54 protein-coding genes and 2 tRNA genes (2 of these 56 only partly in view) are annotated in these 57,671 nt (G+C 30.9%); 34 read left to right on the top strand and 22 right to left on the bottom strand.

The window, feature by feature from the left end:
* Nucleotides 1-554: the 3' portion of a S1/P1 nuclease gene (locus H0I23_RS02010; protein ID WP_216784810.1), read on the top strand. 223 nt of this gene lie to the left of the window's left edge; the window shows 554 of its 777 coding nt (coding positions 224-777); its start codon lies beyond the left edge, outside the window; the stop codon is at nucleotides 552-554.
* Between the two features lie 3 nt (nucleotides 555-557).
* Here H0I23_RS02010 and H0I23_RS02015 read toward each other — a convergent pair whose 3' ends face one another.
* Together H0I23_RS02015 and H0I23_RS02020 are read right to left on the bottom strand one after the other, a co-directional pair.
* The gene (locus H0I23_RS02015; protein WP_216784811.1) at nucleotides 558-1,157 is read right to left on the bottom strand and encodes an alpha-ketoglutarate-dependent dioxygenase AlkB; all 600 of its coding nucleotides are present in this window, start codon (nucleotides 1,155-1,157) and stop codon (nucleotides 558-560) included.
* On the bottom strand, nucleotides 1,157-2,029 hold the full coding sequence (locus tag H0I23_RS02020; protein ID WP_216784812.1) for an AraC family transcriptional regulator: 873 nt from the start codon (nucleotides 2,027-2,029) through the stop codon (nucleotides 1,157-1,159). Before H0I23_RS02020 ends, H0I23_RS02015 begins: the two co-directional genes overlap by 1 nt.
* Before the next feature lie 214 nt (nucleotides 2,030-2,243).
* On the opposite strand from H0I23_RS02020, the gene H0I23_RS02025 reads away from it, so the two are divergent.
* Nucleotides 2,244-2,831, top strand: a complete 588-nt coding sequence (locus H0I23_RS02025; RefSeq protein ID WP_216784813.1) for a DUF3244 domain-containing protein — start codon at nucleotides 2,244-2,246, stop codon at nucleotides 2,829-2,831.
* Between the two features lie 85 nt (nucleotides 2,832-2,916).
* Here H0I23_RS02025 and H0I23_RS02030 read toward each other — a convergent pair whose 3' ends face one another.
* The 4 genes from H0I23_RS02030 to htpG form a co-directional block, all read right to left on the bottom strand.
* Nucleotides 2,917-4,698: a DUF885 family protein gene (locus tag H0I23_RS02030; RefSeq protein WP_216784814.1), complete on the bottom strand. Its 1,782-nt coding sequence runs from the start codon at nucleotides 4,696-4,698 to the stop codon at nucleotides 2,917-2,919.
* Between the two features lies 1 nt (nucleotide 4,699).
* The gene (locus H0I23_RS02035; RefSeq protein WP_216784815.1) at nucleotides 4,700-5,341 is read right to left on the bottom strand and encodes an MOSC domain-containing protein; all 642 of its coding nucleotides are present in this window, start codon (nucleotides 5,339-5,341) and stop codon (nucleotides 4,700-4,702) included.
* Between the two features lie 45 nt (nucleotides 5,342-5,386).
* Complete coding sequence (locus H0I23_RS02040; RefSeq protein ID WP_216784816.1) at nucleotides 5,387-5,746, bottom strand: MauE/DoxX family redox-associated membrane protein; 360 nt, start codon at nucleotides 5,744-5,746, stop codon at nucleotides 5,387-5,389.
* Nucleotides 5,747-5,835: 89 nt separating this feature from the next.
* Nucleotides 5,836-7,725 carry a molecular chaperone HtpG gene (htpG, locus tag H0I23_RS02045; protein WP_216784817.1) on the bottom strand — a complete coding sequence of 630 codons (1,890 nt, stop codon included), beginning with the start codon at nucleotides 7,723-7,725 and terminating at the stop codon, nucleotides 5,836-5,838.
* Nucleotides 7,726-8,106: 381 nt separating this feature from the next.
* Between htpG and H0I23_RS02050 the strand changes: the two genes are divergently transcribed.
* The 7 genes from H0I23_RS02050 to H0I23_RS02080 all read left to right on the top strand — a co-directional run bounded on the left by H0I23_RS02050 (nucleotide 8,107) and on the right by H0I23_RS02080 (nucleotide 14,534).
* Complete coding sequence (locus H0I23_RS02050; RefSeq protein WP_216784818.1) at nucleotides 8,107-8,769, top strand: TetR family transcriptional regulator C-terminal domain-containing protein; 663 nt, start codon at nucleotides 8,107-8,109, stop codon at nucleotides 8,767-8,769.
* A gap of 30 nt (nucleotides 8,770-8,799) precedes the next feature.
* Entirely contained in the window at nucleotides 8,800-10,110 is a 1,311-nt protein-coding gene (locus H0I23_RS02055; RefSeq protein WP_216784819.1) for an AarF/ABC1/UbiB kinase family protein, read from the top strand.
* Between the two features lie 199 nt (nucleotides 10,111-10,309).
* Nucleotides 10,310-11,320 (top strand): 3-oxoacyl-ACP synthase III family protein, encoded by a 1,011-nt coding sequence (locus H0I23_RS02060; RefSeq protein ID WP_216784820.1) that lies wholly within the window; start codon nucleotides 10,310-10,312, stop codon nucleotides 11,318-11,320.
* 184 nt (nucleotides 11,321-11,504) lie between these two features.
* Nucleotides 11,505-11,864, top strand: a complete 360-nt coding sequence (locus H0I23_RS02065; protein WP_216784821.1) for a CoA-binding protein — start codon at nucleotides 11,505-11,507, stop codon at nucleotides 11,862-11,864.
* 5 nt (nucleotides 11,865-11,869) lie between these two features.
* Entirely contained in the window at nucleotides 11,870-12,385 is a 516-nt protein-coding gene (locus tag H0I23_RS02070; protein WP_216784822.1) for a hypothetical protein, read from the top strand.
* Nucleotides 12,386-12,456: 71 nt separating this feature from the next.
* Nucleotides 12,457-13,077 carry a recombination mediator RecR gene (recR, locus tag H0I23_RS02075; protein ID WP_216784823.1) on the top strand — a complete coding sequence of 207 codons (621 nt, stop codon included), beginning with the start codon at nucleotides 12,457-12,459 and terminating at the stop codon, nucleotides 13,075-13,077.
* 86 nt (nucleotides 13,078-13,163) lie between these two features.
* A complete protein-coding gene (locus H0I23_RS02080; protein WP_216784824.1) occupies nucleotides 13,164-14,534 on the top strand; it encodes a dihydrolipoamide acetyltransferase family protein in 1,371 nt (456 codons plus the stop codon).
* Nucleotides 14,535-14,585: 51 nt separating this feature from the next.
* Here the strand turns inward: H0I23_RS02080 and H0I23_RS02085 are convergent, their stop codons facing one another.
* Nucleotides 14,586-15,425 (bottom strand): hypothetical protein, encoded by an 840-nt coding sequence (locus H0I23_RS02085; RefSeq protein ID WP_216784825.1) that lies wholly within the window; start codon nucleotides 15,423-15,425, stop codon nucleotides 14,586-14,588.
* Between the two features lie 140 nt (nucleotides 15,426-15,565).
* Here H0I23_RS02085 and H0I23_RS02090 point away from each other — a divergent pair, with 140 nt between their 5' ends.
* The 11 genes from H0I23_RS02090 to rimO all read left to right on the top strand — a co-directional run bounded on the left by H0I23_RS02090 (nucleotide 15,566) and on the right by rimO (nucleotide 24,569).
* Nucleotides 15,566-16,342: a 3'-5' exonuclease gene (locus H0I23_RS02090; protein ID WP_216784826.1), complete on the top strand. Its 777-nt coding sequence runs from the start codon at nucleotides 15,566-15,568 to the stop codon at nucleotides 16,340-16,342.
* The gene (locus H0I23_RS02095) at nucleotides 16,342-17,250 is read left to right on the top strand and encodes a carboxypeptidase-like regulatory domain-containing protein (RefSeq protein ID WP_216784827.1); all 909 of its coding nucleotides are present in this window, start codon (nucleotides 16,342-16,344) and stop codon (nucleotides 17,248-17,250) included. The genes H0I23_RS02090 and H0I23_RS02095 overlap by 1 nt, the downstream gene beginning before the upstream one ends.
* 15 nt (nucleotides 17,251-17,265) lie before the next feature.
* Nucleotides 17,266-17,877, top strand: coding sequence for a fumarylacetoacetate hydrolase family protein (locus H0I23_RS02100; protein WP_216784828.1), 612 nt, complete (start codon nucleotides 17,266-17,268; stop codon nucleotides 17,875-17,877).
* Nucleotides 17,878-17,880: 3 nt separating this feature from the next.
* Nucleotides 17,881-18,219, top strand: a complete 339-nt coding sequence (locus H0I23_RS02105) for an Hpt domain-containing protein (protein WP_216784829.1) — start codon at nucleotides 17,881-17,883, stop codon at nucleotides 18,217-18,219.
* Entirely contained in the window at nucleotides 18,219-19,466 is a 1,248-nt protein-coding gene (locus H0I23_RS02110) for a competence/damage-inducible protein A (RefSeq protein WP_216784830.1), read from the top strand. Before H0I23_RS02105 ends, H0I23_RS02110 begins: the two co-directional genes overlap by 1 nt.
* 72 nt (nucleotides 19,467-19,538) lie before the next feature.
* Nucleotides 19,539-19,775, top strand: coding sequence for a 50S ribosomal protein L28 (rpmB, locus tag H0I23_RS02115; RefSeq protein ID WP_216784831.1), 237 nt, complete (start codon nucleotides 19,539-19,541; stop codon nucleotides 19,773-19,775).
* A gap of 21 nt (nucleotides 19,776-19,796) precedes the next feature.
* Nucleotides 19,797-19,979, top strand: a complete 183-nt coding sequence (gene rpmG, locus H0I23_RS02120) for a 50S ribosomal protein L33 (protein ID WP_084062296.1) — start codon at nucleotides 19,797-19,799, stop codon at nucleotides 19,977-19,979.
* Between the two features lie 34 nt (nucleotides 19,980-20,013).
* Nucleotides 20,014-20,166, top strand: coding sequence for a DUF4295 domain-containing protein (locus tag H0I23_RS02125; protein WP_216784832.1), 153 nt, complete (start codon nucleotides 20,014-20,016; stop codon nucleotides 20,164-20,166).
* A 165-nt stretch (nucleotides 20,167-20,331) separates the two neighbouring features.
* Entirely contained in the window at nucleotides 20,332-21,291 is a 960-nt protein-coding gene (gene ftsY, locus H0I23_RS02130) for a signal recognition particle-docking protein FtsY (protein WP_216784833.1), read from the top strand.
* A gap of 117 nt (nucleotides 21,292-21,408) precedes the next feature.
* Nucleotides 21,409-23,082 (top strand): amidase family protein, encoded by a 1,674-nt coding sequence (locus H0I23_RS02135; RefSeq protein WP_216784834.1) that lies wholly within the window; start codon nucleotides 21,409-21,411, stop codon nucleotides 23,080-23,082.
* Nucleotides 23,083-23,261: 179 nt separating this feature from the next.
* Entirely contained in the window at nucleotides 23,262-24,569 is a 1,308-nt protein-coding gene (gene rimO, locus H0I23_RS02140; RefSeq protein WP_216784835.1) for a 30S ribosomal protein S12 methylthiotransferase RimO, read from the top strand.
* On the opposite strand, the gene H0I23_RS02145 is transcribed toward rimO, so the two are convergent.
* From H0I23_RS02145 to H0I23_RS02160, 4 genes are read right to left on the bottom strand one after another with little or no spacing between them, the layout of a single operon-like run.
* Nucleotides 24,566-25,789, bottom strand: coding sequence for a DUF3999 family protein (locus H0I23_RS02145; RefSeq protein ID WP_216784836.1), 1,224 nt, complete (start codon nucleotides 25,787-25,789; stop codon nucleotides 24,566-24,568). The two genes, rimO and H0I23_RS02145, sit on opposite strands and share 4 nt — an antisense overlap.
* The gene (locus tag H0I23_RS02150; protein WP_216784837.1) at nucleotides 25,770-28,145 is read right to left on the bottom strand and encodes a DUF2339 domain-containing protein; all 2,376 of its coding nucleotides are present in this window, start codon (nucleotides 28,143-28,145) and stop codon (nucleotides 25,770-25,772) included. Before H0I23_RS02150 ends, H0I23_RS02145 begins: the two co-directional genes overlap by 20 nt.
* 56 nt (nucleotides 28,146-28,201) lie before the next feature.
* Complete coding sequence (locus H0I23_RS02155; RefSeq protein WP_216784838.1) at nucleotides 28,202-29,341, bottom strand: serine hydrolase; 1,140 nt, start codon at nucleotides 29,339-29,341, stop codon at nucleotides 28,202-28,204.
* Between the two features lie 16 nt (nucleotides 29,342-29,357).
* On the bottom strand, nucleotides 29,358-29,600 hold the full coding sequence (locus tag H0I23_RS02160; RefSeq protein ID WP_216784839.1) for a hypothetical protein: 243 nt from the start codon (nucleotides 29,598-29,600) through the stop codon (nucleotides 29,358-29,360).
* 135 nt (nucleotides 29,601-29,735) lie between these two features.
* Between H0I23_RS02160 and H0I23_RS02165 the strand changes: the two genes are divergently transcribed.
* From H0I23_RS02165 to H0I23_RS02195, 7 genes are all read left to right on the top strand, one after another.
* Nucleotides 29,736-30,620 carry a peptidyl-prolyl cis-trans isomerase gene (locus H0I23_RS02165; protein ID WP_216784840.1) on the top strand — a complete coding sequence of 295 codons (885 nt, stop codon included), beginning with the start codon at nucleotides 29,736-29,738 and terminating at the stop codon, nucleotides 30,618-30,620.
* Complete coding sequence (locus H0I23_RS02170) at nucleotides 30,613-32,049, top strand: peptidylprolyl isomerase (RefSeq protein ID WP_216784841.1); 1,437 nt, start codon at nucleotides 30,613-30,615, stop codon at nucleotides 32,047-32,049. Before H0I23_RS02165 ends, H0I23_RS02170 begins: the two co-directional genes overlap by 8 nt.
* 3 nt (nucleotides 32,050-32,052) lie before the next feature.
* Nucleotides 32,053-33,006 carry a MoxR family ATPase gene (locus H0I23_RS02175; RefSeq protein ID WP_216784842.1) on the top strand — a complete coding sequence of 318 codons (954 nt, stop codon included), beginning with the start codon at nucleotides 32,053-32,055 and terminating at the stop codon, nucleotides 33,004-33,006.
* Between the two features lie 200 nt (nucleotides 33,007-33,206).
* On the top strand, nucleotides 33,207-35,981 hold the full coding sequence (locus H0I23_RS02180; protein WP_216784843.1) for a bifunctional aconitate hydratase 2/2-methylisocitrate dehydratase: 2,775 nt from the start codon (nucleotides 33,207-33,209) through the stop codon (nucleotides 35,979-35,981).
* 245 nt (nucleotides 35,982-36,226) lie between these two features.
* Complete coding sequence (locus H0I23_RS02185; RefSeq protein ID WP_216784844.1) at nucleotides 36,227-38,500, top strand: aconitate hydratase; 2,274 nt, start codon at nucleotides 36,227-36,229, stop codon at nucleotides 38,498-38,500.
* 107 nt (nucleotides 38,501-38,607) lie between these two features.
* On the top strand, nucleotides 38,608-39,168 hold the full coding sequence (locus tag H0I23_RS02190) for a TlpA disulfide reductase family protein (protein ID WP_216784845.1): 561 nt from the start codon (nucleotides 38,608-38,610) through the stop codon (nucleotides 39,166-39,168).
* Nucleotides 39,168-39,737, top strand: coding sequence for a TlpA disulfide reductase family protein (locus H0I23_RS02195; protein ID WP_216784846.1), 570 nt, complete (start codon nucleotides 39,168-39,170; stop codon nucleotides 39,735-39,737). The genes H0I23_RS02190 and H0I23_RS02195 overlap by 1 nt, the downstream gene beginning before the upstream one ends.
* 10 nt (nucleotides 39,738-39,747) lie before the next feature.
* On the opposite strand, the gene H0I23_RS02200 is transcribed toward H0I23_RS02195, so the two are convergent.
* The 5 genes from H0I23_RS02200 to H0I23_RS02220 all read right to left on the bottom strand — a co-directional run bounded on the left by H0I23_RS02200 (nucleotide 39,748) and on the right by H0I23_RS02220 (nucleotide 43,649).
* Nucleotides 39,748-40,197 (bottom strand): sterol desaturase family protein, encoded by a 450-nt coding sequence (locus H0I23_RS02200; protein ID WP_216784847.1) that lies wholly within the window; start codon nucleotides 40,195-40,197, stop codon nucleotides 39,748-39,750.
* 3 nt (nucleotides 40,198-40,200) lie between these two features.
* The gene (locus tag H0I23_RS02205; RefSeq protein WP_216784848.1) at nucleotides 40,201-41,040 is read right to left on the bottom strand and encodes a phytoene/squalene synthase family protein; all 840 of its coding nucleotides are present in this window, start codon (nucleotides 41,038-41,040) and stop codon (nucleotides 40,201-40,203) included.
* A gap of 3 nt (nucleotides 41,041-41,043) precedes the next feature.
* A complete protein-coding gene (locus tag H0I23_RS02210) occupies nucleotides 41,044-42,501 on the bottom strand; it encodes an NAD(P)/FAD-dependent oxidoreductase (RefSeq protein ID WP_216784849.1) in 1,458 nt (485 codons plus the stop codon).
* A 26-nt stretch (nucleotides 42,502-42,527) separates the two neighbouring features.
* Nucleotides 42,528-43,430 carry a MerR family transcriptional regulator gene (locus H0I23_RS02215; RefSeq protein ID WP_216784850.1) on the bottom strand — a complete coding sequence of 301 codons (903 nt, stop codon included), beginning with the start codon at nucleotides 43,428-43,430 and terminating at the stop codon, nucleotides 42,528-42,530.
* Nucleotides 43,431-43,565: 135 nt separating this feature from the next.
* Nucleotides 43,566-43,649, bottom strand: a tRNA-Leu gene (locus tag H0I23_RS02220).
* A gap of 147 nt (nucleotides 43,650-43,796) precedes the next feature.
* Here H0I23_RS02220 and H0I23_RS02225 point away from each other — a divergent pair.
* Genes H0I23_RS02225 through xylA form a run of 3 tightly spaced genes read left to right on the top strand, consistent with a single transcriptional unit; the run spans nucleotide 43,797 to nucleotide 47,627 of the window.
* Nucleotides 43,797-44,795, top strand: a complete 999-nt coding sequence (locus tag H0I23_RS02225; RefSeq protein ID WP_216784851.1) for a GntR family transcriptional regulator — start codon at nucleotides 43,797-43,799, stop codon at nucleotides 44,793-44,795.
* Between the two features lie 4 nt (nucleotides 44,796-44,799).
* The gene (locus H0I23_RS02230) at nucleotides 44,800-46,290 is read left to right on the top strand and encodes a xylulokinase (protein WP_216784852.1); all 1,491 of its coding nucleotides are present in this window, start codon (nucleotides 44,800-44,802) and stop codon (nucleotides 46,288-46,290) included.
* An 11-nt stretch (nucleotides 46,291-46,301) separates the two neighbouring features.
* On the top strand, nucleotides 46,302-47,627 hold the full coding sequence (gene xylA / locus H0I23_RS02235; protein ID WP_216784853.1) for a xylose isomerase: 1,326 nt from the start codon (nucleotides 46,302-46,304) through the stop codon (nucleotides 47,625-47,627).
* 62 nt (nucleotides 47,628-47,689) lie between these two features.
* Here the strand turns inward: xylA and H0I23_RS02240 are convergent, their stop codons facing one another.
* The 3 genes from H0I23_RS02240 to H0I23_RS02250 form a co-directional block, all read right to left on the bottom strand.
* Nucleotides 47,690-50,194, bottom strand: coding sequence for a DUF5686 family protein (locus H0I23_RS02240; protein WP_216784854.1), 2,505 nt, complete (start codon nucleotides 50,192-50,194; stop codon nucleotides 47,690-47,692).
* 289 nt (nucleotides 50,195-50,483) lie between these two features.
* Nucleotides 50,484-51,776 carry a hypothetical protein gene (locus H0I23_RS02245; protein WP_216784855.1) on the bottom strand — a complete coding sequence of 431 codons (1,293 nt, stop codon included), beginning with the start codon at nucleotides 51,774-51,776 and terminating at the stop codon, nucleotides 50,484-50,486.
* A 372-nt stretch (nucleotides 51,777-52,148) separates the two neighbouring features.
* Nucleotides 52,149-52,221: transfer RNA gene (locus H0I23_RS02250), tRNA-Lys, on the bottom strand.
* Between the two features lie 148 nt (nucleotides 52,222-52,369).
* On the opposite strand from H0I23_RS02250, the gene H0I23_RS02255 reads away from it, so the two are divergent.
* Complete coding sequence (locus H0I23_RS02255; protein WP_216784856.1) at nucleotides 52,370-52,885, top strand: shikimate kinase; 516 nt, start codon at nucleotides 52,370-52,372, stop codon at nucleotides 52,883-52,885.
* Here the strand turns inward: H0I23_RS02255 and H0I23_RS02260 are convergent.
* Nucleotides 52,877-53,374: a phosphoribosyltransferase family protein gene (locus H0I23_RS02260; RefSeq protein ID WP_216784857.1), complete on the bottom strand. Its 498-nt coding sequence runs from the start codon at nucleotides 53,372-53,374 to the stop codon at nucleotides 52,877-52,879. The genes H0I23_RS02255 and H0I23_RS02260 overlap by 9 nt on opposite strands.
* Nucleotides 53,375-53,415: 41 nt before the next feature.
* A complete protein-coding gene (locus H0I23_RS02265; protein ID WP_216784858.1) occupies nucleotides 53,416-53,808 on the bottom strand; it encodes an RNA-binding S4 domain-containing protein in 393 nt (130 codons plus the stop codon).
* 78 nt (nucleotides 53,809-53,886) lie between these two features.
* On the opposite strand from H0I23_RS02265, the gene H0I23_RS02270 reads away from it, so the two are divergent.
* Entirely contained in the window at nucleotides 53,887-54,858 is a 972-nt protein-coding gene (locus tag H0I23_RS02270; protein ID WP_216784859.1) for an FKBP-type peptidyl-prolyl cis-trans isomerase, read from the top strand.
* Nucleotides 54,859-54,939: 81 nt separating this feature from the next.
* Here the strand turns inward: H0I23_RS02270 and H0I23_RS02275 are convergent, their stop codons facing one another.
* A complete protein-coding gene (locus tag H0I23_RS02275; RefSeq protein WP_216784860.1) occupies nucleotides 54,940-55,530 on the bottom strand; it encodes an outer membrane beta-barrel protein in 591 nt (196 codons plus the stop codon).
* Nucleotides 55,531-55,771: 241 nt separating this feature from the next.
* On the opposite strand from H0I23_RS02275, the gene tgt reads away from it, so the two are divergent.
* Together tgt and H0I23_RS02285 are read left to right on the top strand one after the other, a co-directional pair.
* A complete protein-coding gene (gene tgt / locus H0I23_RS02280) occupies nucleotides 55,772-56,902 on the top strand; it encodes a tRNA guanosine(34) transglycosylase Tgt (RefSeq protein WP_216784861.1) in 1,131 nt (376 codons plus the stop codon).
* 2 nt (nucleotides 56,903-56,904) lie between these two features.
* Nucleotides 56,905-57,671, top strand: the 5' portion of a protein-coding gene (locus tag H0I23_RS02285; protein WP_216786007.1) for an LptF/LptG family permease. The gene runs 313 nt beyond the window's last position; only the first 767 of its 1,080 coding nucleotides appear in the window; its start codon is at nucleotides 56,905-56,907; its stop codon lies off the right edge, out of view.

Here is a 57,671-nt window from a genome sequence, read left to right on the forward strand (position 1 = left end):
TTAGTGCTTGGCATTATGTGAATTTTCCTGCAGATAAAAAATATACTGAAGTAGAGCCTAGCCCAAATGGTGATATTGTTGTTGGAATACAAAAATGTATTGAAATTATTAAAGATGATAACAGTACAGAGGCAGACAAACAGTTTTATTTAAAATTCTTAGTTCATTTATTAGGAGACCTGCACCAACCAATGCATGTTGGTAAAGCAGAAGATAAAGGTGGTAACGATATTCAGTTGCAATGGTTTGGTAGAGGTACAAACTTGCATAGAGTTTGGGATAGTAATATGATTGATGATTATGGAATGAGTTATACTGAAATTGCGAATAACCTACCAGTACTATCTAAAACAGAAACAAAAAAAATTCAAGAAGGCAATGTTTTAGACTGGGTAGAAGAATCAAAAATTTTAGCAAACGATATTTATGGTTCTGTTGAGGTTGGAGAAAAGCTAAGTTATAAATACAGTTATAAATATTGGTCACTTGTAGAAAAGCAATTACAAAAAGGCGGACTACGTTTAGCTAAAGTGCTTAATGAGGTTTTTAAATAAAATTTACTGAATAACTCTAAAGGTCAAATTTATTCTTTCTTGAATAGGTTTGGCCGTTTTTGGTATTTGGTGCAACCAATTGTGTTGTGTAGCTCCTTTCATTATAAGCAAACTACCATGTTCTAGTAAAATTTTTAATTTTAAATCTTTATTAGTTCTGTGTTTTAAATGAAAAAAACGCTCTTGACCAAAAGTTACCGAAGCTATAATTGGGTTAATTCCCAGTTCCTTTTCATTATCTGCATGCCAACCGTTACTATCTTTTCCATTTCTATAAAGATTCAATAAGCAACTAGTAAATTCTACTTTTACTTTTTTTTCAACCTTATCTTTAATAGCTACTAAATTTTCTGTAAATATATTAGGTTGCATGGTAATGTTAGAATAGGAGTAAGGCTTGGTGTTATTGGCATACAGAGCTGTTAATCTAGGTTGGTCGTATGTTTTGCCAAAAACCTTAATTTTATCATGTTGCCAATGTATAGTTTTTCTTAAAACCTTAAAATAGTTAGAAGCCTCATTCTTAGAAAAGAAGTTGGGAACATATATTATGTCACTATCTGGTAAATGAAAATTAGTTTCTTCAGAAAAAAGAGAAGTCATTACTGCAAAATAGATTTTAATTGATTTCTATATTCAGATGGGTTCTGGCCTGTAAAAGCTTTAAAGGTTTTGTTAAAGTGAGAAAAATTATTGAATCCGCTTTCAAAACAAACATCTGTAATACTCATTGGCTTTTCAGCTAATAATTTTGAAGCATGTACTAAACGATATTCGTTAACAAACTGTACAAAAGTTTTTTTAGTGATTTTTTTAAAATATCTGCAAAAAGACGGCACTGTCATACTTACCATATCTGCTATTTCTTCAAGAGTAATTTCTTCTTTAAAATTTGTTTTCACAAAATTAAATACCAAATTTATTCTATCATTATCTTTCATAGAAGCCTCCATAGAAAAACCTTCGGCATTCAATAGCTTAAATTCTGTAGAGTTACCAAGCTCATTTAGTATATTTAATATTGATAATAGTCTTTGAAAATCAGTTTGATACTCTAGTATCTCTATTTTCTCTCCGATTTTCTTTTTTGTACTTCCTGAAAAAGCAATACCACCTGTACAAATTTCAAATATATTTTGCACTTTTTTCATTTCTGGAATATTAAAAAAATCATTACCCAAAAAATCTAGTTTCATTTGTACTACGGTTTCACTTTTATTTCCTGTTAAATTATCTGTAAAACCACAATGCGGTAAATTAGAACCTATTAATATAAGGTCACCATCAGAATAATAAGATACGTGACTCCCAATTTGTCTTTTACCAGAACCTCCGTTGATATAAACTAATTCTAACTCGGGGTGGTAATGCCACACGTTATTATTGTTTATTCTATTCTCATCAAATTTTTGGTATGTAAATGAGTGTCCAAAGTCTGGCGCTATAACTTCAAATGTAGGTTTTTGTATAATCATCTTCTAAAATTTTAAAGATTTGAGAACTATGCCTATTTCCTTAATATGATGCAAAGTTACCTAAAAGATATGTTATTTTAACGTTAAGTAGATGTAGTTAGTATGTAAATGGTAAAATACCATAGAAATTGGAGAAATACGGACTACTTTACCTTGAACTTACCCTCTACCTTTGCCATGTAAATAATTTAGAAACCCCTAAAAAAGAAAAATTATGAAAACAGTTCTAAAAATTACAGTAATGGCAGCGTTGATGTTCAATACTTTAATAGCAAGTGCCAACAGTGAGCCAAAAATTTATGTTGCAGGAGAAAATGCAGAGAAGAGCTTAATTTTTGAATTAGATGTAACATCTGAAAATACAAAGATCCAACTTATAGATAGCGAAAATAATATTATCTATTCTGATAATGCGTTATCATCTACAGGAGTTCGTAAAAAGTTTGATTTAAGTAAATTGACAAGTGGTGTATATACTTTTAAAGTAGATAACTCTGTAAAAGCAATTACTTACCAAATTTTATTAGCATCTAACGAGATGACTATACTTAATAAAGATGAAAAAGTTAAAGCTGTTTTTAGAAAGAAAAATGGTTTAGTTTATGTAAATCTTTTAAACGTAGATAAGAGTGATGTAGTTATTAAGGTTTACGATTCTAGCAGTAGATTATTATTTACTGAGGTTGTAAGTGATAGTTTAATTGTAGAAAAAGCAATAAACTTTACAGGGGCTCATAAAGGTCAGTATACTATATCAGTTAAAGACGGAAGTGAAAAATATTCAGAAAATATAAGTATATAATACAGTATTGGTTTTAAGTTAAGTTGAGTTGATTTTAACCAAAAGGGGGATGCATTTATGCTTCCCCTTTTTTTATGCTTATGAATTACTTATTATCAGCAATCCATTTATCTATTTTTTTCTCTAAAAAAGCTAAAGGTATGCAGCCAGTTTCTAAAATTTGGTTATGAAATTCCTTAATATTGAAAGCGTCACCTAATTCTTTTTCAGCTTTATTTCTAAGCTCTTTTATTTTAAGTTGCCCTATTTTATAAGATAAAGCTTGGCCGGGGTTAGCCATATAGCGTTCAATTTCTGATGTAATACTTGCTTCTGATTCTGCTTCGTTATCTAATGAATAAGCAATTGCCTTTTCACGAGTCCAACCTTTTGCATGTAAGCCAGTATCAACAACCAAACGAACAGCTCTGTGCATTTCGGCACCTAACATCCCAAAATATTGATACGGATCAGTATATAGACCTAATTCTTCACCTAGAGATTCGGTATACAAAGCCCAACCTTCTCCATAAGCGCTATACCAAAGTGTTTTTCTAAATTTAGGCAAGCGTTCATTTTCTTGAGTTAATGAAATTTGAAAATGATGCCCAGGTATTGCTTCATGTAAAAATAAATCTTCATCAGAATAGATATTATATTTTTTTACATCAGGTATAGGGGTATAAAAAACACCTGGTCTAGTCCCGTCTATAGAACCTGAGTTGTATTCTGCACTAGCAGATGCTTCTCTAAAAGCTTCAGTTCTACGAACCTCAAAAGGTGTTTTTGGTTGTTTTCCGAAAAGCTTATCTACCTGTGGTTTCATTTTTTTATGAATGGTATTAAAGTTTTCAATTACCTGTTCTGGCTTAGTAAAAGGCATTAAATCTTTTTTGTTTCTTACATGATCAAAAAAGGCATTTAAACTACCTTCAAAACCTACTTTATCTTTAATTTTTTTCATTTCAGATGAAATACGCTCCACTTCATTTAAACCAAGTTGATGAATTTCATCAGCTGTCATATCAGTAGTGGTATATAATTTTATAGAATAATTGTAATATTCTTTACCATTTGGGATGCTATCAATTCCGCTAGAATTTCTACCAGCAGCTATATATTCGGTACTCATAAAATCGAAAATATTTTGATAGGTAGGTATAACCTTATTTTTGATTATGGTTTTAAAAGCAAGAGTAAGATCTTCTTTTTCTTCTATAGTAAAACTGTCAGGGAAGTTTTTAATAGGACTAAAGAAAAGATGATTTTTAATGACAGGAGTTGTCATTTCTTTAAGTTGTGGTATTATTTTTACAATTAATGATTTTGGTAGTACGTGTTTGTTAGCAATACCTTCTTGCATTTTTGTTTTTGTAGCTGATAACCAAATTAAATAGGCATCTATTCTTTTTAACCAATTGTTATAATCGGCAACTGTTTTAAATGGTTGAGAACTGACTCCACTTGCTAGTTGTCCCATCATTAATTGCAAAGTCCACATTTGGTTTAGTGGTGTTAAATCTTCTTTAAAAGTTAACCGTTCTAAATTTCTGTCACATTCCCAAATCAAAATGTCTTTACTCATTTTCTGACTTTCAGATAATGTTCTGTTTTTAAGAGCTAAAGCATTTTTTTTATACTTTGAATAAAAAGTATTTTCCATAGCCTTAAAATCATCACTTAGGCTATTTGGTAGTAAATCGTTATACCTACTATCTCCTTGCGAAGTTGCGTTTAAAGGATATAGTTTTAAACTTTCTTCGTAATAATCATTTAATAGTGTATCAAAATCTTTATTTTTAGAAGTAATAGCATCTTCTTTTTTAACTTCTTCTTTACAAGAGTAAAAACTAATAAGGCATATTGTTATAATAAAAATATTTTTCATACTATTTAATTTTTAGTGAATTCAGCAGCTTTATTTTTTTCTTTTCAGGTACTCCTTCATTATTAAGTATTAATTTAATAACCTTGGGATCTTTTATTTTTGCAAACAAAAACTCATAGTATTGATTAATAGTTAAGCTGTTTTTTGATTGAGAAACAAGGGTCATTTCATCACCAATTTTGACGGTGCTAGTTTCTAAAATTTTTACGTAAGTACCAGGGTTATTATGTTCTACAAATTGTTTTAAGATTTTCATATCATTAAACCTGATACCTAATTTGTAACAAGGTTCTCTAGGTTGGGTAATTTGAACTAAAGCATTTCCTATTTTATAAATATCTCCAATTCTTATTTTAGATTCATCAAGACCTTCAATTGTTAAATTTTCACCAAACATTCCCCAATTCCATTTTAAATCAGGGTATAACTCTTTCCAATATGGGTATTGATCTGCTGAATATAAATAACAAGCTTTATTAATACCACCATGGTGTATTCTGTCAATAACAGTATCGTTTGCAACGTCTTCATTTAAAAGTTTAATTGCTGCTGAAGTCGGATATTTATATATTCCAGTTTGTTCCTCTTTACCGTTCCATTGTATAATAGTTGGCTCTCCTAGGTTAGTTGATATTACTTTCATTTCTTAAAAGTAAAAACTTAGAATTAATTAAGCTTATAAAAAGAACTAAAATTGTAAATACCAATAGGCCCAATACATTAAACCAAATTGTAATGGAAGTCTTAAAATTAAAACCCATTTAGGTATACCTGCTCCTTCTTTTTTACCAGAAAGCATATAAAAATGTACTGATAAAAATGCTAAAAGCATAGCAATTATTCCATATATAGAAATATTTTTAGTAACAGAAAAACACAAGCCAATGCCTAATAAAACTTCAGCAAAGCCACTTAAAGTAACTAGCAGCTTATGATTAGGTAAGTACCTAGGCATAATTCGCAGATACGCCTTAGGTTTTATAAAATGCATGATACCTGCAAAAATATACATGGCAGCCATTAGGTATAGGTGAAAAGGGTAGGGCATAAAAGTTTATTTTATGTAGAAAGATACTAACTCTAAAACAAAAAAGCCGCTTCAAATAAATGAAGCGGCTTTTTTTATAGTTGTAAAAATTATTTTACCATCTCGTAACTACGCTTAATGAAGTTTGTAAGTTCTTCACCTTTTAATAGTCCTTTAGATAAACGAGCTAAATCTAAAGATTGATTTATTAATCTTTCTTTTTTCTTAGCAGTTTTAGTACTTAAAATTTCAGAAACCAATTCGCTATTAGTATTCACAATAAGGTTATACATTTCTGGCATATTACCCATTCCGAACATTCCGCCACCGCCACCGGTTTGCTGCATCTCTTTCATTCTACGCATGAATTCTGGCTCAGTAATAATAAAGGGAGAAGCAGAACTATCCATTGCTTCTAATTGAATAGTGTACGATTTGTTAGCAATTGTTTCTTCTAATTCTTTTTTAAGTGTTTCTTTTTCTTCTTCAGAAAGTTTAGAAATCTGCTCTTCATCTTTCTTAATTAAGTTTTCAATATGATCAGCATCAACACGTGTAAAAGAAATATTTTCTTTAGAAGTCTCTAATTTCTGCATTAGGTGAGAAATTATTGGAGAATCTAATAACAATACTTCATATCCTTTAGCCTTTGCAGCTTCAGTGTAACTATGTTGAGTATCTTTATCAGAAGCATAAAGAATAACTAACTTACCATCTTTATCAGTTTGGTTAGCTTTTAGTTTTTCTTGTAATTCTTCAAAAGTGAAAAATTTACCATCTACCGTTGGGTACAGTGCAAATTTATCTGCTTTTTCGAAGAACTTATCTTCAGAAAGCATACCGTACTCGATAACTATTTTAATATCATTCCATTTTGCTTCAAAATCTTCTCTGTTATTTTTGAATAAAGACGAAAGCTTATCAGCTACTTTTCTAGTAATGTAAGATGATATTTTTTTAACAGCACCATCAGCTTGTAAATACGAACGAGAAACATTTAAAGGAATATCTGGAGAATCAACAACACCACGAAGCATCATTAAAAATTCAGGAACAATACCTTCTACATTATCTGTAACATATACCTGATTTTGGTATAATTGAATTCTATCTTTCTGACCGTTTAAATCATTTGTTAACCTTGGGAAGTATAAAATACCTGTTAGATTAAAAGGATAATCAACATTTAAGTGAATATTAAATAACGGCTCTTCAAATTGCATTGGATACAATTCTCTATAGAAATTTTGATAATCTTCAGTTTCTAAATCTGCAGGTTGTTTTGTCCAAGCAGGGTTAGGGTTGTTAATGATATTATCAACTTCTTGAGTAGGAGCAGCATCTTCTTCTTTAGCACCTTCTGGCTTAGGAAGTGTCTCTGTTTTAGTTCCGAATTTAATTGGAACTGGCATAAACTTATTATACTTCGTTAAAAGTTCACTGATTCTACTATCTTCTAAAAATTCAGTAGAATCTTCTGCTACGTGAAGAACTATTTCAGTTCCTCTATCAGTTTTGTCAGAAGCTTCTAATTCGAAATTAGGCGACCCATCACAAGACCAATGTACTGCAGGCTCATCTTTAAAGCTTTTAGTAATAATTTCTACTTTTTCTGCAACCATAAATGCAGAATAAAAACCTAAACCAAAGTGGCCAATAATACCAGAATCTTTAGCAGAGTCTTTGTATTTATCTAAAAACTCTTCTGCTCCAGAAAAAGCAACTTCGTTTATATATTTTTTTACTTCATCTTCGGTCATACCTAAACCTTGATCGATAATGTGGATTTTTTTACCCTCTTTATCAATTTTGATTTCAATAACCGGATTTCCGTATTCTACAGATGCTTCACCAATAGAAGTAAGGTGCTTTAATTTTAAAGTTGCATCTGTGGCATTAGAAATCAATTCTCTTAAAAAAATTTCGTGATCGCTGTATAAAAATTTCTTTATTAAAGGAAATATATTATCAACGGATACATTAATCTTACCTGTTGCCATATGTAGTTTAAAATTTATTTATTAATATACTTTAATAACAGTCAAAAAAAATACCATTATAACAGTATGTGACAAAGTGACACAAACACGCCTATTGTAAGTCAGCTAATACCTAGTTAAACTTATAATGGCATACATGAAAATTACAGTAATTTATTTTGTTTAATTAAATCACGTAATTGTTAAACAAAATTACGTATATTTGTAGTGTAATTGATGCGGAACCAATTTGCTATGAAAAAGATTTTTGTTCCTTAATCAATTTATCGGTTAGGTTATTTAAGAAAAACGTGTTACCTCCCCCGGAACACGTTTTTTGATTAAAATAAACTTAACTTTATAAGTAGTTACCTTATTTGTAAACTTTAAAAATTAGATCTTATGGCTACAAAATCACAAACAAAGAAAAAACTAGACGATAATTCTATTATAGCAATGTATATGGATTATGTTTTGGAAGAAGAGAAAGTTCCAAAATCGATTTATAAGTTTTGCAAGACAAATAAAATTAAAGAAGAAGAGTTTTATTCTTTTTTTGGTTCAATAGAGGGTATTCAAAAAGCAGTTTGGAGTAAGTTTTATGTAAATGCGATACATGTTATGCATAAAAATGAAGAATACGCAGCTTTTACAAATAAAGATAAAATGCTAACCTTTTACTTTACCATTTTTGAGTTGTTGACAATGAATAGGAGTTACGTACTCTTTGCATTGAAAGAAGATAAAAACATGCTCAAGAATTTAAGTCAGTTAAAAGATTTACGAGATGACGTAAAATCATTTGCTACAGAATTAATTGAAGGAGCAAATGCAGATAAGAATTTAAAAATCACAAAGAAAAATCCTAAAATATTTTCAGAAGGTGCATGGATCCAGTTTCTATTTCTTTTAAAATTTTGGATGAATGATTCTAGTCCTAGTTTCGAAAAAACAGATGTTGCTATCGAAAAATCGGTAAACACAGTGTTCGATCTTTTTGATAATACCCCGTTGGAAAGTCTGTTAGATTTCGGAAAGTTTTTATACAAAGAAAATATGGCTTAAGCATGTTTTAATTTATTTAAATAGCACATCATGAAAACATTAGATAGAATACCAACAGGTAAAATAGAAAGAGCTAGTAAGCTGGTGAAAACAGGCGTGAAGATTGGTGGTAACTATGTGAAATATTATAGTAAAAAATTAGTAAATCCTGAGCTTACAAAAGATGAGTTAAATGAAGATAATGCAGGTGATATATATGATGGACTTAAAAGCTTAAAAGGTAGTGCACTAAAAGTGGCTCAAATGTTAAGCATGGAAAAAAATATTTTACCTTCTGCTTATGTTGAAAAATTTTCACTGTCTCAGTTTTCTGTTCCACCACTTTCGGCACCACTGGTTCGAAAAACATTTAAAAAATATTTAGGTGAATATCCAGAAGAAATTTTTGATACTTTTCAAAAAGATTCAGTAAATGCAGCAAGTATTGGTCAAGTACACAAGGCTACTAAGAATGGAAAAAAATTAGCCGTTAAAATTCAATACCCTGGTGTGGCAGAAAGTATTTCTAGTGATTTAGCGATAGTGAAACCTATCGCCATTAAAATGTTTAATTTACAAGGTAAAGATTCTGATAAATACTTTAAGGAGGTTGAAAACAAACTAGTAGAGGAAACTAATTATATTCTTGAAATGAAACAAAGTCAAGAAATAACGAATGCATGTGCTGTTATTCCTAATATGGAATTTCCAAAATATTATCCAGAACTATCTAGTGAACGTATTATTACCATGGATTGGGTGAATGGCTTACATTTAAGTGAGTTTGCTAAAACTGATTTTAGTGATGCTACAGGTAATAAATTAGGTCAAGCATTATGGGATTTTTACATGTTTCAAATTCATGGTTTAAGAAAAGTTCATGCTGACCCACACCCAGGTAATTTTTTGATAAGTACAAATAATAAGTTAATAGCTATTGATTTTGGATGTGTTAAAGAGATTCCAGATGAATTTTATATTCCTTATTTTGAGTTAGCAAAAAAAGAAGTACTAGAAAACGATGATGAGTTCATGAAAAAACTTTACGAATTAGAGATTTTGACAATATCAGATTCTCCTTTTGAGTTAAAATTTTTTAAGGAATTATTTAAAGAAATGTTGACACTATTTACCGCTCCATTTAATGACGATTTTTTTGACTTCGGATCAGATGATTTTTGGACACGTATTGCAGATTTAAGCCAACGATACACAAAAGATGATCAGATTAAAAAAATGAATGGAAATAGAGGGTCTAAGCACTTTTTATATATGAACAGGACTTTTTTCGGACTATTTAATCTTTTACATGATTTAAAAGCTAAAGTTGAGGTAAATAGTTTTAGGCAGTTTTTAAACTAATTATAGCTTGTTTAATATTAATAGATTAAGCCAGAAATATTGTAACAAATGTTTTTGGCTTTTATATGTTGTAAAAAGTCTGTAATTTACATTGGTAGGCATATATTATAACATTCTATAATAATGCTTAAATTGCATCATAATATTTCAATTAATTTGTTGCTTTACAACGATTCAATTATAATTTGATATAAGATATATGTATAATTCAAAAATTATAGGATTAGGATATTACGTTCCTGAAAATATAGTGACAAATGATGATTTGTCAAAAATAATGGACACTAATGATGAGTGGATTCAAGAGCGTACTGGTATAAAAGAAAGAAGGCACGTAATAAAAGGAGATGGTGATACAACAACCTCTATGGGTGTTAAAGCTGCAAAAGTAGCTATTGAACGAGCAGGTATAGATAAAGATGATATTGATTTTATAGTTTTTGCAACTTTAAGTCCTGATTATTATTTTCCTGGACCAGGAGTTTCTGTTCAGAGAGATTTAGGTATCAAAACTGTCGGGGCTTTAGATGTCAGAAATCAATGTTCTGGTTTTGTTTATGGTATTTCTGTAGCCGATCAATATATAAAAAGTGGTATGTATAAAAATGTCCTAGTTATAGGTTCAGAGTTGCATTCACATGGTTTAGATATGACGACTAGAGGTAGAGGTGTTTCTGTAATTTTTGGAGATGGAGCAGGAGCTGCTATTTTAAGTAGAGAAGAAGATACATCAAAAGGTATTTTATCAACACATTTACACTCAGAAGGGCAGCATGCAGAAGAACTTTCTTTACTTGCACCAGGTATGGGTAACAGATGGGTTACCGATATTATGGCAGATAATGACCCTAATGATGAATCCTACTTTCCGTATATGAATGGTCAATTTGTTTTTAAAAATGCAGTGGTTCGTTTTAGTGAGGTAATTATGGAAGGTCTTGGAGCTAATAATTTACAACCTACAGATATTGATATGTTAGTACCACATCAGGCAAACCTTCGTATATCTCAATTCATTCAAAAGAAATTTGGCTTAGGAGACGATCAGGTCTTTAATAATATAATGAAATACGGTAACACAACAGCAGCATCTATTCCAATAGCTTTAACAGAGGCTTGGGAGCAAGGTAAAGTAAAAGAAGGTGACTTGGTTGTATTAGCCGCTTTTGGTAGTGGCTTTACTTGGGGTAGTGTTATAATTAAGTGGTAATAAAAAAACAAAACCCCAATGTTTCCATTGGGGTTTCTATCATCATTAATGTGCACTAAACACTAACCATTAACTATAAAAATACAGCATTAACGACAAATTCAAAATATCTTCTTCTGTAATAGACGTAATTTAATCTTAAAAGTTACGACTGTTAACATTATTTAACACGTTAATATACAAAATGCAAAAAACTTTAGTAATTGGAGCTTCATTAAAACCAGAAAGATACAGTAACAAAGCCGTAAAACGACTTGTAGAAAAATCTATCAATACAGATGCTTTTGGTTTAAAAACAGGAACAATCCATGGTATACAAATTAAAACCAATTTTAATGATTTTCAAAATATACACACTGTAACTTTATATTTAAATTCAAAAAGGCAAGTTGATTTTTATGAAAGAATTATTAATTTGAAACCAGAAAGAGTAATTTTTAACCCAGGCACGGAAAACCCAGAATTTTATAAGTTATTAGAGGATAAGGGTATACAGGTAGAAGTAGCATGTACACTTGTTTTGCTAGCTACAGATCAATTTTAATGTATATGAAGGCTATTTTTTTTATAATTACATTGATTAGTTTTAATTTTTTATTAAGTCAAAACTTACATTTAGATTCTTCTCTAAAGAAAATTAATGTTAAAATTGAAAAAATAGATACGACAAGGGATTGGGATGCTGTAAATAATTATGAAATAGAAAACTTTTCGTCTAATAATGCCACTCTTAAAACATATAATAAAAAAGGGGAAATTGTTAAGATGGTTTTTGAAGCAAACTACTCAACAATAAAAAAGGAAAATGTTTATTATTTTGATAATGATTTTTTAATTTATGCTTTTGAGAAAGAAATATCAAACATCATTTCAAACGATATTGATGATTTAGCTTCAGAACAAACATATAAAAGCTACTTTGAAGAAGAAAAATTGATGCGGCAATTTGATAGTTCGGATGCAGGGTGTCTTTTTTCTAATGATTATTTAAAAGCGGCAGGATCTTCTATTGTTGATGAAGTTGGTGTTTTAAAAAGTTTAATAGTCTCCGGAGCTAAGTTTTAGTATGTTAAAATTTACACCCTTATTTTGTTAATATTAATAATAAAAACGTTTAAAATTGTAATTTTGAAGCTATGGAATTCTCTTCTAAATTATTAGAAAATGCAGTCTACGAAATCTCTCAGTTGCCAGGTATTGGTAAACGAACAGCATTACGATTGGCTTTGCATTTGTTAAAGCAACCAGAAGAACAAACAAGCAGATTATCTCAATCGCTTGAAAATTTAAGGACACAAATAAAATTTTGCTCTAGTTGCCATAACATATCAGATGTAGCTATCTGTGAAATTTGTGCAAATCCGAAAAGAAATGAAACTATAGTTTGTGTTGTTGAAGACATAAGAGATGTAATGGCAATTGAAAATACGGGTCAATTTAAAGGGCTATACCATGTTCTTGGAGGTAAAATTTCCCCAATGGAATGTGTAGGGCCACAAGATTTAACAATTATGTCTTTAGTTAACAAAGTTAAAAATGGTAAAGTAAATGAATTAATTTTTGCTTTAAGCTCAACAATGGAAGGTGATACAACTAACTTTTACATTTTTAAACAATTAGAAGGTGAGTCAATAAAAACATCCACAATAGCTAGAGGTATTGCTGTTGGTGATGAGCTTGAATATGCAGATGAGGTTACCTTAGGGCGAAGTATCTTAAACAGAATTCCGTTCGAGAACTCGATGAAGGCAACTTAAAATTAGTTAAAATAAATACAGTAAAAAGTTGATTTTTTTATTATTTTCGCAAAAAAGTATTATAAATAAGTATAGTAATTGATAATATGTCAAAGTTTGAATTGAAATTACCGCAAATGGGAGAGAGTGTTGCAGAGGCAACATTAACAACTTGGTTGAAAGAAGTTGGTGATACCATTGAAATGGATGAAGCTGTTTTTGAAATCGCTACTGATAAGGTAGATTCTGAAGTTCCTAGTGAGGTAGAAGGTGTTCTGTTAGAGAAACTTTTTAATATAGATGATGTTATTTCTGTAGGTCAAACAGTTGCTATCATTGAAATTGAAGGGGTAGAAGAAATCTCAAGTGAAAAGTTGAGTACAACTTCTGAAAATAGTACTTCTGAGGCACAAGAAATTGAAAAGAGTATTGATGATGTTAAAGAAGCTGTAAGTGCAACGGCGGCTTCAACAAATGATTATAGCGCTACAGATCGTTTCTATTCTCCATTAGTTAAAAATATAGCTAAAGAAGAAGGTGTTTCTTTGTCTGAACTTGATAACATTTCAGGAACAGGAAAAGAAGGTAGAGTGACTAAAACAGATATTCTAGATTATGTAGCCAATAAAGGAGTTTCGACTAAAGAAACAACTACAAAAGAAGTTGAGAAGGTGTCAGTTGTAGATTCTCAACAAGCAATACATAAAGTAGCTCAAGAAGAAAATAAACAACCTAAAAAAGAAGTTGTTAAAGCAGAAGTTACAGCTAATGGAGATGAGGTAATCCCGATGAGTAGAATGGGGAAACTTATTTCACAATATATGGTAGATAGTCTTTCGACATCAGCTCATGTTCAAAGTTTTATAGAGGTTGATGTTACTAATCTCGTAAACTGGAGAAATAAAGTAAAGACTTCTTTCGAAAAAAGAGAAGGAGAAAAGTTAACCTTTACTCCGATTTTTATGGAAGCTGTTGCAGTAGCTTTAAAGAAGTATCCAATGATTAATATTGCAGTTAGTGGAGATTCTATCATTAAAAAGAAGAATATTAATATAGGTATGGCAGCAGCATTACCCGATGGTAATTTGATTGTACCTGTAATTAAAAATGCAGATCAATTAAATTTAGTTGGTATGGCAAAAGCCGTTAATGATCTTGCATCAAGAAGTCGCGAGAATAAATTAAAGCCAGATGAGATTAAAGATGGTACATATACAGTAACTAATGTTGGTACATTTGGTAGTGTGTTTGGTACTCCGATTATTAACCAACCACAAGTAGCAATTTTGGCATTAGGTGCTATTCGAAAAGTACCTTCGGTTATAGAAACTCCTGAAGGAGACTTTATTGGTATTCGAAGTAAAATGTTTTTATCGCATAGCTACGATCATAGAGTAGTGAATGGAGCTCTTGGTGGTATGTTTGTAAAAGCAGTAGCCGATTATTTAGAAGCTTGGGATGTAAATAGAGAGATCTAAATTTTCAAAATAATATTAAAAAGGCTTTAGGTTAATTTCTAAAGCCTTTTTTTATTTTAATTCAAAAAATACACCGCTATTTATAGATGGTGCTGCCGCGATGTTTTTAGCATTAAAAGCAGAATCTACACCTAATGAGATGCCAATTTTATTAGTTACTTTATAAGCACCTTCAAAACCAAAACTTGTATATTGAACATTGTTTCCGAAAATATTACCTTGATTTGTGGTGTTGTTGGCTATAGGATTATTATTTAAAGAGGTTACATTGTTCAACTTAGCTATTCCCCAAAACTTTGAATTAAATAATAAAACTCCAAATTCCAAACCAGTTCTAAATTCATCAGAAAAATTATTAGTTCTATTATTTATACCAATATAGGCTTTAGAATAGTACGGTGTATTGTTAAATGAAGATGAGTAGCCTAGTTCAGTAGTTAGTAATTGGTTGAATTCTCCATCACCTGTATTGAAGCTACTATCGCTACCAGCATTATTTACCCCTGTAGGTAAGCCAAATTTTAAAGTGGTAGAAAGTGCCCAGTTGTCCTTCTTTAAAATTCCATAACGAAAACCGATATCAATATCTCCGATAGAATTTAAAGTTTCATTATTGTTAAGTTTTATCTGTTTGTTACTAGCAAAAAAAGGAATGTATGTAAGTGCGTCTATCTTTTTAGTTATACCATATTCACCATAAATACTAAGGTTAAAATAACTTTTTTCACTGTTATCTTTAATGTCTCCAGAATTGGTGTAATGTTGATCATAGTTTAAATTCCAAGCAGCTACTTTTAAAAAAGCATTGTTTTTTCCTTTAGTCCATTGAGCAACTGATATTTGATAAGAAAACAAAAGTAGTATGGCTATTAAAATTGATTTGATTTTCATTTTTAAAATTATTGATTATTTAAAAATTTGGTCGAAAATATTATAAATAATTACAATTTTAGATTTTATAATAAGAATAAAATATATTCAATTTTTGCTTTTTGTTGAAAGCAGTATCTTTGTTAAAATTCTTATATATAATGCAGTTAAAATTAACCCGCTCAATTTGTTTTTTTGATTTAGAAACAACAGGTATTAATGTAGCGAAAGATAGAATAGTAGAAATTGCAATTCTTAAAATACACCCTAACGGAAATAAAGAAAGTAAAACTTGGCTTGTAAATCCAGAAATGATAATTCCTGAAGAGGTAATTTTAGTTCATGGTATTACAAATGAAAAAGTAGCAAATGAGCCTACCTTTAAAGAGCTTTCGAAAGAAATTTACTCAATGATAAAGGATTGTGATTTAGGAGGTTTTAATTCTGATCGTTTTGATATACCCTTGTTGGCAGAAGAAATGCTAAGAGCTGAGGTAGATTTTGATATGAAAAATACAGTTTCTGTAGATGTGCAGACTATTTTTCATAAAATGGAAAAAAGAACTTTAAGTGCTGCTTATAAATTTTATTGCGATAAAAATTTAACTGATGCTCATAGTGCAGAAGCTGATACCAATGCTACTTATGAAGTTCTATTATCGCAGTTAGATAGATACCCAGACTTAGAAAATAATGTAAAAAAATTAGCAGAATTTTCATCTCATAAAAGAACTGTTGATTTTGCAGGTTTTATTATTTATGACGAGGATGATGAAGAGGTTTTTTCTTTTGGAAAACATAAAGGAAAAAAAGTACACGATGTTTTGGCAAAAGAGCCAGGTTATTTTAGTTGGATTTTAAATGCAGATTTTCCATTGTACACAAAAAAGATTTTAACTCAAATAAAGTTGAGTAAATTAAATAACAAGTTAGGATAATGCGTATCCTTATCTTTTTACTTATAATAGTAGGGCCTTTAAATGCTCAAGAAATTTATTTTGACGGCATTGTTTATGATAGTAAATCTAAAGAAACAATCCCATTTGTTAATTTAAGCTTCTTAAATACTCTTAAAGGAACATCTTCAGATGAAGAGGGTCATTTTTTTATGGATTTACCTTCTAGTTTTTTAGAAAAACAAGTACATATTTCTTCTTTAGGTTATAAAGATACAGTTGTGGATGCTCAGCAAATTTTTAAAACTAAAAAGATAAATTTAATACCAGAATCTTTTGAGTTGAATGAAGTCGTGGTTTCGCAAACCTTAGGTGATTCAGATGTTTTAAACCCTATAAGTAGTTATAGTGTTACAAGTGGTTTTTCATCATCTTCTACGCCTTGGGTTCTGGCTATGTATTTTCCAAACATAGGTTCACAAAAAAAGTATGTTGAGAAAGTCACTATTTTTTTTCAAAAGAATCCGAAATTCAAAAGAGAGTCAGCAAAATTTAGAATTAGGTTGTATAATGTAGATCCTAAAACAAAACAACCTACTAATGATATTTTATATAAGAGTATTATACTAGAAACTGAAAAAGGTAAAGATTACGCTTCTATAGACTTAACTAGTTTAGGTTTGAAAATGTCACAACAAGGAGTTTATGTAGGTTTAGAATGGCTTTTTGTACCCCATAACTGGTATAAGAATTCGGAAAAACATAATATAACAAACAAAGTGGTGGTTGAAGATAGGTTCGCTCCAACTTTTGGAGGCATGTATACCAAAAATCAAAACTATAAAGTAATGGTGTATGGTATGGGTAAATGGACAGATTTCGTTGTAAAATCTAAAGATAAATCTAAAAACTTTATACCAGCTATGAGTTTAAAGTTGTCGAAAAAATAAAATAAAGATGCTTTTATGAAGATAATTTGTATAGGAAGAAATTATACCGCACATATTGAAGAATTGCAAAATGAAAGACCTGAGGAGCCTGTTGTTTTCATAAAACCAGACTCATCGGTTTTGCCAAAAGAACAGGATTTTTATATTCCAGAATTTTCGAATGATGTTCATTACGAAGTTGAAGTTTTGGTTAAAATTAAAAAAGTAGGAAAACATATTGAGCCTGAATTTGCAAAAAACTATTATGATGAAATTGGATTGGGTATTGACTTTACAGCTAGAGACCTTCAGCAAAAATTAAAAGAAAAAGGTTTGCCTTGGGAAAAAGCAAAGGGGTTTGATGGGGCAACTGTTGTTGGAAAGTGGCTTCCTAAAACAAATTTTAAAAATATTGATGATATAAACTTCTGTCTTTTAAAAAATAACAAAACTGTACAGACCGGTAATACTAGTCTGATGCTTTGGAAGATAGATGAAATAATAGCTTATGTAAGTACTTTTTTTACATTAAAAAAAGGAGATATAATTTTTACAGGCACACCATCTGGTGTTGGTAAAATAGAAACTAATGATTATCTTTCAGGTACAATAGAAGGTGAAGAGTTGTTTAATTTGAATATTAAATAGGAAATGATATATAGTCTGGATAAAATTAATGAGTTGGCGGATGGTGATAATGAGTTTATTCAATCTGTAGTTTCTGTATTCCTTGAAGAAGTTCCTTTAGATTTAAAAGAACTAGAAGTTGCTATAAATCAAAAAAATTATGAATCTATTTATCAATTGGCTCATAAGATAAAACCTAATGTAGATTTGTTAGGAATGGAGCAAACTCGTGCTGCTGCTTTTGAGATTGAAAGCTTGGGTAAAAAAGGCAACTCTGGTGAAGAGATTGATAAGATATTTCCAATCTTAAAAAAAGATATTTATCAAGTGGTTTCTGAGTTAAAAAAAGACTTTGAATTATAATGCTTGCTGAAATAATTACTATTGGCGATGAAATTCTTATAGGCCAAATTGTAGATACAAACTCCGTTTTTATAGCTAAAGAGCTAAATAAAATAGGGGTTTCTGTTTATCAGATAACTTCTATACAAGATGATAAAGCTCATATACTTAAAGCTTTATCAGATGCAGAGTCCAGAGTAGATGTTATTATATTAACTGGTGGCTTAGGTCCGACAAAAGATGATATAACAAAACATACACTTTGTAAATACTTTAATGATGAGCTTGTTCAGAATAAAGATGTTTTAAAGCATGTTGAAGATATTTTCAAAAAGCACTTATTAAAACCGATATCTCAGGTTAATATCAATCAGTCATTAGTGCCTTCAAAAGCAAAGGTTCTGCATAATGAAAATGGTACTGCTCCAGGAATGTGGATAAAATCAAACGGAAAAGTGTTTGTGTCATTGCCAGGGGTGCCGTTTGAGATGAAAGCTTTGATTACAGATAAAGTAGTTCCTAAAATTATAAAAGAATTTGATAGGCCTTTTATACTTCATAAAACAATTGTGACTTATGGAATAGGGGAGAGTGCTTTAGCTGAACGTATTGAAGATTGGGAAGAGAACCTTCCTGAATCTCTTAAATTGGCGTATTTACCCAGTTTAGGTAGTGTTCGTTTGCGGTTGAGTACAATAGGGAAATCTAGAGAAATTGTTGAAAGTGTAATTTCTGAAGAATCTAAAAAACTCTATGCAATTATAAAAGATGTAATTGTAGGCGAGGAAGACGATGAGTCTATTGAAGAAGTGGTGGCAAAGCTTTTAACTCAGAAAGGAAAAACATTGTCTACTGCTGAAAGTTTTACAGGAGGAATGATTGCAGAACGTATAACAGGAATACCAGGAGCATCTTTATATTTTAAAGGAAGTGTGGTTTCTTATGCGACAGAAACAAAAATAAATGTGTTGAAAGTGCCTGAAGAGGTGGTTGATGCTTATTCTGTTGTAAGCGCACAAGTTGCAGAAGCGATGGCTGTAAATGTTCGAAAATTGCTAAAAACTGATTTTTCTATAGCTACAACAGGTAATGCAGGACCGTCAAAAGGAGATTCAAATAAGGAGGTCGGAACAGTATTTATTGCCATTGCAACACCCAAAAATGTCATTTCTGTTAAATATATGATGGGAGTGCACAGAAAGCGTGTTGTGCAAAAGTCTGTAAATAAGGCTTTTGAGATGCTTCGTAAAGAAATTTTAAATTTCTAAAAAAGAAGTTTGTACGTCCGAAAAAAAAGATTTAAATTTGCAGCCTGTTTAAAAATAACAAATCCTAGCGATATGTCAAAAGTTTGCGAAATTACTGGAAAAAGAGCTATGTTTGGAAATAACGTATCATTTTCCATTAACAAAACAAGGAGAAGATTCGATGTGAATCTTTCCAAAAAACGTTTCTACATCCCTGAAGAAGACCGTTGGGTTACTTTAAAAGTATCTGCAAGGGCGTTGAAATCTATCAATAAAAAAGGGATTTCTGCAGTTTTGAAAGAAGCTAAAGCTAATGGATTAATTAAGTAATCCGAAAAAAAATCTAGTAAAATGGCTAAGAAAGGCAATAGAATCCAAGTGATATTGGAATGTACGGAGCATAAAGAATCAGGACAGCCTGGTACTTCAAGATACATTACAACGAAAAACAAAAAGAACACTCCTGATAGAATTGAGATTAAGAAATTTAATCCAATTTTAAAAAGAATGACTGTTCATAAAGAAATTAAATAATTTTTGCTCTTAGCAAAGATAAAAAAGACAAGTTATGGCAAAGAAAACAGTAGCAAGTTTACAAACCAGCTCAAAAAGATTAACTAAAGCTATAAAAATGATTAAGTCTCCTAAATCAGGTGCTTATACATTTAGCGAGTCAGTTATGAATCCTGAAGAGGTTAGTGATTGGTTGAACAAAAAATAATATATCCAATTTATTGGTATAAGGCTACTTTCGTAAGAGAGTAGCCTTTTTTATTTTATATATGTAGTTTTTTAACCTTGCTATGCGTCTTATTAATAATTACTTTTTAATTTCAGTTTATTCTTCTGCTCATTTCATATATTTGATAAAGAATTTTTAATTATTATGAGTTTATTTAAAAATATTTTTTCTTCTAAAAAGAAAGAAACCTTAGATAAAGGTTTGGAGAAAACTAAATCGTCTTTTTTTGGAAAACTTAGTAAAGCCGTTGCTGGAAAATCTAAGGTAGATGATGATGTTTTAGATAATTTAGAAGAAATTTTAGTTAGTTCTGATGTTGGAGTAAATACAACTCTTAAAATTATTCAAGGTATTGAGGCTCGTGTAGCTAAAGATAAATATGTTGGTACTGATGAGTTAAATCTTATTTTAAGAGAAGAAATAGCAAGACTACTTTCTGAAACTAACTCAGGCGAAGATGTAGAGTTTACCATTCCTAAAAATAAAAAGCCATATGTAATAATGGTTGTAGGGGTTAATGGAGTAGGTAAAACTACTACTATAGGTAAGTTAGCATATCAGTTTAAGAAAAAAGGTTTAAAAGTAGTTTTAGGTGCTGGTGACACCTTTAGAGCGGCAGCTATAGATCAATTACAAATTTGGGCTGATAGAGTTGATGTCCCTATTGTAAAGCAACAAATGGGTAGCGACCCTGCTTCGGTAGCTTTTGACACTCTTAGTTCTGCAGTTACACAAGATGCTGATGTTGTTATTATAGATACAGCAGGTAGGTTGCATAATAAAATTAACTTAATGAATGAGCTTTCTAAAGTTAGTAGGGTAATGCAAAAGGTTGTACCTGATACACCTAATGATGTGCTCTTAGTTTTAGACGGTTCTACTGGTCAAAATGCATTTGAGCAAGCAAAGCAATTTACAAAAGCTACAAATGTTACTGCTTTAGCTGTTACTAAATTAGATGGTACGGCAAAAGGAGGGGTTGTAATTGGTATTTCTGACCAATTTAAAATTCCTGTTAAGTATATAGGTGTAGGTGAAGGTATTGAAGATCTTCAAGTATTTAATAAACATGAGTTTGTAGATTCTTTTTTTAGTAATAAATAAGAATAAAATATTTTTTAAAGCCCTGTAAAGATCAGTTAAGATTTTTACAGGGCTTTTTCGTTTAGTGAGCTTAAGTAGTTTGTTATTATTCTGTATTTTTAAAGGAAAAAATATATTATGAATAAACTTCTTATTTTAGGAATGTTAACTTTAATTTTTTCATGCAAAAATAATTCTCATGTAAAAGAAGAGAAAGTTATTTGGGAACCTTATAACGATTCATTAGAGGTTGCTGGTAATAAAAATCATGAAATTGAGAGAATGCAATTTAAACTTGTTCAATCTAAAATTTTAGATAAAAACGAAGTGTTTTTACCACTATATAATGAGGTTTCAGAAATAAAAGAAAAAGATTATTTAAAATGGAAAGATTATATTTTAGAAAAAGATATTCCAACAATTCAATCTTATATAACTAATGGTGATTTGAGTTATGAAGAATTAACTCTTTTTTATTTATACAGAATATATAAATATGAACTTAATAATTCTACAACATTAAATACTATTCTAGCTTTAAATGAAAATGTTATTGAAGAAGCAAGGGCTTTAGATTTAGAATTTAAAAAATCAGAATCAATTAAGCGACACCCTATATATGGTATGCCTATTTTATTAAAAGATAATATAGATACTTATGGAATGAACACTACAGCCGGTGCTATAGCATTGATTGGTAATAAAACCGATGACGCATTTATAGTAGAACAATTAAAAAGTAATGGGGCTCTAATTTTAGGAAAGGTAAATTTAAGTGAATGGGCATATTTTTTGTGTTCAGGATGCCCAGTTGGCTATAGTGCTGTGGGTGGTCAAACTTTAAACCCTTATGGGCGTAAAGTTTTTGAAACAGGTGGTTCTAGTGCGGGTAGTGGAACTTCAATAGCAGCGAACTATGCTGTGGCTGCTGTAGGAACAGAAACATCAGGTTCTATTTTATCTCCTTCAAGTCAAAATTCCGTTGTAGGGTTAAAGCCTACTATTGGCTTGTTAAGTAGATCGGGAATAGTGCCTATTTCAGGCACGTTAGATACACCTGGTCCTATGACGAAAAATGTTGTTGATAATGCTATTTTATTATCAGCGATGATGGGTCATGATTTAACGGATAGTAAATCGGTACCGACTGATAAAAACTATATAGATGCTGTTATGAATAACGCTTCGTTAAATGGTATACGATTTGGTGCATTCAAAAATTTGATTGAAACAGATAGTATTTATGCTTTAACTATAGAGAAAATTAAATCTTCTGGTGGTATTGTAGTAGCGTTTACTCCTGAACAAGTAAATCTACCTGGTTTTTTGAGTATTTTAAATATAGATATGAAAAATGATTTACCAGGTTACATTAAGGCAAATTCAAAAGATAAAGATGCTGTTAAAGTTACATCCATTCAAGATGTTATTGAGTTTAATAATTTAGATTCGATTACGAGAATACCATACGGACAAGCTTTGTTTGAGGGTATGGTTGTTGATACTACAACAGCAGAACAATTAGAAAAAATAATTAAAGATTTGGAAATTATCAGTCGATCTTATTTTGATGAGGTAATGGATGTAAATAATTTAGATGCAATATTGAGTATTAATAATTATCATGCAGGTTATGCAGCTGTTGCAAAATACCCAGCATTGACGGTGCCTATGGGGTATAAAACTACAGGAGAACCAATAAGCTTAACATTTATAGCAAAACAATACGAAGAAGATAAATTATTAGGCTTAGGCTCAGCTTTTGAAATGGCTACAAAAATTAGAAAGATGCCATCTGGTTATATAGATTAATATTTAGTTTTTATCCATAATTTAGTATCAGATCTAAGTAAAGCAAAGATATATACCTCAGTAGCTCCTCTTGTTTCTGGGAATTACTATTTATAAAATTATAACGTTCTGTAAATAAAAATGATATAAATAAGCGAGGTCTTTTTTGCTTGTTGTACTTTTGCACATTATTTAAAGATATGCGCACAAAAACACTTAAAAAGAATAAAATAAATGTAGTTACCCTTGGTTGCTCTAAGAATGTATATGATTCTGAAGTGCTAATGGGGCAATTAAAGGCGAACAACAAAGAAGTTGTTCATGAAGGAGAAGGTAATATAGTTGTAATAAATACTTGTGGTTTTATAGCTAACGCTAAAGAAGAAAGTGTTAATACTATATTAGATTTTGTTCAGAAGAAAGAAGAAGGTGTTGTTGATAAGGTTTTTGTAACAGGTTGCTTAAGTGAGCGTTATAAACCAGATCTTCAAAAGGAAATACCAAATGTAGATGAATATTTTGGTACTACTGAGTTGCCGAATCTTTTAAAGGCATTAGGTGCAGATTATAAGCATGAGTTAATCGGTGAACGTTTAACTACTACACCTAAAAATTATGCATATTTAAAGATAGCAGAAGGATGTGATAGACCTTGTTCTTTTTGTGCTATTCCTTTAATGAGAGGGAAACATAAAAGTACACCTATTGAAAATTTAGTTATCGAGGCTGAAAAATTAGCAGCTAAAGGTGTAAAAGAATTGATATTAATAGCTCAAGATTTAACATATTATGGGTTAGATATTTATAAGAAAAGAAATTTAGCAGAGCTTTTAAAAGAACTTGTAAAAGTAGATGGTATCGATTGGATTCGTTTGCATTATGCTTTCCCTACAGGTTTTCCGATGGATGTTTTAGAGGTAATGAGAAATGAGCCTAAGGTTTGTAACTATTTAGATATTCCTTTGCAACATATTTCAGATAGTATACTTAAAAGTATGCGAAGAGGAACTACGCAGGTAAAAACAACTAAATTATTACAAGAGTTTAGAGCTGCGGTACCAGAAATGGCGATTAGAACAACCTTAATTGTTGGTTATCCAGGAGAAACAGAAGAAGATTATCAAACCTTAAAAGCTTGGGTAGAAGAAATGCGTTTTGAGCGTTTAGGTTGTTTTACTTATAGTCATGAAGAAAATACACATGCATTTTCTTTAGTTGATGATGTTCCTGAAGAAGTAAAACAACAGAGGGCTTCTGAAATTATGGAGATACAATCTCAAATTTCATGGGAGTTAAATCAAGAAAAAATAGGTCAAACTTTACGTTGTATTATCGATAGAAAAGAAGGACAGCATTTTATCGGAAGAACAGAGTTTGATTCTCCAGATGTAGATAATGAAGTTTTAATTGATGCGTCAAAACACTATCTAAAAGTTGGCGACTTCGTTAATATAAAAATTACAGAAGCCGCAGATTTCGATTTATACGGTGACCCTGCTATAGCTTAGCTTTTTTTGATCATACCAATAGTAAACCATGTAATTACAGCGATAATTACTAACATAATACCCCAAAGCCATTTTTTGTTTTCAAAAAGTGGCTTTGTTTGTTCTTTATCAATTTTGGTAATTGCTATTTCCTTATCTAAAGATACTATAGGGTTGTTTTTTGGTATGGAATTAGGTATTGAGCTAATATCATAATTTGGTTTATTGCTTAAGTTTTTTCCGTAAACTAAATAATAGGTTGCAGTCTTAGTGAATCTCGTAATTAGCTCGTGTTGGAAGCCTTTTATGTTGATATTTGAAACTTCAATTGGTTCGTTGTCTTGCTGATCAATAATTATTTTAAATTTCTTAGTTTTTATTGAACTAAACCTAAATTCATTGCTTTCTAATGAGCTCAAAACTCCAGAGTTTAAAATTCTATAATTGTATTTCAAACCTTTTTCTGTTTGCACACTATCATTCGCATATAGTATTTGAATAGGTCGGTAATAGTCGTTAGTGTTGTCTATAGCTAGCTGTATATAACTTATGGGTACTGCTTTTTCTAAATCTACAGTAATTGTAGATATTTTATTACTAAAGTTACTTTCTATATTTTTAATGTCATGAGAAATATAATTAGCCAAAGTTTTTTGATTCTTATAAATTCTGGCACCTTTTAATTTCGGATCCTTTTTAGTATTAATTCGTACTCTGTAATATTTATATGAAGAATTTTCGAACTTAAGAGTCGTAAAACTATAGTTGGTATACTCATTTTTAATAGATAAAATTCGGTAGTTTTCTTTTAATATAAACCATTCTTTTTGGTTTTGGCTAGCTTCTAGGGTAATTGTGTACTCAAAATTTGTAGTGTCAAAATTTAATTCAATTTCATTAATAACTTCCTTATTCGTAATTTCATAAGAATAGTAGTACCCATTGTTATTGTGACTTGAGTTTAAAGGTTTAAAGTCGACAAAAACATTTTCGACATTACTGTTCTTTATATTTAAAATATAAGGAGCTTCCGTGGTGTCTTTTTTTGATACTCCAAATATTCTAATATCAGATAAGTCGTTTCTTGTCTTTTCAAAAATATCATTAGGTAACGGTATACTGTGCCATTTTTCTGTAATGTCATGTATTTCGCGTTTGTAGTTGTACTGATCTATTTGAGCACTTAAAAAAGTGCTGAATAATAGAAAAATCACTACTATATTATTCGCTTTTTGAATCATTTTCAATCTGTTTAGTGTATTTGTTATAAAGAAAAGAAATTACCAATAATAATAAGCCTAAAGATACGAGTACAATAATTTTTGAGATTGTATCTAAGTCAGCAATGTCATAAAAGAAAAGTTTTACCAGAGTAACCCCGAAAAGCGATATACCTGCAATTCTAAGATGTTTTTTCTGTTTCCAAATACCTATACTTATTAAAAACAATGAATATGCACCCCATAAAATGCTTAAGTTCATTTTGTATGAGCCAGACATGCCTGCTAGGTCCATCCAATGTAAGAGTTCACTACTAAGTACCCATATAGTAGCAGTATGTGTTATAATTTCAAAAGAAACTTTTAGGCCTACTTTCATAAACTTTTGCTTGGTATATAGTTGCGATAGGTAGATAAGTAAACCTAACAAAGCAAGTGATATATAACGGACAATGATATTAAATTTTCCAATTTGATAGTATTCAGATGAACTTTCTAACAGGTAATTGCCTCTAAGTTCGCTTATGGTATATAAACCAACGCATAGAAAACCAAAAACGACTACTAAGTTGCTTATCAAGTTTGAAAGACCAAGAGATCTGTTTTTTATAATTCTAATATTGATGAATGATAAGATTGTGAAAAATAAAACCGTGTAATTAAAAAGCCAAAGATATTTGAAATCGATTAAATTGTAATTATATGTATTAGAAACATAAGAATCTGAATCGGTAAAGGAGATTATAGAGTCTTCAAATAATTGACTCCAATAACTTGATATTTCAATATAAAAAGCACAATAAGTTACAATAAGTAGTAGTATAGATAAACATACTGAGATAATCTTATTAATTTTTAAATTACTAGTTTCTGTTTTATATTTTTTTGAAACAGTTAACCAAAGCATGAAGCCAAAAGAAACAATAACAATTAAAGAGCTTAAGAAGTTAATGTTTAAAAGAGGAGTTATTCTACTTTCTAAATCACCTTTTATATAGGTATCGTAATTGTAATTCCAATCTTCAATAAGGCTAACAAAGGCTAAAGATGTTAGTATGTAAGATAGTTTTTTGTAAATAGATATGTTTTTGGTAACTCCAAACCAGTATAGAATTGCAGCTTCAGTTGCCCATAAAACGGTAACCCAGCTACCATCTAATTGTACGGGAATTGTAATTGTAATAAATGTAAGAACCAGTGCTGTAATTAAATAGAATAGTTTTTTGTCTGCTAATTTTTGTTTAAAAATAACTGTCGCCATTACAAAATGTGTAACAGCATTGGCTAAGGTAAAGACGCCTAAAAGTTCTTTTCCTGTTTGGTGATCAGAAAGTATGTAAAACCCCAACCCGTAATAAACAAAAGAGTTTAGGAATAAGATTACAACATCACCTGCGTTAAACTGTTCTTTCTTTATTAATTTATAGCTGATAAATGTAATATAGAAAATTAAAAAAAAGAGGCTTAAAAAACCAAATGCAATAGCAAACTTTTCATCTCTATATTTTATAAACAACCATGCCGTGTATATTAACCAAGTAAATGTAAATGATGAATAATAAAGAGGTTTCCAATACTTTTTTATAGAAACGATTAATATTCCGATGTTAATTATAGCTACATAACAGAAAAGTGAAAAAACGTCTCCAGAATTATTACTTAGTAAAAAAGGTACTGCATAAGCACCAACAAGTCCTATGTGTGCTATAATTTGCTTGTTGTAATTTAGTGCAGCTACAATTGTAAATACGGTGAGTAATAGCATTAGTCCAAATGCCATTAATTGTGGGAAAAGGCCATATAAACTATAACCTGCAAAAGTGATAAAGTAAAGAATGGCAATAGCACCACTAACTAATACAGCACTATAATTTAAATATTTGACTTTTAATTTTATTCCGAAACCTAATAATGTTAAACCAAAAATATACCCTAAAACGATGCGGGTTAATGGGCTAATCAAATTATTTTCAATACTATATTTAGCACCTATAACAACACCTATAACGGTAATTAAAATACCTATTTTATTAATTAAGTTTTCGCCAATAAACTTTTCAATGTTAGATTTTCCTTTAGGCTTAGTTATGTTTTTAATAGTAGGTCTAGCCTGTGTTTTAGGCGTTTCAATTGGTTTTGGAGCTATTGTATTTATATCTTCAACTATTTTTTCAGGAACAAGCTCTATTGGTGTTACTTTTTCTTTAACTAGTTTTATTTCTTCCTGTTTAGGAGTTTGTAAGCTAATATCACCTTTTTTGAGATTTTCAATCTGTTTGTAAAGACTCATTAGTTCTTTTGCAAAACCTTCTTGTTTGGTTAAGAGTATATCTAGCTTTTCTTCTAAACTTTTTATGTAGTCTTGGTTGTTGTCCATAATGTTGGTTTGGAAAACTATAACTGAAAAAGTTATAATTAGATTGTCTGGTTTGTTTATTTTTTGCGTTCTAACTCAGAGGTATAGAGTTCTCTTCCTAATTCAGCCATAAAAGGAATGCCAACAACATCGTACTCGTAATTATCATCGTTAAAAGTATGGTTTTTGTTTACCAATATGGTCGCTGTTAGTAGAAATTCAATATTATTGTCAATATCCTTAATGTAAGCGCAATCGGTTAGTGTGCCATAAGCATAACCAATTTTATTATATATTTTAATATTAGCAGGTATTGGCTTTTTAGAATCCCCAAACATAAAAAATTTTGCATAGCTATCGTAATATTCATCGCTAGTATATCCTAAATCTTTAGGTAAGCTCTGTATAGCGTTTAAAATAAATTCTCTTTGTTTTTCTGTAATATTAAATCTTTCTTGATTTGAGAATTTTTCAGGAAATAATATTCTTTTTAAAACTTGATGTTGCGCATTAATGGAATAATAATTTTTTAAACTAAAATCAAAAGGTTCGTTTAAAAGTTCATCATCTTCATCTATATGTGCATCCCCCTTTTTTATTTGATTAAGCTTTAAAGATTGTAGTGGGGTGTTAATTATTTTTTTTAAATAAGTAGTTGTGCTGTCGTTTAAATAAAAAATTAATGGTTTAGTAGTAATCTCATCAGCATTAAGTGTTGCTATTCTATGAGAGATTCTAACATTCTCAATCCCTTTGTTTTTCAAACGGGTATTTATTTCATCTTGTCCTAAAAATTCAAATAATCTATTATACGCTTTATTGTCACTAATGGCGAATATTTTAGCAATTTCAATTGCCATAGTTGTTTCAATTGTATCTCCTTCTACATAAAAAGTAGTATTACGATCAAAGTTTTGAATAGAGTTTAGTTTTTCTAATGCTAAAATGGCAACGGGTAGTTTAACACTACTTGCTGGGTAGAAATAGTTGTTTGAATCAGATTGAAATGAGTAATCTGTAAAAACTATACTATCGTTTTTACGATCTATTTGAGTGAATTTTATTTGTACTTCATGCTGTTCTAAACTATCTATAACTCTTTTTATGTTGGGAGAAGTAGAGTTTAAAGCTTTCTTAAGAGGCGGAGTGGTATCTATTTCTTTTTTGCAAGATAGAAAACAAATGGCTGATAGAAATAGTGCGATAAATTGCTTCATGTTATGTTTTTGCTTGTTAGCCTTCATAAACTTCGCCTCTATGAGGTTTTAAAGCGTCTCTTACTTTTAGCATTTCAACTTCGTTAACAACTAAAAATGCAATACTATACATGTCATTTAATGAAGAATGCCCGGTAATGTTAAGGTCTAGTTTTTCAAGTTCAATAAATTCTTTTAAATGAATTTCATGGTGTTCTGCGGTTTTTGCAGCGGCAGGGCCTCTGAAATCCCATATTAATTTAATTTTTCGATTACTCATTTGGTAAAATTATAATTTAGAAGTTTCGTTTTTATCACTATAAACCGTGATAATTATAATAGAACGTTAAAAATAGTTGATTTTTGATTAAAATTAGGAACTTGCACAACGTCCGTTATTTATTATTTTTGCAAGATGCAGTCATCTAAGTGTATAATTTCTAAAATATTTGGCGTAGTAACGCTTTTAATATTCTTCTCTAGCTTATTTTCTTGTGATTCTTTTTTTAAAAAAGAGGAAGACAAGGCCCCTTTGGCTCGTGTTGGTGAATCTTATTTATATAAAGAAGATATTCAAGATTTATTAAAGAATAATGTTTCAAAAGAGGATAGTGCGGCATTTGTTACCAATTACATTAATAATTGGGCAACTAAGCAGTTGCTATTATCAAAATCAAAAATAAACTTACCGCAAGAGCAGTTAAGTGAATTTAATCAGCTTATAGAAAATTATAAGACAGATTTATATACAAGAGCTTATAAGGAGGCTTTAGTGAGTCAATCTCAAGACACTATAATTTCAGATGCTGAACTAGCTAGTTTTTACGAACGAGAAAAACAGAATTTCAGGTTAAAAGAAAAAATTGTTAGACTTCGTTTTATTGAGCTTCCAAAGCAATTTTTAAATAAAGATAATGTTCAAAAAAGTTTAGATAGATTTAATACTAAAGATGAGCGTTTTTTAGATTCTATAGGTATACAATTTAAAAAATTAAATTTTAATGATTCTCTTTGGGTTAAGGCTTCTAGGATTGTAAATGAAATTCCTCCCCTAACATTTGAAAATGAGGATAGGTACTTAAAAAAATCACAATTTTTTGAATTACAGGATTCATTAGGGGTATATTTGGCAAAAGTTACTGACGTGTTGGGCGTTAATGAGACATCTCCATTGTCATTTGTTAAGCCAACAATCAAGCAAGTACTATTAAATAGAAGGCGTTTAGAGCATATCAGAAAATTAGAAACTGAGATTATCGATGATGCAATTAAAGACAAAGAATTTGAAGTCTATGAATAAGGTTAAAAACACAATTACAATACTTACATCATTATTAACTATTGGTTTTGCAAGTGCGCAAGATACTATGGTAGACGAAACGGTTGTAGATACGTCTCAAGTAGCTGATGTGGCAATGGTTCCTGACTCAATAAATACATTTAAGAAAATTAAAATTGATGGTGTTGCTGCTGTTGTAGGTGAATATTTAATATTAGAATCTGATATAGATAAGACATTAATAGATTTAAGAAATCAAGGTGTATCAGAAGAAGATGTTTCAAGATGTGGCCTTTTAGGTAAGTTGATGGAAGATCGTTTGTATGCTCACCAGGCAGTACAAGATAGTATTCTTGTATCTGATGATGAGGTAAATGCGACTAGCGATGGTCAAATTGAACAATTAGTATCTAAAGTAGGTTCTATCGAAAAGGTGTTAGCGTTTTATAAAAAACCAGACGAAGCTAGTTTCAGAGAAGAGTTATATAAAATTAATAAGCTTAGATTATTATCTGACCGTATGAAGCAGAAAATCGTAAGCGAAATAGAAATTACACCGGAAGAAGTTCGTCAGTTTTTTAATAAAATACCAGAAGATCAACGTCCAGTATTTGGTGCTGAGTTAGAAATTGCACAAATTGTTAAAAAACCAGAGGCTCCAGAAGAAGAGAAGCAAAAAGTAATAGATCGTTTAAATAGAATACGTGAAGATGTTCTAGAAAGAGGTTCTAGTTTTTCTATAAAAGCAATATTAAATAGTGAAGATCCTGGCTCTAAACAAAACGGTGGTTTATATAAGATAAATAAAAAATCAGGTTTCGTAAAAGAATTTAAAGATGCAGCTTTTAGTATGCAAGAAGGTCAAGTATCAGAGCCTTTTGAGACTGAATTTGGTTTTCATATATTAACTGTAGATAAAATTTTAGGTCAAGATAGAGAGGTTCGTCATATTTTAATGGTACCTAAAGTTCCAGAAAGTTCTTTAGATGAGGCAAAAAAAGAATTAGATTCTATTCGTGAAAGTATTATATCATCTAAATTTACGTTCGGACAAGCAGCTTTAAACTTTTCAGATCAAAAAGAAACAAAATTTGATGGTGGACAATTAAGAAATCCAGCAGATTATAGTTCACGTTTTGAGTTAACGAGTATGGATCCTACTTTTTATAATCAAATAAGAAATTTAAAAGACAATGAAATTTCTCAACCTATATTAGAAGAAGATCCAAGATCAGGAACGAGTTATAAGATCATGAAAATAACAAATAGATATGATGAGCATGTTGCTGATTTTTCTAAAGATTATTTAAAAATACAAGAGTTAGCTTTGTCTCAAAAGCAAATAGATACAATGACTAAATGGATGAAAGAACACATAGATGAAACATATGTGAGTGTAAATGCATCAAATAGAGATTGTAGTTTTGAAAATAAATGGGTAAAAGAATAGTAAATGTCAGATGTTACAGCAGTACATAATCTTGTAGAAAAACACGTAGCCTTAAAAAAGGAAATAGCCAAAGTAATTATTGGCCAAGATGTTGTTGTAAATCAAATATTGCTATCAATTTATACCGGTGGTCACTCTTTATTGATAGGTGTACCTGGTTTAGCTAAAACATTAATGGTAAACACCATTTCAAAAACGTTAGGATTAAACTTTAAAAGAATTCAGTTTACACCAGATTTAATGCCTAGTGATATATTAGGTAGTGAAATTTTAGATAAGGACAGAAATTTTAAGTTCATAAAAGGTCCTATTTTTTCGAACATTGTTTTAGCTGATGAAATAAATAGAACACCGCCAAAAACGCAAGCTGCATTGTTAGAAGCTATGCAAGAACAAACAGTTACTGTAGCGGGGAACAATTATCAATTAGCTGCGCCATATTTTGTATTGGCAACTCAAAACCCAATAGAGCAAGAAGGAACCTACCCTTTGCCAGAAGCGCAACTAGATCGTTTTATGTTTGCTATTGAATTAAAATACCCGTCAGTTAGTGAAGAGGTTGAGATTGTTAAGGCAACAACAACAAATAAAACGCTGACGATTAATGCACTTTTTAATGCTGAAGAAATTGTAGCTGTACAGCAATTAATACGACGAGTACCTGTGCCAGATAATGTTGTAGAATATGCTGTAAATTTAGTGCATAGCACAAGACCTAATCAAGATTCTGCATCTTCTTATGTAAAGAATTATTTAGATTGGGGAGCAGGTCCAAGAGCTTCTCAGAATTTAATTTTAGCGGCTAAAGCACACGCTATTGTTAATGGGAAATACTCTCCAGATATTGAAGATGTAAAAGCAGTTTCTATCGGAATTTTACGTCATAGAATTATCAAAAACTACAAAGCAGAAGCAGAAGGTATATCTGAAGAGGATATAATTCGTGAATTATTGTAGAAATACTATATAGATTCAAACGTTTTCGTAAGAGATATTTTATAAAAAAGTACAATTAAATGTAGTATTCGTTTTTTTGAATACTCTTTTTGAAATTTTTCTTAATTTCAATCGAATCAATTCAGAAATCTTTTATTTAGCTTCAATATTTTAGTAATTTTGTAAGATTGCAACAACCTAAAAGTAGATTTTCTAAATATATGAGCATTTATAAAGATTACCTTGAGCAGATAGAAGAACGAAAAGAAAAAGGACTTCATCCGCAGCCAATTGATAGTGCTGAATTGCTAAGTAAAATAATTGAGCAAATTAAAGACCTAGATAATGAGTACAGAGAAGATTCTCTTAACTTTTTTATTTATAACGTTTTGCCTGGTACTACTAGTGCAGCTGGCGTTAAGGCTAAGTTTTTAAAAGAAATAATTCTAGGAGAATTAGTGGTAAAAGAAATTACACCTGCTTTTGCTCTTGAACAATTATCTCACATGAAGGGTGGGCCTTCGGTAGCCGTTTTATTAGATGTTGCCTTAGGTTCTGATGTAGCATTGGCAAAACAAGCCGCTGAGGTGTTAAAAACACAGGTTTTCCTTTATGAGGCTGATACTACTCGCTTAGAAGAAGCTTTAAATAACGGTAGTGCAATTGCGAAAGATATTATAGAAAGCTATGCCAAAGCAGAGTTTTTCACAAAGCTTCCTGAAATTGAAGAAGAAATACAAGTAGTTACTTATATCGCTGGTGTTGGTGATATTTCAACAGATTTATTATCTCCAGGTGGTGATGCGCACTCAAGATCAGATCGTGAGTTGCATGGTCAATGTATGTTTGAGCATAACAAAGACATGCAAAGTGAATTATTGGCTCTAAAGGAACAACATCCAGATAAGCGTGTAATGCTAATTGCAGAAAAAGGAACAATGGGAGTTGGTTCTTCTAGAATGTCTGGTGTGAATAACGTAGCGTTATGGACTGGTGTCCCTTTTAGTAAATATGTCCCATTTATCAATTTTGCGCCAGTAATTGCAGGTACCAATGGTATTGCTCCAATTTTCTTGACGACAGTTGGTGTAACTGGTGGTATTGGTTTGGATCTTAAAAACTGGGTAAAGCAAAAAGATGCTGATGGCAATACAATTGTCGATGCAGATGGTGAACCAATTTTAAAGCAAATGTATTCTGTTGCAACTGGTACGGTGCTTACGATTAATACCAAAGAGAAAAAACTTTATCACGATAAAGTAGAATTGAAAGATATCTCAGCAGCATTTACTCCACAAAAAATGGAGTTCATGAAGGCAGGTGGATCCTACGCAGTTGTTTTCGGTAAAAAATTACAAACTTTCGCTTCTAAAGTATTAGGTGTAGATGTTGTGCCTGTATATGCACCGTCAAAGGAAATCACTATTGAAGGTCAGGGTTTAACAGCAGTAGAAAAAATATTCAATAGAAATGCAGTAGGTACATCAGGTGCAACGTTGCACGCTGGTTCTTATGTACGTGCAGAAGTAAATATCGTAGGCTCCCAAGATACTACAGGTTTAATGACTTCTCAAGAATTAGAGATGATGGCCGCAACGGTTATATCTCCAATTGTTGATGGAGCGTATCAATCTGGCTGTCATACAGCATCGGTTTGGGATGATAAGTCTAAGGCTAACATTCCAAGATTAATGAGTTTTATGAACGACTTTGGTTTAATTACTGGTCGTGATCCAAAAGGAAAATATTTTCCTATGACGGATGTTATTCATAAAGTATTAAACGATATTACTGTTGGAGACTGGGACATCATTATTGGTGGAGATTCGCATACACGAATGTCTAAAGGTGTTGCTTTTGGAGCAGATTCAGGAACCGTTGCATTAGCACTTGCTACAGGTGAGGCTTCAATGCCAATACCTGAGTCAGTAAAAGTAACTTTTAAAGGGCAAATGAAATCTTATATGGATTTCCGTGATGTGGTACACGCAACACAGTCTCAAATGTTAAAGCAATTTGGTGGTGAAAATGTATTCCAAGGTCGTGTTATCGAAGTGCACATTGGAACACTTACTGCAGATGAAGCTTTTACTTTTACAGATTGGACAGCAGAGATGAAAGCAAAAGCTTCTATCTGTATTTCAGAAGACGAAACATTAATTGAGTCTTTAGAGATTGCAAAAGGTCGTATCCAAATCATGATTGATAAAGGAATGGACAATGCTAAGGGAGTACTTAAAGGTTTAGTTGATAAAGCGGAAACTAGAATTACAGAACTTAAAACTGGTATGAAGCCATCTTTAAGACCAGATGCAAATGCTAAATATCATGCAGAAGTTATTATCGATCTAGATGAGATAGCAGAACCAATGATTGCTGATCCAGATGTAAATAACGATGATGTTTCTAAACGTTATACACATGATAATATTAGACCATTATCTTACTATGGAGGTGTTAAGAAAGTTGATTTAGGTTTCGTAGGTTCTTGTATGGTTCATAAAGGTGATATGAAAATATTAGCTCAAATGTTAAAGAATGTTGAAGCTCAATATGGTAAAGTTGAATTTAAGGCACCTTTAGTTGTTGCTCCTCCAACTTATAATATTGTTGATGAGTTAAAAGCAGAAGGAGATTGGGATGTTCTAGTAAAATATTCAGGTTTCGAGTTTGACGATAATGCACCAAAAGGATTAGCACGTACTAAATATGAAAACATGTTGTATTTAGAGCGTCCAGGTTGTAACTTATGTATGGGTAACCAAGAAAAAGCAGAACCAGGAGACACGGTTATGGCTACATCAACACGTTTATTCCAAGGAAGAGTTGTAAAAGATACTGGTGAGAAAAAAGGTGAATCTTTATTATCATCTACTCCAGTAGTAGTTTTATCTACAATTTTAGGTAGAACACCTACTATGGCAGAATACGAAGCAGCTGTAGATGGTATTGTATTGACAAAGTTTAAACCTTCAACAAAAGAATTGGTTAAATAGTAATTACATAACTATAAATTATAGAAAAGCCTGAGTCGTAGACTTAGGCTTTTTTTGTGTCATTTATTTATGCTATAGAGTCCTTTTAAAAAGGATTGTTTCTTTAATATTGGACTTGTTTTAGAATGATGTGAATCCTTTTTTATAATCATTCTATATATGGAAAATCAAGTTTTTTGTACCCTCTATATTTTGTATCTTGTGGTGTGAAAAAAACAAGCAAATAATAAACTTAAATAAATCTTATGGCATTTGATATCGATATGATTAAAGGTGTGTATTCAAATATGTCTAAGCGTGTAGATGAAGCACGTAAGATTGTTGGAAAACCACTAACACTTTCAGAAAAAATATTATATTCTCATTTATGGGACGGGAGTCCGTCTAAAGTTTTTACCAGAGGTAAAGACTATGTAGATTTTGCTCCAGACCGTATAGCTTGTCAAGATGCTACAGCGCAAATGGCTTTACTTCAATTTATGCAAGCTGGGAAGCCAAAAGTAGCAGTGCCAACTACAGTACACTGTGATCACTTGATTCAAGCAAAAAGTGGAGCAGCTGTAGATTTAAAATCTGCGAATAACACAAGTGCTGAAGTTTTTAATTTCTTAGAATCTGTTTCTAACAAATATGGTATTGGTTTCTGGAAGCCAGGAGCTGGTATCATTCACCAAGTAGTATTAGAAAATTATGCATTCCCAGGAGGGATGATGATTGGTACCGATTCTCATACAGTAAATGCTGGTGGTTTAGGTATGGTTGCTATAGGAGTAGGTGGTGCTGATGCTGTAGATGTTATGGCGGGTATGGCTTGGGAACTTAAATTTCCAAAACTAATAGGTGTAAAGTTAACTGGTAATATTTCTGGTTGGACAGCACCTAAAGATGTAATACTTAAAGTTGCCGAAATTCTTACTGTAAAAGGTGGTACAGGTGCAATTGTTGAATATTTTGGAGAAGGAGCTAAAAATCTTTCTTGTACAGGTAAAGGTACTATCTGTAACATGGGAGCTGAAATAGGAGCTACAACTTCTACTTTTGGTTATGACGAGTCTATGGAGCGTTATTTAAGAGCAACTGATAGAGCTGATATCGCTGATGCTGCAAATAAAGTTAAAGAACACTTAACAGCAGATGCTGAGGTTTATGCAAACCCAGAACAATATTTTGATGAAGTTATAGAAATTAATTTATCAGAATTAACACCGTTATTAAATGGACCTTTTACGCCAGACTTATCAACTAAAGTTGGTAGTGATATGACGGAGAAAGCAACCAAAAACGATTGGCCTTTAGCAGTAGAATGGGGTTTAATAGGTTCTTGTACAAACTCTTCTTATGAAGATTTATCAAGAGCATCATCTATAGCACAGCAAGCTTTAGATAAAGGATTAAAAATGAAATCGGAATTAGGAATTAATCCTGGTTCAGAACAAGTAAGATATACTGCAGACAGAGATGGTATTTTAAATGTATTTGAGAAATTGAATGCTAAAATATTTACAAATGCATGTGGGCCATGTATCGGTCAATGGGCTAGATATAGTGATCCTAAGAATGCTCCTAAAAACAGTATAGTACATTCTTTTAACAGAAACTTTGCAAAACGTGCAGATGGTAACCCAAACACACATGCTTTTGTAGCTTCTCCTGAATTAACTGCTGCAATAGCAATATCTGGTCGTCTGGATTTTAATCCGATGACAGATACTTTAATCAATGAAAACGGAGAAGAAGTGAAATTCGATGAGCCAACAGGATGGGAATTACCTCCAAAAGGTTTTGCTGTTGAAGATGCAGGTTACTTAGCACCTGATGCAGATGGTTCTGGTGTAGTTGTAAAAGTGGCTTCAGATTCAGAAAGATTACAATTATTAGAGCCTTTTACGCCTATAAAAGACGAAAGTTTAATGGGAGCTAAATTGCTAATTAAAGCATTTGGCAAATGTACAACAGATCATATTTCTATGGCAGGCCCATGGTTACGTTTTCGTGGACATTTAGATAATATTTCAAACAACTGTTTAATTGGGGCAGTTAACGCTTTTGGTGAAAAAACTAATTTTGTTAAAAACCAATTAACAGGTGAGTTTGGTGGTGTTCCAGATACAGCTCGTGCTTACAAAGCAGCGGGTGTTAGATCGGTAGTAGTTGGTGATCATAATTACGGAGAAGGTTCTTCTCGAGAGCATGCTGCAATGGAGCCTAGACATTTAGGTGTTGCTGCTGTAATTGTAAAATCTTTTGCTCGAATTCATGAAACAAACCTTAAAAAACAAGGTATGTTAGGTTTAACTTTCGATAATGAGAGTGATTACGACCTAGTTCAAGAGGACGACACGTTTAACTTTATAGATATTAATGAGTTTAGCCCAGATAAACCACTTACTATAGAGTTAGTTCATGCTGATGGAAGTAAGGATGCTATTGTAGTAAACCATACCTATAACCAGCCTCAAATAGACTGGTACAGAGAAGGTTCCGCATTAAATGTTATAAAGAAAGAAAATGTTAGTTAAATAATAATGAAGTAATTTCTTACTTTGTTAAAAAAGTTAAATTTTAATTCACTAAAACTCCTGATTTTCATCAGGAGTTTTTTAGTTTTGAAGAAAGTTATTTACTTATGAAAAGCACCATTAAAATTGTATTGAATATTTTATTATTTGCTTTTATAATTTCATTTTTTGTAACTCCTTTAGGTGATTACAGTAAAATTTTGTTAAATAAAATATTTTCTTTTAGTCCATCTGTTACCGATGAAAGTGATAGAAATAAGGTAACTGATTACGATTGGAGACTAAAAGATGAAAATTGGAATTTTTTCAATTTTAATAAATCTAAAGGTAAAGTAGTTTTTGTAAATTTTTGGGCATCATGGGTATTGCCATGTGAAGCTGAGTTAGAAAGTATTCAAAATTTTTATGATACGTATGGCGAAACGGTCGATTTTTATATTATAACAAATGAAGAGCGCGAGCCAGTAGAAACTTTCATAAAAGAGCATGGTTTTACATTTCCAGTTACCTACTTATTTATAGGTGAGAAAACAGCTGTGCCAAATTCAGAAGTGCCATCTTCATATTTAATTGATAAAAAAGGTAATATTCTTATCTATAAAGAGGGGATTGCTGATTGGGATAACTCTAAAATTTACGATTTAGTAGATAGACTTTTGTCTGAATAATGAAATTTACTAAAGAAAAAATTAAAAATGCTGTAGTTATTATAGCAGTTGGTGTTCTATTGTTTACACCTGTAGGTTTTCATTTCAAAGTTTTTGTAAACCGTATTATTTCTTTTTCACCAGATGTTTTAGAGGCTTCAAATCAGACCAAATTATCTTCTTATAATTGGCATTTGTCATCTGATAATAAAAGATCGGATATACATAATTTTAAAGTTCACGAAGGTAAGGTTGTGCTAATCAATTTTTGGGCAACTTGGTGCCCACCATGTGTTGCTGAAATGCCGAGTTTTCAAGCATTATATAATGATTATAAGGATGATGTTATTTTTGTGTTTGTTGCAAATGATGAAAAGAAAAATGTAGATACATATTTAGTAAAAAAAGATTATTCATTACCAGTATTTTATGAAAAGAGTAAAAGACCAATTGAGTTAACCTCAGGCTCTATACCTACCACATATATACTCGATAAATCAGGTGCTATTGTAGTTAAAGAAAAAGGAGCTGCAGACTGGAACAGCGATATGATTAGACAGCTTTTAGATACCTTGATTGCTGAAAAATAAAATGATAATATTATTTTTTAAAATATTTAAAAGGAACTAACAACATTCCAAAGCATTCACCATGTTCTTTTCCTAAGTGTTTATGGTGCATTTTATGAGCTCTTCTTACCCCTTTTGCATACCAGTTATTAGCATTTCTAAATAATTTAAAGCGCTGATGAATAAATATATCATGAACTAAAAAATATGCTGCACCGTAAGCCATAATACCTAAACCAATTGGCCATCCATACCAAAAATCAGTTTTAGCACCTGCTAGTATAAATGACATACTTACTACGGCATAAATAGTAAAAAAAGCATCATTGCGCTCAAACCATGAGTCATGATCTTTATGATGATGATCTTCATGTAACTTCCATAAAAAACCATGCATTATATACTTGTGGCTAAACCAAGCCATAAACTCCATAAAACAAAAAGTTGCTAAAAAAATAAAGATCCAAATAAGTGTATTCATTCTTTAAACTAAATTTAATTTGTAATTCACGTATGACTGCGCTAAAAGGCCTATTTTTTGATAATTAGGTACTCTTATGCGAGCAGTTTGTATGTCCATTGGTGGTGTGTTTTGTAATTTTTGCAAAAGCTTTTTATAATATTTGTAAGCAGTATAAACTCCAAATTTTGCTGTTACAGGTAACTTTTCAATTCCTTCAAAACCTAGCCTAAAATCTTCATTAATTTCATCAACTATACGCTTTTTTGAGGTTTCATCTAAAGCATTAAGGTTAGTGTTAGGAAAATAGGTTCTATTTAGTCCTTCAAAATCATCTTTTAAATCTCTTAAGAAATTTACTTTTTGAAATGCAGACCCTAATGACATTGCAGATGTTTTTAAGCTGTTGTAAGCTTCTTTATCTCCTTTGACAAATACTTTTAAGCACATTAAACCAACGACATCAGCAGAGCCATAAATGTATTCTTTATATTCTGCATCAGTTTTGTAAACGGTTTTATATAAATCCATTCGCATACTTTTCATAAATGAAGCTACTAGATCATAAGGTATGTCATATTTATGGTAGGTATGCTGAAAAGAGTTTAATATAGGGTTTAAACTGATTTTGTGTTTAATAGCATCATTTAAATCTTCTTCAAATTTATTAAATAAATACTCTTTTTCATAATCATGAAACGTATCTACAATTTCATCTGCGAATCGTACAAAACCATAAATATTATAAATGTCTCCTCTAATAGAGGTGTGAAGCATTTTTGTAGCTAATGAGAATGATGTACTGTAAGACTCGGTAACTACTTTGCTGCAATTATAAGAAACAAGATCAAAAATACTCTTCATATGTTATTTATTATTTGCTATTAGTTCCGATACTAATTTTCCTGAAATTAATGCCGGAGGAACACCAGGGCCAGGTACTGTTAATTGTCCTGTAAAATATAAATTTAAAACTTTTTTACTTTTTAATCTAGGTCTCAAAAAAGCAGTTTGAGTAAGTGTATTTGCGAGTCCATAAGCATTTCCTTTGTAAGAATTATATTCCTCTTTAAAATCATTTACACAAAAGGACTCTTTAAATATAATATTGTTTTCAATATTTTGATTCGTTCTTTCTTGAAATCTTTTTAAAATAATATTAAAATATTCTTCTCTTAACTCAGTAGTGTCTACCAAATCAGTAGCAATAGGAACAAGGAAAAAACCTGTTTCACAATTTTCAGGCGCCATGCTCTTGTCTGATACAGATGGGAAATTCGCGTAAAATAAAGGATCTTTAGGCCATTTAGGTGTGTCATAAATTTCTTCGGCATGTCTCTCAAAATCTGTATCAAAAAATAAATTATGATGTTCTATATTTTTTATTTTTTTATCAAACCCAACATAGAATAATAAAGATGAAGGTGCAAAAGTTTTCTTATTCCAAAAACTTTCTGAGTATTGGCGATGCTCGTTATCTAATAACGTTTCTGAATGGTGATAGTCGGCACCAGACAAAACTACATCAGCATTAATTTTTTGACCGTTACAAATAATACCTGTAACTTTTTTATCATCAACTGTAATTTTGTCTACAGGTGAACTTGTGTGTATTGTAACTCCTAATTCTATCGCTAAACTTTTCATTGCCTTAACAATTTCGTACATACCACCTTTGGGGTGCCATGTTCCTAAGCCGAAATCGGCAAAGTTCATAAAACTGTAAAATGAAGGTGTGTTATTAGGTTTTGCTCCTAAAAATAAAACAGGAAATTCTAATGTAGATATTAGTTTAGAATTTTTAAATTTTTTTCGAACTTGTGAACTAATCGTTTTAAAAAATTGATCTACTCGAGTTATTGTTTCAGGAGTAACTAATTCTAATGGAGATAGACCAGGTCTAAGAACAATTTTGTTGATTGCAATGTTGTAATTGTCTTGTGCTTGTGCGATAAACTTTTTTAAATGAACAGCGCTTCCTTTTTCGATACGCTCAAATTCTTCACAAATTTTGTCCATACAATCACCAATAGTTATTATATCATCCTCGAAAAATATCTTATAAGCAGGACTCAGTTTGTCGAGTTGATAATAGTCTGAAGTTTTTTTATCAAAATCTCCAAAAAATTTATCGAATATGTCAGGCATCCAGTACCAACTAGGGCCCATATCAAAAGTAAATCCTTGCTTTGCCAATTGCCTAGCTCTGCCACCAACGGTATGGTTTTTTTCATATATACTAACTTCATAACCATCTTTTGCTAAATAGCATGCAGCTGATAAGGATGAAAACCCAGAACCAATAACTATAACTTTACTTTTCATATATTTTATATCTCAATTGTAACTTGTTAGTCAAGTTCATTAATAAGTTTTTCTATTGAGTTAAATCTTTTAACTGTTTTTGGAATCTCTTGAACTTCTAAATATTGTGCTTGGTGGCCGATAATCCATAAGCTGTAATCATCTTCTTCTCCAAGTATTTCATTAAAGTCGTCAATGTACTTACGAATTTTTGTTTTATTAGGTTCTACTGTAAAGTAAGATAAAAAATGTGTGTTAGTAGAGTACGCTAGTAAATCTTTTAAAGAAGCTATGGGAACTGTTTGACCTAAGTAAATTGTTTTGTAGCCTTTAAGTATAATTTCAAAGTTTAAATATAGTAAACCAATATCGTGTATTTCATTTTCAGGCAAAAACAAAACAAATGTTTTATCAGTTTTGCTAGGTTGTTTAACTTGTAACAACTCTGTATTTATAACTATTTTTTGCTTTATTAAGTTTGTTATAAAATGTTCGTGTGAAGGGCTAATTGTATTTGTTTGCCATAATAGACCTAACTCATTCAATAAAGGAAGGAATACTGTGTTAAAGATATCTTTAAAAGAGTTTTTATGTAATAAACTGTTATACGTATTTAAAAATAGAGTAGTGTCAAAGTTTATCATAGCCATTTTAAAAGCATTGATTGCATTACTTTTTACACTATTTTTTGAAACAACATCTTTTACAATTGCAGGTATTTCAGTTTCTGCAATTTTTGCAATTTTAGATATTTTATAACCATTATGATAAAGTAAGGTTATGTTTAGTAGTTTTTGTAAACTGGTTAAACTGTAATTTCTGATATTAGTATTTGTTCTTTCGGGTTCTAATAAATTATATCTTTTCTCCCAAATACGTATCGTATGAGCTTTTATTCCAGATAGGTTCTCTAGATCTCTGATGCTAAAATTCTTCTTTACGTTGTTCATTTTTTTTTACAAAAAGTTAAACAAAGTTACAAATTTTTACAAATCAAATATCTTTTTGAATGATTTTTTAAAAAATAAGGTGAGTTGTTTTTTAAAATAAAAAAAACCATCTAAGAATATCTTAAATGGTTTTTGTGCCCACGACTAGATTCGAACTAGCACGTCCTTGCGAACACCACCCCCTCAAGGTGGCATGTCTACCAATTTCACCACGTGGGCTTCAGGACGGCAAATTTACTAAAGTTTTATTCAAACTTTATTTCTTTTTCTTCTATTATTTGCATCCTACATATAATTTCTATTTTAAAATTAAATATTGTATTTTTGACACATACCAGAACAGACCACACCAGTTGATTTTAAGAAATGAATAATAGTTTAGCATTTGATATACAGCACGATAGTGATATTCCGAAATATCAGCAACTAGTTAATACTGTAAATGAAGCAGTAGCTAAAAATACTTTATCTGTTAACGATACTTTACCTTCTGTAAATAGTATATGTAAAGAGTTAAATTTATCTAGAGATACTGTTTTTAAAGCATATGCCATCCTTAAAGAAAATGGAGTTGTAAAATCAGTGCCTAATAAAGGGTATTATATTGCAAGTAAAACCAGAAAAGTGCTTTTGGTTTTAGATACATTTAAGGCTTATAAAGAGGTTTTATATCATTCCTTTATTAATGATATGGATGATGATATTATTACAGATGTACAATTTCATCATTATAATATCGAAAATTTTAAAACAATTATTAATAATAGTATAGGTAAGTATTATAAGTATGTAGTAATGGGTTTTGACCATAAATTGGTACCCAAAACACTTTCAAAAATTGATAATGAAAATTTATTATTGATTGATTGGAATATACATGCTAACAAAGATAATAATTATGTTTTTCAAGACTTTGGAGAATCCTTTTATAGTGTACTTAAAGAAGCCGAACATTTATTTAAAAAATACTCAGAAATTCATTTTTTATACCCTACCTATACAAGTCACCCACAAGAAGCTGTATTATTTTTTGAAAAGTTTTGTAATGATTTTGGTTTTAAATACGAGGTTAAAACAAGTGCTAAAGATTTTTTAGTAGAAAGTGGTGTTGCTTATATAAGTGTTAGTGATCGAATTTTGGGAATTTTTTTAGAGCAATGCAGGGAAATGAATTTAGAACCAGGAGTTGATGTTGGTTTTTTATCATATAACGATACACCTATGAAGAAATTTATTTACAAAGGTATTTCGGTAATAACAACAAATTTTAAGGAATTAGGAGCCGTGGCGGCAAAATTTATAAATCAAGAAACGCCAGTACAGTGTTATATTCCAACAGAAATTATAGAACGAGATTCATTATAAAATTATGTATTATATAGGTTTTGATATAGGTAGTTCATCTATTAAAGCAGCTTTAGTAGAAATTGCAACAGGTAAAAGTATAGGTGTCGTTCAGGAGCCAGAAATGGAAATGAGTATGCTTGCTTTAAAAAATGGTTGGGCAGAACAAAATCCAAATGATTGGTGGGAACATATTTGTAAAGCAATTGAAAAGTTGAAGCGCACATATGAAATTTCTAAATCAGATATTAAAGGTATTGGTATATCATATCAAATGCATGGCCTTGTTTTGGTAGATAAAGGAGGAGAACCATTACGTAAAAGTATTATTTGGTGCGATAGTAGAGCTGTAGAAATAGGAAGCCTAGCGTTTAATGAAATAGGAGAAGAAAAATGTGTGTCACATCTTTTAAATTCACCAGCTAATTTTACGGCATCTAAATTAAAATGGGTAAAAGAAAATGAACCAGAGCTTTATGCTAAAGTTTATAAGTTTATGTTGCCTGGAGATTATATTGCGTACAAATTTTCAAATGTAATAAATACTACAATTTCTGGTTTATCAGAAGGTATTTTTTGGGATTTTAAAGATGATAACATAGCTTCTTTTTTATTAGATTATTATGATGTTGACGCATCATTAATCCCAAATATTGTCGACACTTTTGGTTTACAATCTACGGTTGATAAAAAAGGAGCAGAGGAGAGTGGTTTAGCTTTAAATACTCCAATTTTCTACAGAGCAGGAGACCAGCCTAACAATGCACTTTCATTAAATGTATTTAAACCAGGAGAAGTAGCTGCAACAGGTGGTACATCTGGTGTGGTATATGCTGTAACAGATAGTTTGTCAGGTAAAGAAAGTACTCGTGTTAATAATTTTGCACATGTAAATTATAAAAAATCGCTACCTCGCATAGGTAAATTACTAAATATAAATGGAGCAGGTATTCAATATCGTTGGTTATTAAATAACCTGGCAGTAGATTCATACGAAGAGATGAATGATTTAGCGTCTGAAATTTCGATAGGCTCTGATGGGGTTTGTATGTTGCCTTTTGGTAATGGAGCAGAGCGCATGCTTAATAATAAAGATGTAGGTACAAGGTTGTTGAATGTAAACCTAAATAACCATCATAAAGGTCATTTATGTAGAGCAGCTTTAGAGGGTATAGCTTTTTCTTTTGTGTACGGAATGGAAATTTTAAAATCAGATGGTATTGATGTTAATGTAATACGTGCTGGTAACGATAACTTATTTCGATCTAGCATTTTTGCAAATACAGTAGCAACATTAATTGGTTATGAAATAGAAATTTATAATACTACAGGGGCTATAGGCGCGGCAAGAGCAGCAGGTTTGCATCATGGAGATTTTAATGCGTATGGTAAATTAATAATGGATAATGATCATGTAATGACCTTTGTGCCTTTTGACGATAAAGACCCATATATAGAGGCTTATCAAAATTGGAAAAAAGAATTAGAGCTTATTTTAAAAAATAAATATAATTAAATACGAATAAAATGGCAGTTATAGGAAACAAAGAATACTTTAAAGGTATCGGCGAAATTAAGTTTGAAGGAAAAGAGTCTGATAATCCTTTAGCTTATAAATATTATAATCCAGAACAAGTTGTTGCAGGTAAAACAATGCGAGAGCATTTTAAATTTGCAATTTCATATTGGCATACATTCTGTGGGCAAGGTGGAGATCCTTTTGGGCCAGGGACACAAAGTTTTGAATGGGATAAGGCTTCAGACCCAATTCAGGCAGCAAAGGATAAAGCAGATGCTGCTTTTGAATTTTTTAGCAAAATAGGTTTTGATTATTTCTGTTTTCATGATTATGATTTAATTCAAGAAGGACCAACTTTTTCAGAATCAGAGAAGAGACTTTCTATTATCGTTGATTATATTAAAGAAAAGAAAGCGGAGTCAGGTATTAAATTATTATGGGGTACAGCTAACTGTTTTTCTAATCCACGTTACATGAACGGAGCAGCTACAAATCCAGATTTTAATGTGCTAGCAAGAGCAGGAGCGCAGGTGAAATTAGCATTAGACGCTACAATTGCTTTAAATGGTGAAAATTATGTGTTTTGGGGAGGTAGAGAAGGTTATATGTCTTTATTAAATACAGACATGGGTAGAGAGCTAGATCATATGGGGCAGTTTTTAACTGTAGCTAGAGATTATGCTCGTTCTCAAGGTTTTAAAGGTAACTTTTTTATTGAACCAAAACCTATGGAGCCAATGAAACATCAGTATGATTTTGACTCGGCTACTGCAATCGGATTCTTAAAAGAATATGGTTTAGAGAAAGATTTTAAAATGAATATAGAAGTTAACCATGCAACATTGGCACAGCATACTTTTCAGCATGAGATTGAAACAGCTGCTAAAGCAGGCATGTTAGGTAGTTTAGATGCTAATAGAGGTGATTACCAAAACGGATGGGATACAGACCAGTTCCCGAATAACATACAAGAAACAACAGAAGCAATGTTGGTATTTTTAAAAGCTGGTGGCTTACAAGGTGGAGGGGTTAATTTTGATGCTAAAATCAGAAGAAATTCAACAGATTTAGAAGATGTATTTTTAGCACATATTGGTGGTGCAGATACATTTGCTAGAGCTTTATTAACAGCAGATAAAATAATAACTTCATCATCTTATGATAATTTAAGAAAAGAGCGTTATTCTTCTTTTGATGCCGGAAAAGGTAAAGATTTTGAAGGAGGTAAATTAGATTTGCAAGACTTGTATAAAATTGCTCAAGAAAACGGAGAGTTAAAATTACAAAGCGGTAAGCAAGAATTGTTTGAGAATATCATCAATCAATATATCTAGTATTTTAAATTATAATTTAGAGTTCGTTTGGCGTATGATACGCTAAACGGGCTTTTTTATTTTTAAAAACCAGGTTGAATACCAATTCTTACGCCAAATTTAGGATTTCGAACACCATTTACATCGTTGAAATCATTTCTCCAGATAAAATCTAATCGGAAAGGCCTTAAATTTCCATATCCAATATTTTCGATTCCAAAGCCATATTCTAAATATACTTTATTGGGTGTATTATAGATTATTGAAGACCTATTGATGGATTTATTTTTATCTGATATAGTACCGTATGTAGCTCTTAAAAAGCCTAATGATCTTAATTTTAGTTTTTTCATTAATGGTATTCTATTGAAAATAAATCCATTAAAATGATGCTCAAAATGGCCAGTAACATAGGTGTCTGTCACAAAATCATAATAATCTAATAAAGAAAAGGTGTTAACTACGGTAGAATATGATTGGTTGGCTAAAACAGGAGTTAATGAAGTTAAAGGTACAGTCCCAAATGTTTTTCCGGCTTCTATTGAAGCATTTAAAATACCAAACTTACCAAGTACAATAGGTTGGTTGTGTGAAAATTGTATTTTATCGTAATCGAACTGACTTTCGCTTACACCCTTTATACCTTTACTGAACTTAATTATAGTTGTAGAGAATATGTTTTCTCCAAAACGTTGCTCAACACCATAGCCGTAAACGTTTCTATTAGGGGTGTATACTAATGTAAAATTGGTAGAAAAATCTGTAGCGTTGTTTAATATTCTTTCTGTTTTTTCATCTAAGTATCCAATATTAAATTTTTCGGGTTCAATATCACTTGCCCGCTGGTGAACACCAGAAATACCAACATGTAAATTTTTTGTAATAGCTACATCTACATTGGCAGAGGCTCTTTTAGTATGTGTTAATGAAAAATTTTCTCCTCTAGAAAAAAGAGCAACATTTCCATAGTTATCCGTTAAAAGATCGTTGATTTGCAAAGGTTTCAAACTCATTTGCTCGTACTCATCCATATATGATGCACCAACAACAATTCTAGGGTCTCCGATTAGTAAATACTTACTTTCTATACCAAATTTTAGTTTTTTATCATTAAAACCTAAGGCGATAAAACTGTTTGTTCTAAAGCGATCCTCTTTGGTTTTAAAGTTTCTAAAACCCACTCGTACCCTGTATCCTTCTATATCGTTATTGCCAAAAGTTGTCCATAGTGAGCCTAGTTGAATATTACTAAAAAGGTTTAAATAACCACTAGAAACCGTATTGACTAAGCCAGATATACTTTTTATTTTTGAATTATTTTTAAGATCTTTAATTAAGCCTTGTGTGTTTTTTACTTCAGTACTTCTATCTACATTATCTTCCCAATATTCTTTGTTTTTTTTAAATTGATTAGCTCTTGTTTTTACAATTTGATCATCATAAAACTCATTACTCTTTGGGGTGTCGATTATGTAATCAGTAAAGTTTATAGTCTTTTTAATGAATAAACCCTTTTCTTCTTCATTTTTAGAAAAAACAGTAAAATCACCCTCGTAAATATCTTGCTTAGGTAAGTAAATACTATCGTTTAATAGTTTAAATTTTTTCTCAAAATATAAATTACGCACCAAGTTTAAGTTTATATCTCTATTCGTACGCATATTAATATCAGTTAATGCGTAGGTTAGATCAGCAACAGTAAAGCTACCTTCTAAAAGTAAATCTCCGTCTTCTTTAGGGAAAAAATGTATAGTATATGTTTTGTAATCTGCTAAATCAGTACTATCACTAAGTACGTAATGGTAAACGTTATAACCCTCAGTTGAAATAGGGCTCACAAAACCTTTAGTAAGTATAACCATATTGTTCTGGTATACATCTAAAGTATTAAATGTGTTACCTATTCTTTCCATTGCAAAACCGACTTCGGCAATACCAGAACTTCGTTCAGCTGTAATATCTACTTTTTCTTTATTTAAAATATTGTTACCATATACTTTTTCTACAGTTTCTGTTAAGTATAATGGCAAAGTATATTTACCTTCTGCCTTATCAGATTTTATTTTTTTTAATAATGAATTGTAATCTTTTTTAAGTGCTTTTTTTAAAAATGTAGTATCTAAACTATTAAGACCGAGCTCAACAGATGTATATTTTTCGTACTCATAAGCTTCAACAAGCTTCAGGCCATTCTCCTTTTTATTGGCCCATATTTTTTGTAATATTTTATAAGCTGGGTTCTCTTTTTTAGAAAGAGCTTTTTTAGGTTTTACTCGAACAATTACTTCATTTAAAGCACTGCTTTCTTCAATTAAAATAATTTTTAAATTGGTTGTTAATCTTTTTTTTAGAATAACCTCTTGAGTTTTAAATCCGATAAAAGAAATAATTAAAGTTTTGTAGTTAATATCAGATTCTACTGAAAATTCACCTTTTTCATTAGTTATAGTCCCAATTTTAGAGTTTTTAAAAATTATATTAGCATAAACAACAGGTGAGCCAAATTCATCTAATACAACTCCTTTAACTTCTGTTTTAGCGTGGAGAAATGAAGACGCAAAAAAAAACAGAATTACTATTCTTAACATATAATATTCAATTATTTGGGAGGTGTTTTTTAAAAATGTAATCCAAAAATACTAACTCTCAATCTTTTAACCTACAATACTATTCATTTATAAATCTCAACAATTGAAGATATAATCTATATGATTTTAAGATTCTGATTATCAGTATTTCGTTGATTTATTTTTTGAGTTTTATTGTGGTGTATAAATTATAGTTTCATTAAAAAATACTTTGTAACAAAAAGAAACCAAGCTTTTAAAAAGCTTGGTTTTATTGAAATAATTAATTTATAAATAGTTCAAATTAATATTATGGATTGTAAGAGGGTAGTTCTATGACATAAGACTCTACTGATTTACCATCTTCGCTACCACTCCAATCAGATCCAAAAAGTACACGAGTTCCTGTGGGGCTAATTACAGCATGTGGCTCACCCCAATAATCAAATTCATTTTCATCAGCCCTATGATGTCCAATTCTGTATACTTCAACATTTCCGGGTTCAACTCGAGCGATAACTAGTTCTTGATCTAAAAGTTTTTGACCATCTCCTTCAAAGCCAATCATAGATGCGGCAATCCATCCTGGATTTTTATGTGCTACCGCAGAAATATGCGTACCACTTTTTGGATAATCATAACCTAAATCTTCAGATATAACAGGTAAGCAGTCACCCGTATTTAAATCATAAGCGATAATATTACCTAAACAGCCACCATTTGGGCCATCACTAAAACTTACAGAAAAGTCAGTATCTGTCCCATTGGCCATTTTGCCTAAACAAGAATGTTCTGGTTTACTTTTATTAAGTCTGGCTTTAAAGTTACCATTAGCATCGTATGATGATACATTATGATAAAATAAATTTCCACTAGGTGCAGGCATAGCGGCAGCATAATTGACATCATCAATATTAAAAGTGGTTAAATTTTGTGTAGAAAATTTATATGCATAAGTTGTGTCATTATTACAACGAAAACCTATAACATCGGAATCCCAAGACATCATTTGAACATCATTGCCCATACTAATGCTTCCGTTACAACCTGTAAGTTCTTTTAAGTTAACCATAATTTCTTTATTACTAGATGATACTGTGTATTTAACAAAATCATCAGTAGATCTATCTAAGTAGTATAAAATATCAGGTTGATTGTAGTCCCAGAACAATTGTTCCAAGTCATCAGGGTTAACATCATCAAGGTTTTTTATAAAGGCGTAGGTTTTGCCGTCTAATAATTGATGTACGCCATTTGTTTGATCATATAATATCATTCTAGTTTCATCTGCATTCCAGGCTTGAATAGTGCTATACATGGGCTTAATTACACTACCAGGGTTACCATTTGATATTCTTCTTATAATAGTGCCAAAAGAAGGATCAATTATAGTTTTTAAATAATCAGGTTTAGCAACATCTTGCATTGGATGAGGTTCTAAATCATTTGCAATTAGCTTTGATGCTACATCAATCGTATTTTGATTGTCATCAATTACCACTTCTGAACCATCATTAGGTATTAAGTTTAAATTATCACCAGTACAGCTTACAATACTGTAAATTAGACATGTATACAATAAATGCTTTTTTATTTTTTTCATAATATATAGTTTTGGAGTTTAAAGATGTACGAAAAAACTTAGCTTTTAGTTGTTGTATTCTTAAACTTTAACAAGTTTGAGGATTTGTAAACCGTTGTAAATCATTGTTTTTGGTGTTCTAAATAAACCTTTAATCAAGGATTTGAGGTTTGTATATTTTATAAATCAAGAGAGCTTTAATATTCTTATTTTTAATTATAGAAAGAGAATAAAATTTAGTGTATTTAAATAAGATCAACTTTTTGAAGAGTAGTATAGAGTCAATCTTATAATTAAAAGAACTCACAATTTAAAAGAGGAGAATAGTATTACTTAGGAAAAGTATTTAAAAGTAAAAAGCCTTTTAAATCTTAGATTTAAAAGGCTTTTTTGTGACCGGGCTGGGGCTCGAACCCAGGACCCTCTCCTTAAAAGGGAGATGCTCTACCAACTGAGCTACCAGGTCATTATTTCAGTAATTTGCTTTAGGCGATATGCCCTGTTTGCGGGTGCAAATATACTACCATTAATTAATTATCCAAGCCTATTTTGAAAAAATTTTATTTTTTTTTGAAATCATTATAATTTAATCCAATTTTACACAAAATCAGAATATGAAAATAGTTTTAGTAGGGTACATGGGGAGTGGAAAAAGCACGATAGGAAAATTGCTTTCTAAGAAATTGAAAATCAATTTCATAGACTTAGATGAGTACATTGAGTCAGAGTTAAAAAGTAGTGTTTCAGACATTTTTAAAGAGCGAGGAGAGCTGTTTTTTAGGAAAAAAGAGCATGAATACGTGAAAAAAATAATGGAAGAAAAAAAATCATTTATTTTATCGACAGGAGGAGGAACACCATGTTATTCGAATAATTTAGGTGTAATTTCTGACAAAACTGACAATGTTTTTTATTTAAAAGTTTCTATTTCGGGCTTAATTTCTAGACTTACTTTAGAAAAAGATTCAAGACCTTTAATAAAAAATATAAAAGAAGATGATTTACCTGAGTTTATAGGTAAGCATTTATTTGAAAGAAATAATTTTTACCTGCAGGCAAAAAACGTAATTACCTGCGATGATAAAAGTGCTGAAGAAATTGTAATTGAAGTAGAAAGTAAATTAAGCTAAATAAACAGCATCGTTTTTAGCCTTAAATTCGACAATTACACGCTCTTGAATAGATGTGGATAATGATATGCCTTTGTAATCGGCTTTGACAGGGTATTTTTTATGGTTTCGATTAACAAGTACAGCTGTCTTTAATTGTTTTAAAGGCACTTGTAAAAAGTGGTGTACACCATATATTAGTGTAGTGCCAGAGTTTAATACATCGTCAATTAAAACTACAGATTTGTTGGTGTAGTCTTCTTTTTTTACTGATGTTTTTATAGCTTTAAGTAAAGGGTTTGTTTTATCCATACTCACTTTACAGATGGTAATATTTGCTTGAGTAATTTCTTTAAGTACTTTTTCAATTTTTTTAGCAAAATTGAGACCACCACCTTCAATACCTGCAATTATGATTTCATTTTCATCTACATTAGCCTCGTATATTTGATATGCTATACGTTTAATTTTATGTTGTATTTGCTCGTGTGATAAAATTTTGTTCTGCATCTTAAGCTTTTATTTGTATTCAAATATAAAGAAACGGTTGTTTACTCTTCAATTTTTTTCTTGTCTAAACTATCATCAATATAGTCGTCAATATCTCTTCTGTCTTTTTTAGTAGGCCGGCCAGTCCCTTTTTTTCTATAATAATCTTTAGAGTACTTTAATAACTCATTACTTTCAAATTCAGAAGCTGGGGTAGTATCTTTTCTGTAAATATCGACAAGTTTTGCTCCGACTCTATTAGGTGGTATATCTAAAACGGTAAGCTCGTAATTAATTTGATTTTTACGAACTGTAATTTTATCCATAGGCAAAACATCTTTAGAAGGCTTAGCATTAGCTCCATTTAGTTTTACATGACCTTTTTTACAAGCCTCGGTACCTATGTTACGGGTTTTAAAATATCTAACACACCAAAGAAATTTATCTATACGCATAAACTATTGTAATTCTTTCTTAATCTTTTAAACAAAAATAGGGGAAAATTGTATCTTGCAACACTTAAATAATAATAGATGAAACTTAGAAATTTATTTTCTTTTATAGTACTGGCTATAGGTCTTGCTTCTTGTGGTACAGATGATGACTTTGTAATTACACCAGCTAGAAGCATTAGTGAAGTAATTGTTGATGATGAAAAATTATTACAAGATTTTTTTGCTACTCATTTTTATAACTATGAAGAGTTTGAGAACCCAGCAGAAGATTTTGATTACAAAATAGTTTTTGATACTATTAGCGGAGAAAATAGCGATAAAATATCAATATTAAATTCTGAAAGTTTTGGTTTTACATCAGTAAATGTTACATCAGATATTGTCGGAGCTGAGGGTGATGAATCTATAGATCATAAAGTATATTATATAATAGCTAGAGAAGGAGAAGGAGCACAACCTACTTTTGCTGATTCTACTTTTGTTAGATATGAGGGTACTCCAATTGAAGAATTTTCACAAGAAGGAGATGTGTTTGATTCAGCAACTTCGCCTGTTTGGTTTAACCTAACAACTAGTATAACAGGTTTTGCACATGGTATAACTGGCTTAAAAGCTGGTGGAGAAGTTACTGAAAACGTTGATGGTACTTTTGAAGTTCAAGATTATGGAGTAGGGGCGATTTTTATGCCATCTGCTTTAGCATACTACCAAGGTACTACTGGCATAAATGCTTATACACCAATTATTTTTAAATTAGATTTGTTTGCTGTAAATGAAGCTGACCATGATAGTGACGGTATACCTTCTTATTTAGAAGATTTAAATGGTAATGGACGCTTGTTAGATGATAATACAAATGAAGATGAAGAGGAGTTAGTTAACTTCGAGATTCCTAATTTTTCAGATCCTGACGATGATGGTGATGGCGTTTTAACAATAGATGAAATAAAAATAAACGGAGTAATTGTCTATAATGCAGATGGTACAATTAAATTTCCTGATACAAATGGAGATGGTATTCCTGATCATTTAGATAAGGAGACATTTTAAATAATATACAATTAACTAAAAAAGCCCAACATTTTAATGTTGGGCTTTTTTATTATAAAATATCTTTAATTATATCTTTAATTATATCTTTAATGATAAACTTAAAATTAATTGATCAGGTCTCGTATCTATTCGATCGCCAATTAAATTAGTTCCTCCGTTAGCATTAATAATACTTACTTCGTTTTCAGAGAAACCTCGTTCATAACGCAAATCAATACCTAACTTTCCAAGATTAACACCTGCGCCAATGTTAAGGCCTACAGTAAAATCATTTTTAACATCACCTAATGTTACACCGTCATAATCTGTATCTAAAATGTACTGTAATGATGGTCCTGCAAATACGCTTAAAGGGCCAATAACATTAAAACCTACTAATAGTGGTACATCTAATTTAGACATGTCCAAACTATTATTTTCATAATCAGATTTTGTTTTGGTGTATACTAATTCAGGTCTAAAGTATATTTTATCACCAAATTTAGCAAAAACACCAAGATGGTATCCAACGTTACCTTCAGGGTCATTATAAGCATTTTCAGCGGAGTCAAAATAATCACCGTTTGCGCCATAATTTAAACCTCCTTTAATACCAAAACCAGCATCTGTTTGGGCAAATGCAATACAGCTAATTAAAGCGAATACTGCTGTTACAATTGTTTTTTTCATGTGTTCTATAGTTTTAAACAAAAAAATGAATCAATAACGATACCATTATTTGTGTGTTCCAACACATCAACGAATATCAAAAATCTTTATTGTATAATATTTTATAAAGGATTGTTAAATTAACAACGTAAATTTATGTTGTCGATCATAAAGATGAACAATAGTAATATAGCAACTTTATTTTTTTCTTAAGTAATTTACATAACTAGTTAACTATATTTGCGCACATATATACAAGATTTTGAAATTTACATTAAAGCATAGCGACCCGCACAGTAAGGCAAGAGCCGGAGAAATAATTACAGATCACGGAAAAATAGAAACACCTATTTTTATGCCAGTTGGTACAGTGGCATCTGTAAAAGGAGTGCATCAAAAAGAATTAAAAGAAGAAATTAATCCTGATATAATTTTAGGAAACACTTACCATTTATATTTAAGGCCCAAAACTCATATTATAGAGAAAGCAGGTGGGCTTCATAAATTTATGGGTTGGGATCGAAATATTTTAACCGATAGTGGTGGTTACCAAGTATATTCTCTTTCAGGTAGAAGAAAAATAAAAGAAGAAGGTGTTAAGTTTAAATCACATATTGATGGTTCGTATCATGTATTTACACCAGAAAATGTGATGGAAATTCAGCGTAGCATTGGAGCCGATATAATTATGGCTTTTGATGAGTGTACGCCTTATCCTTGCGATTATAAGTATGCGCAGCGTTCTATGCATATGACACATAGGTGGTTAGAGCGTTGTATAAAGCATTTAGAAAAAACACCATTAAAATACGATTACAGTCAAACTTTTTTTCCTATTGTTCAAGGATCTACGTATAAAGATTTAAGAAGACAATCTGCAGAATATATAGCAGGAGTAGGGGCAGAAGGTAATGCAATTGGTGGTTTATCTGTAGGTGAGCCAGCAGAAGAAATGTATGCAATGACTGAAGTTGTTTGTGAGATTTTGCCAGAAGACAAGCCTCGTTATTTAATGGGGGTAGGTACACCTATTAATATTTTAGAAAACATAGCCTTAGGTATTGATATGTTCGATTGTGTAATGCCAACTCGTAATGCTCGAAATGGTATGTTGTTTACAGCGCATGGTACTATCAATATTAAAAATAAAAAATGGGAAGATGATTTTTCTCCTATTGATGATATGGCTTTAACTTTTGTAGATACTGAGTATTCTAAAGCATATTTACGCCATTTATTTGCTGCTAACGAATATTTAGGAAAACAAATAGCTACGATACATAACCTAGGTTTTTACCTGTGGTTAACTCGTGAAGCTAGAAAGCAAATTTTAGCAGGTACTTTTTACGATTGGAAAAATAAAATGGTAAAACAAATGGATAAAAGACTGTAGTGTTGACCATCTTAGATAGATACATATTAAAAAGGTATTTAATTACATTTTCTGTAATGCTAATGCTATTTATTCCTATAGGAATAATGATTCATTTGGCAGAGCAAATAGGTAAAATGCAAGATAATGAAGCTCCCTTAAATGAAGTTTTAGTTTATTTAGGTAACTTTTCAATTACTATCGGTAATGTATTATTACCAATTTTTCTATTTTTATCTGTAATATTTTTCACTTCTAAATTAGCTGGTAATACAGAAATTGTAGCCATGCTTAGTTCGGGTATATCATATAATCGATTTTTAAGACCGTATTTAATTGGTGCTTCTATTGTAGCTGTATTTATGTTTGTTATGGGTATGTTTATTGTGCCAAATGCAAGTATAGGCTTTAATGAATTTCAATATAAATACCTTAAAAAAGGAAGACAAGACCGGGTCACTGATAATATTTTTAACCAACTCAACGAAAAAGACTTTTTATATGTAAGTAGGTTTGAGCCATCTAGAGATATAGGTTATAATTTTACCATGGAACATTTTAATGATGATAATATTTTAGAATATAAATTATCAGCAGCACATATTAGGTGGATTCCTGCTGACAGTTTATACCGATTGACCTCGTATGTAAAAAGAACATTAAAAGGAGAAACGGAAATCGTAGAAACTAAAAAAAGGTTAGATACTGTTTTTCAATTTAAAATAAATGACCTAACACCTGTTTCGTATATAGCTGAAACAAAAAATTTATTTGAGCTAAATGAATTTAT

The organism is Cellulophaga sp. HaHaR_3_176 (genome assembly GCF_019021925.1).
Taxonomy (GTDB): Bacteria; Bacteroidota; Bacteroidia; order Flavobacteriales; family Flavobacteriaceae; genus Cellulophaga.

Excerpts from the sequence above, each read along its gene's own strand:
- H0I23_RS02195 (WP_216784846.1), top strand. The coding sequence starts at position 39,168 with ATGAAATTTACTAAAGAAAAAATTAAAAATGCTGTAGTTATTATAGCA.
- H0I23_RS02190 (WP_216784845.1), top strand. The coding sequence starts at position 38,608 with ATGAAAAGCACCATTAAAATTGTATTGAATATTTTATTATTTGCTTTT.
- H0I23_RS02135 (WP_216784834.1), top strand. The coding sequence starts at position 21,409 with ATGAATAAACTTCTTATTTTAGGAATGTTAACTTTAATTTTTTCATGC.
- H0I23_RS02055 (WP_216784819.1), top strand. The coding sequence starts at position 8,800 with ATGAAAACATTAGATAGAATACCAACAGGTAAAATAGAAAGAGCTAGT.
- H0I23_RS02205 (WP_216784848.1), bottom strand. The coding sequence starts at position 41,040 with ATGAAGAGTATTTTTGATCTTGTTTCTTATAATTGCAGCAAAGTAGTT.
- H0I23_RS02150 (WP_216784837.1), bottom strand. The coding sequence starts at position 28,145 with ATGGACAACAACCAAGACTACATAAAAAGTTTAGAAGAAAAGCTAGAT.
- H0I23_RS02105 (WP_216784829.1), top strand. The coding sequence starts at position 17,881 with ATGATATATAGTCTGGATAAAATTAATGAGTTGGCGGATGGTGATAAT.
- H0I23_RS02275 (WP_216784860.1), bottom strand. The coding sequence starts at position 55,530 with ATGAAAAAAACAATTGTAACAGCAGTATTCGCTTTAATTAGCTGTATT.
- H0I23_RS02200 (WP_216784847.1), bottom strand. The coding sequence starts at position 40,197 with ATGAATACACTTATTTGGATCTTTATTTTTTTAGCAACTTTTTGTTTT.
- H0I23_RS02070 (WP_216784822.1), top strand. The coding sequence starts at position 11,870 with ATGAAGGCTATTTTTTTTATAATTACATTGATTAGTTTTAATTTTTTA.
- H0I23_RS02165 (WP_216784840.1), top strand. The coding sequence starts at position 29,736 with ATGCAGTCATCTAAGTGTATAATTTCTAAAATATTTGGCGTAGTAACG.
- H0I23_RS02100 (WP_216784828.1), top strand. The coding sequence starts at position 17,266 with ATGAAGATAATTTGTATAGGAAGAAATTATACCGCACATATTGAAGAA.
- ftsY (WP_216784833.1), top strand. The coding sequence starts at position 20,332 with ATGAGTTTATTTAAAAATATTTTTTCTTCTAAAAAGAAAGAAACCTTA.
- H0I23_RS02065 (WP_216784821.1), top strand. The coding sequence starts at position 11,505 with ATGCAAAAAACTTTAGTAATTGGAGCTTCATTAAAACCAGAAAGATAC.
- H0I23_RS02210 (WP_216784849.1), bottom strand. The coding sequence starts at position 42,501 with ATGAAAAGTAAAGTTATAGTTATTGGTTCTGGGTTTTCATCCTTATCA.
- H0I23_RS02125 (WP_216784832.1), top strand. The coding sequence starts at position 20,014 with ATGGCAAAGAAAACAGTAGCAAGTTTACAAACCAGCTCAAAAAGATTA.
- H0I23_RS02185 (WP_216784844.1), top strand. The coding sequence starts at position 36,227 with ATGGCATTTGATATCGATATGATTAAAGGTGTGTATTCAAATATGTCT.
- H0I23_RS02160 (WP_216784839.1), bottom strand. The coding sequence starts at position 29,600 with ATGAGTAATCGAAAAATTAAATTAATATGGGATTTCAGAGGCCCTGCC.
- recR (WP_216784823.1), top strand. The coding sequence starts at position 12,457 with ATGGAATTCTCTTCTAAATTATTAGAAAATGCAGTCTACGAAATCTCT.
- H0I23_RS02025 (WP_216784813.1), top strand. The coding sequence starts at position 2,244 with ATGAAAACAGTTCTAAAAATTACAGTAATGGCAGCGTTGATGTTCAAT.
- H0I23_RS02255 (WP_216784856.1), top strand. The coding sequence starts at position 52,370 with ATGAAAATAGTTTTAGTAGGGTACATGGGGAGTGGAAAAAGCACGATA.
- H0I23_RS02225 (WP_216784851.1), top strand. The coding sequence starts at position 43,797 with ATGAATAATAGTTTAGCATTTGATATACAGCACGATAGTGATATTCCG.
- H0I23_RS02085 (WP_216784825.1), bottom strand. The coding sequence starts at position 15,425 with ATGAAAATCAAATCAATTTTAATAGCCATACTACTTTTGTTTTCTTAT.
- H0I23_RS02015 (WP_216784811.1), bottom strand. The coding sequence starts at position 1,157 with ATGACTTCTCTTTTTTCTGAAGAAACTAATTTTCATTTACCAGATAGT.
- H0I23_RS02040 (WP_216784816.1), bottom strand. The coding sequence starts at position 5,746 with ATGCCCTACCCTTTTCACCTATACCTAATGGCTGCCATGTATATTTTT.
- H0I23_RS02245 (WP_216784855.1), bottom strand. The coding sequence starts at position 51,776 with ATGAAAAAAATAAAAAAGCATTTATTGTATACATGTCTAATTTACAGT.
- H0I23_RS02060 (WP_216784820.1), top strand. The coding sequence starts at position 10,310 with ATGTATAATTCAAAAATTATAGGATTAGGATATTACGTTCCTGAAAAT.
- H0I23_RS02155 (WP_216784838.1), bottom strand. The coding sequence starts at position 29,341 with ATGAAGCAATTTATCGCACTATTTCTATCAGCCATTTGTTTTCTATCT.
- H0I23_RS02090 (WP_216784826.1), top strand. The coding sequence starts at position 15,566 with ATGCAGTTAAAATTAACCCGCTCAATTTGTTTTTTTGATTTAGAAACA.
- H0I23_RS02180 (WP_216784843.1), top strand. The coding sequence starts at position 33,207 with ATGAGCATTTATAAAGATTACCTTGAGCAGATAGAAGAACGAAAAGAA.
- H0I23_RS02080 (WP_216784824.1), top strand. The coding sequence starts at position 13,164 with ATGTCAAAGTTTGAATTGAAATTACCGCAAATGGGAGAGAGTGTTGCA.
- H0I23_RS02020 (WP_216784812.1), bottom strand. The coding sequence starts at position 2,029 with ATGATTATACAAAAACCTACATTTGAAGTTATAGCGCCAGACTTTGGA.
- H0I23_RS02240 (WP_216784854.1), bottom strand. The coding sequence starts at position 50,194 with ATGTTAAGAATAGTAATTCTGTTTTTTTTTGCGTCTTCATTTCTCCAC.
- H0I23_RS02035 (WP_216784815.1), bottom strand. The coding sequence starts at position 5,341 with ATGAAAGTAATATCAACTAACCTAGGAGAGCCAACTATTATACAATGG.
- H0I23_RS02110 (WP_216784830.1), top strand. The coding sequence starts at position 18,219 with ATGCTTGCTGAAATAATTACTATTGGCGATGAAATTCTTATAGGCCAA.
- rimO (WP_216784835.1), top strand. The coding sequence starts at position 23,262 with ATGCGCACAAAAACACTTAAAAAGAATAAAATAAATGTAGTTACCCTT.
- H0I23_RS02145 (WP_216784836.1), bottom strand. The coding sequence starts at position 25,789 with ATGATTCAAAAAGCGAATAATATAGTAGTGATTTTTCTATTATTCAGC.
- rpmG (WP_084062296.1), top strand. The coding sequence starts at position 19,797 with ATGGCTAAGAAAGGCAATAGAATCCAAGTGATATTGGAATGTACGGAG.
- htpG (WP_216784817.1), bottom strand. The coding sequence starts at position 7,725 with ATGGCAACAGGTAAGATTAATGTATCCGTTGATAATATATTTCCTTTA.
- H0I23_RS02030 (WP_216784814.1), bottom strand. The coding sequence starts at position 4,698 with ATGAAAAATATTTTTATTATAACAATATGCCTTATTAGTTTTTACTCT.
- H0I23_RS02260 (WP_216784857.1), bottom strand. The coding sequence starts at position 53,374 with ATGCAGAACAAAATTTTATCACACGAGCAAATACAACATAAAATTAAA.
- H0I23_RS02175 (WP_216784842.1), top strand. The coding sequence starts at position 32,053 with ATGTCAGATGTTACAGCAGTACATAATCTTGTAGAAAAACACGTAGCC.
- H0I23_RS02170 (WP_216784841.1), top strand. The coding sequence starts at position 30,613 with ATGAATAAGGTTAAAAACACAATTACAATACTTACATCATTATTAACT.
- H0I23_RS02265 (WP_216784858.1), bottom strand. The coding sequence starts at position 53,808 with ATGCGTATAGATAAATTTCTTTGGTGTGTTAGATATTTTAAAACCCGT.
- H0I23_RS02215 (WP_216784850.1), bottom strand. The coding sequence starts at position 43,430 with ATGAACAACGTAAAGAAGAATTTTAGCATCAGAGATCTAGAGAACCTA.
- H0I23_RS02095 (WP_216784827.1), top strand. The coding sequence starts at position 16,342 with ATGCGTATCCTTATCTTTTTACTTATAATAGTAGGGCCTTTAAATGCT.
- H0I23_RS02050 (WP_216784818.1), top strand. The coding sequence starts at position 8,107 with ATGGCTACAAAATCACAAACAAAGAAAAAACTAGACGATAATTCTATT.
- H0I23_RS02270 (WP_216784859.1), top strand. The coding sequence starts at position 53,887 with ATGAAACTTAGAAATTTATTTTCTTTTATAGTACTGGCTATAGGTCTT.
- xylA (WP_216784853.1), top strand. The coding sequence starts at position 46,302 with ATGGCAGTTATAGGAAACAAAGAATACTTTAAAGGTATCGGCGAAATT.
- rpmB (WP_216784831.1), top strand. The coding sequence starts at position 19,539 with ATGTCAAAAGTTTGCGAAATTACTGGAAAAAGAGCTATGTTTGGAAAT.
- H0I23_RS02230 (WP_216784852.1), top strand. The coding sequence starts at position 44,800 with ATGTATTATATAGGTTTTGATATAGGTAGTTCATCTATTAAAGCAGCT.